Genomic DNA, 55423 nt, shown 5'->3' on the forward strand with positions numbered 1-55423 from the left:
ACTAGCGCATACCGTCGACGTTCTCCTTTCGGAGTAACCGCTGCAGTCACGAGTAGCCATCGTGCCAGTCAAAGTGGTACTGCATTGCCATTTCCGCTAAACGGCCCGCCAGACCGGCATGGCATGATGGCCCGCATGCCCGACTTGAGCCGTCGCGCGGTGCTCAGTCTTGGTGCCAGCGCGGCTATAGGAGCAGCGGGCGCGTTTGCGCTCGACAACCTATTACACACCAGGACAACTCGCAGCATCCCGGTTTCGAGCGCCAGCACGCAGGTTCCGTTGGCGCCGTCGACCGCGCCGCTGGAACCGGCCCCTGCCGGGGACCCGGCGCCGACGATGACAACGGGTGCTTTCACCTCCGCGGCGCGGGGCGGGATATCGACGAACTGGGCGATCGCCCGGCCACCGGGACAGACCAAGGCACTGCGTCCGGTTATCGCCCTGCACGGCAAGGGCAGTGATGCGGCCACGGTCATGGCCGGCGGTGTCGAGCAGGGTCTGGCGCAGGCCGTCAACGCGGGGCTGCCGCCGTTCGCGGTCGTCGCCGTCGACGGCGGGGGCGGCTACTGGCACAAGCGGTCGTCGGGCGAAGACTCCGGTGCGATGGTGCTGGACGAGCTGATTCCGATGCTGGACAGCCAGCGGCTGGACACCTCGCGGGTGGCATTCCTGGGCTGGTCGATGGGCGGCTACGGCGCGCTGCTGCTCGGCGGCCGGCTCGGACCGGCGCGCACCGCGGCGATCTGCGCGGTGAGCCCGGCGTTGTGGATGTCATCCGGCGCGGCCGCACCCGGCGCTTTCGACGGACCCGACGACTTCGCGGCGAATTCGGTGTTCGGAATGCCGGCGCTGGCCTCCATTCCGATCCGGATCGACTGCGGCGACAGTGATCCCTTCTACGACGCGACCAAGCAGTTCATCGCTCAGTTGCCCCACCCGCCCGCAGGTGGTTTCTCGCCCGGCGGGCACAATCCCACGTTCTGGAGTTCGCAGCTACCGGCCGAACTGACCTGGATGGCACCGCTGCTGACGGCGTAGGCGCGCTACCCTCGCGGACGTGAGCACGCCGTTCGACTGGAACTTCCCCTACTCCTGGCCGCGCAAGCCCGTTCTGGGGTCGAACGTCGTGTGCACGTCGCAACCGCTCGCCGCCCAAGCCGGTCTTCGGATGCTCGCCGAGGGCGGCAGTGCCGCCGACGCGGCGATTGCCACCGCGATCACGCTGACCGTGGTGGAGCCGGTCTCCAACGGCATCGGCTCAGACGCCTTCGCCATCGTCTGGGACGGCAAGCAGTTACACGGACTGAACGCATCCGGTCGCTCGCCGGCCGCATGGACCCCGGAGTACTTCGGCGGCAAAGGTGTTCCCGTGCTGGGCTGGAATTCGGTGACCGTGCCGGGAGCGGTGTCGGCCTGGGTCGAGTTGCACGCCAAGTTCGGCAAACTCCCGTTCGAGCGCCTCTTCGAGCCGGCGATCTCCTACGGCCGCAACGGGTTCGCAGTGTCACCTACGATCGCGCAGCAATGGGCCGCACAGGTCCCGACGTTCGAATCGCAGCCGGGCTTCGCCGAGACGTTCCTGCCCGATGGGCGGGCGCCGAAACCCGGTGAGCGCGTGCGTCTTCCCGAGCACTCGGCAACACTGGAAAAGATCGCCGCGACCAGCGGTGAGGCGTTCTACCGCGGCGACCTGGCGGCCCAACTCGAAGCGCACGCGACGGCGCACGGCGGGGTATTGCGGGCCGGCGACCTCGCCGCCCACCGCGCCGACTGGGTCGGCACGATTTCCGGAACCTATCGCGGCTACACCGTCCACGAGATACCGCCCAACTGCCAGGGCATCGTGGCGTTGATCGCGCTCGGAATCCTTGCGCACTTCGAGATGTCCTCGCTGCCAGTCGATTCCGCCGACAGCCTGCATCTGCAGATCGAAGCGCTCAAGCTGGCCTTCGCGGACGCGCAGGCCTACGTCTCCGACATCGACCACATGGCGATGCCCCCCGAGGACCTGCTGGACGCCGAGTACCTCAAGCAGCGGGCCGCGCTGATCGACCGCGATCAGGCCCAGCCCGCATCGGCGGGCACCCCGGCGGGAGGCACCGTCTATCTCACCGCGGCCGACGCATCGGGGGTGATGGTGTCGATGATCCAGTCGAACTACATGGGGTTCGGCTCCGGCGTGGTGGTGAGGGGCACCGGCATCTCACTGCAGAACCGCGGAGCGGGTTTCGTTGCAAATCAGGGACATCCGAACCAAGTCGGGCCGAACAAGCGGCCGTACCAGACGATCATTCCGGGCTTCGTCACCAAGGACGGCGCGCCGGTCATGAGCTTCGGGGTCATGGGGGGTCCGATGCAGCCCCAGGGCCACGTGCAGGTGTTGGTCCGCATCGCCGATTACGGCCAGAATCCGCAGGCGGCCTGCGACGGCCCGCGGTTCCGCTGGTTGCAGGGCATGCAGGTGGCCTGCGAGCCGGCCTTCCCACCGGCGGCACTCGACGAGTTGCGCCGGCGCGGACACGACCTGCTCACCGTCGACGACTACAACGCCTTCGGCAGCTGCCAGGCGATCTGGCGCCTCGACGACGGGTATCTCGCGGCCAGTGACCCACGCCGGGACGGGCAAGCCACCGCGTTCTAGACGTGGATTTTGCCCTCTTGGGCCAACAACCCGATATCGGTCCGGAAATGGCTGCCCGGCAACCGAATTGAGTCCAGGATCCGGTATGCCGCCGCGCGTGCGCCGGTCAGGTCGGCGCCGGTGCCGACCACCGACAGCACCCGTCCGCCCGACGAGACGATCGCGCCGTCATCGCGCCGCGCTGTGCCGGCATGGAGCACGCCGTCGGCTTCGGATCCGGTGATGACGTCGCCGACTCGCGGGCGCCCGGGATAGTTCTCGGCAGCCAGCACCACGGTCACGGCCGCACCGTCTTTCCAGCGCAACTCACCGAAGCCGGCCAGCGCACCGGTACTGGCGGCGTGCAGCAGCTGCCCGAGTGGTGACTCCAGCAGGGCCAACACCGCCTGGGTCTCCGGATCGCCGAAGCGGCAGTTGAATTCGACCACCGCTGGCCCCTTGGCAGTGATCGCGAGGCCGACATACAGCAGTCCGGAGAACGGGCAACCGCGCCGAACCATCTCGGCCGCAACGGGTTCGACGATCCCGCTGACGATGTCGCGGCACACATCGGCGGACAGCCACGGCAACGGCGCATAGGCACCCATGCCACCGGTGTTCGGGCCGGCGTCGCCGTCGCCCACCCGCTTGAAATCCTGCGCCGGCAGCAACGGCACCACCGTCTCGCCGTCGACCACACAGAACAGCGAAACCTCGGGCCCGTCGAGGAAGGACTCCAGCAACACGGGATGACCGGACTCGAGCAAGCTCGCGCCATGGGCGCGGGCGACGTCGCGATCGGGCGTGACTACCACGCCCTTACCGGCTGCCAGGGCATCGTCCTTGACCACCCAGGCCCGGTCACCCGCGGGCGGCCCGAAGCGACCGAGGGCCGCGTCCAAATGCGCCGGATTGTCCACGATTTCGCTCGAAGCGGTCCGCACCCCGGCGGCCGCCATGACCTCCTTGGCGAACGCCTTCGATCCCTCGATGCGAGCCGCGTCCTTGCTGGGGCCGAAGCAGGCGATGCCGGCGGCGCGCACGGCGTCGGCGACCCCGAGCACCAGCGGCACCTCAGGTCCGATGACGACAAGGTCGGCACCGACCTCGCGGGCCAGCGCGACGACGTCCGCACCGGAGGTGATGTCGACATCGTGCTGCTCGGCCAACCTGCCGGTGCCGGCATTGCCGGGAGCGATGGCCAGCCCCGTGACCTGCGGATCTCTACTGAGAGCCAGCAGCAGGGCATGTTCACGGGCACCGGAGCCGATCACCAGAACGCGCACGACAGGTCAGACTAGCGGCACGGCGTTACAGGATCCTCTCGAGCAGGTTTTTGAGGTCCTTTTGCTGCGTTGCCGTCAGGCGCCCAAGGCGCTTGTTGAACTCGGCGGACAGCAACGCCAACCCTTTCGCGGCAGCTTGGCGCCCGGCCGGGGTGAGCAGCAGCCGATGGCGGCGCAAATCCGCCGGGTCGATCTCCCGGCGCACGAACCCGGCGGCCTCGAGTCGCTTCAGGTACAACGTCACCGTCGCCTTGGGCATGCTCAGCGCGGCTGCCAACTCGGCCGGGTAGGGATGTTCGTCGATCTCGGCGAGCAGGAACAGCTCTTTGGACTCCAGCCCCAGCGCACAGATGTCGGCCTCGGCGCACGATATGACCGAGAGCAGTACCCGATAGTTCAGTGACCAGATCTTGGCCGCATCAACCGCAGACATCGACTTGCCAGATCGTTCAGCTGTGAACTAGTTTGGTAATGAACAATCTCATAAGCGAACAATCTACCAGGAGTGGCCATCATGCCTCTGGATCAATACGTGACACTCGGACGGTCCGGCTTGCGCGTCAGCCCCCTGTGCCTGGGCGCGATGACGTTCGGTGAAGACCTCGGCTGGGGTACCAGCGTGGAAGAGTCGCAGCAGATCATCGATCGCTACACCGAACTCGGCGGCAACTTCATCGACACCGCCAACTTCTACACCCGCAGCCACTCCGAAAAAATCATCGGCGACCACGTCGGACGCCACGCGGCGCGGCGCGATCGCCTGGTGATCGCGACGAAGTTCAGCGGCAATCTGTACCCCGGTGACCCCAATGGTGGTGGCGCGGGCCGCAAATCGCTGATCAATGCCTGCGAAAACTCGTTGCGGCGCTTGCAGACCGACTACATCGACCTGTACTGGCTGCACATGTGGGACGTCAACACCCCCATCGAGGAGACGATGGGAGCGCTGGACGATCTCGTCGCGGCCGGCAAGGTCCGCTACATCGGGGTGTCGGACACCCCGGCGTGGAAGATCGTCGAAGCCAACCTGATCGCCAAGTTCCGCGGCTGGTCGTCATTCATCGGCCTGCAGGTCGAGTACTCGCTGCTGGAACGCACGATCGAACAGGAACTGGTGCCGATGGCCGGCGAATTCGGCCTGGGCATCACGCCGTGGTCACCGCTGAAGGGCGGCGTGCTCAGCGGCAAGTACACCCGGCAAAACGCGGGACAGCACAACGCCGATCGCGGTGCGATGGTTGGTGCATTCCTCAACGACAAGACCTACGCGCTGATCGACGAACTCGAGGCCATCGCCCAGGCGCACGAGACCAACGTTGCCAGTGTCGCGCTGGCGTGGGTGGGCGCACAGCCCGCCGTCTCGTCGATCATCATTGGGGCACGCAGACTCTCGCAGCTCGACGACAATGTCCGCGCGGTCGACGTGGACCTCACCGATGACGAACTGACTCGGTTGACCAAACTGACCAAGCCGAGACTCGGTTTCCCGCAAGGCATGATGGACATGGCGCCAGGGATCATCCAAGGCGGAACCACGGTCAACGGTGTCTACGGAGCGCCCTCCGAATACGTGATGCCCGAAGGTGGCCAGCCGTACTGAGTAAGCGGGTCAGTCGCCCGAGTGCATCTTCAGCGCGGCGTCCACGTTGGCCTTCTTGTCCTCGCCGGCACCCTTGGCCGCGGCCTTCTTGCGCTTTGCGACGACGGCCGATACCGCGCCGTTGAGCGCGGAGCCCAGCGGAAAGCCGAGGTAGTGGGTGAGGAAAACGGCCATCTCCTTGAGCTCGTCCTCGCTGAGTTCGCCGTTGAGCAGTGCCGCGTTGATCTGGATCTCGGCCAGGTCGCGGCTGCCAACCGCGGTCACCGCCGTCAACGTCATGATGCGCTTGTCTCGCATCGACAGGCCGGGCCGGTTCCAGATGTCGCCGAACAGATGATCAACTGTCAGGTCGAAGTAAGCGTCGCCCTCGATGTTGGGCATCTCCCACCCGTAGACCTCGTTCATTTTTTCGAGGCCCTTGCGGCGCAGTTCGTCCATTTACGTCTCTTTCTCTGTGTGCGGCACCCCGAGGCCGGCGGCCAACCCCTCATACGCCAACTGGGCCAGCGGCAGGTCGACGGACACGGATTCTCCGAGGGCCAACGCCAGGCTCAAGTCCTTCTCGCCGAGCCCGCGAGTGTGCAGGAAGGGCTCGTACAGGAAGTTGCCCGGCTCAAGGTCTTTCATGTCTTCGCGCACCATGATCGCGCCGGGGCCACTGGTGAGCGCGTCGGTGTGGCGGACCACCCGGCCCAGCGTCTGCAGATCCAGCCCCGCCGCCTCGGCGAGTTTCATCGCCTCGCAGGCCGCGACGTACGAGGTGAACGTCAACATGTTGCGCGCCAGCTTCATTCGGGTGCCCGCACCCGGCTCGCCGGCATGGACGACCATCGCCGCCCAGTGCTTGAACGCCGGTTTGATCCGCTCGTATACCTCGCGATCGGCGCCCACCATCGTGGCGAGCTTGCCTTCCGCCGCGGCGGCCGCCCCGCCGCTGACGGGCGCGTCGACGATATGAATGCCCTGCGGTTTGAGTTCGGCCGCCAGCTCTACAGCGGTGGTGTCGCTGATCGTCGAATGGATTGCAATGACGGTACCCGGCTTGGCATGTGCGGCCAACTCCGCGACGACCTCACGCACCTGGGCGTCGTTGAGCACGGTGATGTGGATGATGTCGGCGGCCGCGATGTCGGCGACGCTGTCGGCGATGCCGGCACCCTTCTCGACCAGTGGCGTCATCGCCTCGGTGCGGATGTCGTAAACCGTCACCCCGCCAGGCCATTCGGTCATCTTCGTGGCCATCGGCGCGCCCATGTTCCCCAGCCCGATGTACCCCAGCCTGAGATCGGTCATGACCGGAAGATCTGTCCGCCGTCGACGTTGAAGATCTGCCCGGTGATCCAGGACGCCTCGTCCGATAGCAGGAACAGGCACATGCCGACGAGATCCTCCGGCTGTCCCATGCGCGACAAGGGAATTCCCTTGATGATGTCGGCAACCATCTCCTGCGGCGTGGTGGACCGGTTGGCCTCGGTGTCGATCGGACCCGGCGCGATGGCGTTGATCCGAATATTCTGGCCCCCGAGTTCGGTGGCCAGCTGCTGGGTGAGTCCGTTGATTCCGACCTTGGCCAACCCGTAGAAGTTCGAGTACAGCCAGGCTGCGGTGGACGACTGGTTGACGATTGCTCCGCCGCCACGTTTGGCCATCTTCTTGTAGACCGCGCGGGTGCACCACAGCGCACCGTCGAGGTTCACGCTCATGAACTTCTTGTAGTACTCAGGGTCGACGGTGATCAGGAAGTCGAGCTTCATGCCGCCGAAGATCGCCGCGTTGTTCACCAGGTAGTCGATGCCGCCGAACTCGGCCAGGGTGCGGTCGGCCATCTCCTTGGCAGACGCCGGATCCGACACGTCGACGGGCAGGGCCAGCGCGGTGCCGCCCTCACCCTTAATCCCGTCGGCCACCTTCTCGGCACCCGCCACGTTGATGTCCGCAACAACCACGGCCGCTCCCTCACGGGCCAGCGCCTCGACGTAGGCCTGACCAATGCCACCGCCCGATCCGGTGACGATGGCGACCTTGTTCTCAAATCTCATGTTCTTCAAGCTCCTCTGGTTAAACCGCTGTCGCAATCGTCTTGGTTTCCAAGTACTCCTCGAACCCGGCCAGACCCATTTCGCGGCCGTTCCCGGATTGCTTGTACCCGCCGAACGGCGCATCGGCCGAATACCACACGCCGCCATTGACATTGATGGTTCCGGCGCGCACCCGCGCGGCAGCCCGGGCGGCCCGCTCCGGATCGGCGCCGAACACGGTGCCCGACAACCCGTAGGGCGAGTCGTTGGCTATACGCACGGCGTCGTCGTCACCATCGTGCGCGATCACCGTCAGGACCGGTCCAAAGATCTCCTCGCGTGCGACGCGGGCGTCGTTGCCCAGACCGGCGATCAGGGTGGGCTCGATGAAGAAGCCAACCTCGCGGTCGGCCGGGCGGCCGCCTCCGCAGGCGAACGTCCCGCCCTCGGCGATCGCCGAGTCGAGGTAACCCTGGATCCGATCCCGCTGACGCGCGGAAATCACCGGCCCGCAGATGGTTCCGGGGTCGGTGGGATCGCCGGCTTTGATACCGCCCATCGTCGCAGCCGCGATGGAGACGGCTTCGTCGTACTTGGCCCGCGGTACCACCAGACGAGTGGTGATCGCGCAGCCTTGGCCGGCGTGCATGCACACCGAGAAGCCCGCCACCCCCACCGCTCCGGCCAGGTCGGCGTCGTCAAGGACGATGAACGCCGACTTGCCGCCCAGTTCGAGGAAAACCCTCTTGATGGTCGCGGCGCCGTCGGCCATCACGGCGCGGCCGGTGGCCGTCGATCCGGTGAACGAAACCATGTCCACCCGAGGGTCTTTGGACAACATCGCACCCACACTGTGGTCGCTGGAGGTGACGACGTTGATCACACCCGCGGGGAAGTCGGTGTGCTCGGCGATCAGCTCGCCCAATACGGCGGCACACCAAGGAGTGTCAGGAGCCGGCTTCAGGACGACGGTATTGCCGGCCGCCAGGGCTGGCCCGATCTTGGCGAGGTTGATCTGGTGCGGAAAGTTCCACGGCGTGATGGCACCGACGACCCCGACTGCCTCGCGCGCGATGGTGCGCCGGGTGGGGATACCCATCGGCTTGGCCTCGCCGAGATCCTGGTTGTACTCATAGGATTCGGCAGTATCGGCCGCGAACGCCAGGTCGTTGACCGGGACTTCGAGCTGCGCGATCGCGGTAAGCATACGCGGCGCGCCGACCTCGGCGATGGTCATGTCGCGCAGCTCTTCAAGATGCTGCTGCATCGCCTCGCGCAGCTGGCGCACACACCGCACGCGCAGCTCGGTGTCGCGCGACCAGTCCGTCTCGTCGAAGGCGCGGCGCGCGGCATCGATCGCGCGGCTCATGTCGTCGGTGTCGGCGTCCGCCGCGACGCCCAGCACTTCCTCCGTCGCCGGATTGATCGTCGGGAAGGTACCGGCTCCGCCAGGCGACATCTTGCCGTCGATGAAGAGTTCACTCACGCCGTCGGCCAACAAGGCCATCTCTCGCTCCCGTCTATGGGTGGCAAATCCAAGGGGTGATTCGACACGCCCATTCGAATGGACAGTTGTCCGATAATGCCCCCAGGCACCATAGCTGTCGGTCCATCAGCGGTGCAAGAGCCGATCTCCAAACCGACGGCATACCGCAGCATAAATGCTCATTAACCAGCCGATTTGATCGGCGGGCTTGCTTCGCGTCCCTGCTGTCCGATAGCTTGGACATGTGTCCAGCGATGCCCTGGTTACAGTCACAGCCCAGAACGGGCAATCAAGCGGTCAGGCGCCGCGCAATCGCCGCCAAGAGGAGACTTTCCGCAAGGTGCTTGCCGCCGGCATCGAAACCCTGCGCGAGAAGTCGTACGCCGACCTGACGGTGCGAGCGGTCGCGGCCCGGGCCAGAGTGGCCCCCGCCACCGCCTACACCTACTTCTCGTCGAAAAACCACTTGATCGCCGAGGTGTATCTGGACCTGGTGCAACAGGTCCCGTTCTTCACCGATGTCAACGACCCCATGCCCGTTCGGGTGGACAAGGTGTTGCGCCACCTGGCGTTGGTGGTCGCCGACGAACCCGAGGTCGGCGCCGCGTGCACGATCGCGCTACTCGGCGGAAGCGCCGATCCCGCGGTGGGCGCCGCGCGGGACCGCATCGGTGCGGAGATCCACCGTCGCATCGCGACGGCCATCGGGCCAGGCGCCGACGCCAGCACGGTGTCCGCGCTCGAAATGACATTCTTCGGCGCACTGGTACAAGCCGCCAGTGGCCAGTTCACCTATCACCAGATCGCCGACCGGTTGGCCTATGTCGTCAGTCTGATCCTGCCCGGCACCGGGGAGACGAGCCAGGAGACAAGAACCAAATGACCCTCCACGTTGGAGATCACGAATTGGTCCTCGATCCTTACGACTACGACTTCCACGAAGATCCGTATCCGTACTACAAACGGCTGCGCGACGAAGCGCCGTTGTATCGCAATGACGAACTGAAGTTCTGGGCGCTGTCGCGGCATCAGGATGTGTTGCAGGGATTCCGCAACAGCACAACGCTTTCCAACAAATACGGCGTCTCATTGGACCCGGCGTCGCGCGGCCCGCATGCCAGCAAGACGATGAGCTTCCTCGCGATGGACGATCCGGCCCACCTGCGGCTGCGCACATTGGTGTCGAAGGGGTTCACCCCGCGCCGCATTCGCGAGCTCGAACCGCGGGTCACCGAAATCGCGGTCAAGCACCTCGACACGATGCTGGACGCGGCCGCATCCGGCGGCGCCACTGTCGATTTCGTCGACGAGTTCGCGGGCAAGCTACCGATGGATGTGATCTCCGAGCTGATGGGGGTACCCGAGGCCGACCGCGTGCAGGTGCGGGCCTGGGCCGACGGGGTGATGCACCGCGACGAGGGCGTCACCGACGTGCCGCCGGAGGCGGTCGAGGCGTCGATCAACCTGATCGTGTATTACCAGCAGATGGTCGCCGAGCGGCGCACCAAGCCGACCGACGATCTGACCACCGCGCTGCTGGAAGCAGAGATCGACGGCGACCGCCTGACCGACGACGAAGTACTCGGCTTCATGTTCCTGATGGTGATCGCCGGAAACGAGACCACCACCAAATTGCTTGCCAACGCTGCGTTTTGGGGACACAAGAACCCCGACCAGTTGGCAGGAGTCTACGACGATCCCGAACTGGTGACGCCGTGGGTCGAGGAGACCCTGCGCTACGACACGTCCAGCCAGATCCTCGCCCGCACCGTGGCCGGCGAGCTCACCCTCTACGGCACCACGATCCCCGACGGGGATGTGGTTCTGCTGCTGCCCGGCTCCGCCCATCGCGACGAGCGGGTGTTCGATAACCCGGACGACTATGTGATCGGACGTGAAATCGGTTCCAAGTTAATGAGTTTCGGTAGCGGGGCGCATTTCTGCCTGGGAGCCCACCTGGCCCGGATGGAGGCACGCGTAGCGCTCACCGAGTTGTTCAAGCGAATCCGCGGATATCAAGTCGACGAGGCCAACGCCGTCCGCGTCCACTCCAGCAATGTCCGCGGATTCGCTCACCTACCCATCACCGTGGAGACCCGCTGATGCCTCGCTTCGCCCCCCTGCCCGAACGTCGGCCGGTGATCGTCGCCGGCGCCTCCTCCGGTATCGGAGAGGCCACCGCTATCGAACTCGCCGCCCACGGCTTCCCGGTCGCCCTGGGCGCCCGCCGGGTCGAAAAGCTCGACGATATCGTCGGCAAGATCAACGCCGACGGTGGCGAGGCGGTCGGATTCCACCTCGACGTCACCGACCCGAACTCGGTGAAAACCTTTGTTGCACAGTCGGTCGACGCCCTCGGTGACATCGAGGTACTGGTCGCCGGCGCGGGTGACACCTACTTCGGAAAGCTCGCCGAGATCGCAGGCGACGAGTTCGAATCGCAGCTGCAGATCCACCTTGTCGGCGCCTTCCGGTTGGCCTCGGCCGTGCTGCCGGGCATGCTCGAACGCCAGCGCGGCGATCTGATCTTCGTGGGTTCCGATGTCGCGCTGCGCCAGCGCCCGCACATGGGCGCCTACGGCGCGGCCAAGGCCGCACTGGTCGCCATGGTCACCAATTTCCAGATGGAACTGGAGGGCACTGGTGTGCGGGCCTCGATCGTGCACCCGGGCCCGACCAAGACGTCGATGGGCTGGAGTCTCCCGGCCGACAAGATCGGTCCCGCGCTGGAGGACTGGGCCAAGTGGGGCCAGGCGCGCCACGACTACTTCCTGCGCGCGGCAGACCTCGGACGAGCCATCACGTTCGTCGCCGAGACACCGCGTGGTGGATTCATCGCAAGCATGGAGCTTCAGCCCGAAGCCCCGCTGGCCGACAACAAAGACCGACAGAAGCTCGCCCTGGGCGAAGAGGGGATGCCGTCATGACTTCGCGAATCGACGATGCGGCGCGCGGCGCGCGGCGAGAAGGAGTGAGCAAATGACAGCCGCCATCGTGCCACGGGTTTCCGGCGGCGAAGAAGAGCACGGCCATCTTGAGGAATTCCGTACCGACCCAATCGGTTTGATGAAGCGCGTCCGCGAGGAGTGTGGCGACGTCGGTTGGTTCCAGCTGGTCGACAAGCACGTGATCCTGCTGTCCGGCGCGAACGCCAACGAGTTCTTCTTCCGCTCCGCCGACGAGGATCTCGACCAGGCCGAGGCCTACCCGTTCATGACGCCGATCTTCGGCAAGGGCGTGGTGTTCGACGCCAGCCCGGAGCGGCGCAAGGAGATGCTGCACAACTCCGCACTGCGCGGCGAGCAGATGAAGGGGCACGCCGCCACGATCGAGGGCGAAGTCAAGAAGATGATCGCCAATTGGGGCGACGAGGGCGAAATCGAGCTGCTCGACTTCTTCGCCGAGCTGACCATCTACACCTCGACCGCCTGCCTGATCGGGCTGAAGTTCCGCGAGCAGCTCGACCACCGCTTCGCCGAGTACTACCACCAATTGGAGCGCGGCACCGACCCGCTGTGCTACGTCGACCCGTACCTGCCGATCGAGAGTTTCAAGCTGCGCGACGAGGCGCGGGTGAAACTCGTTGCACTGGTTCAGGAAATCATGGATCAGCGGATCGCGAACCCGCCCAAGGACAAGAGCGACCGCGACATGCTCGACGTGCTGGTGTCCATCAAGGACGAAGAGGGCAACTTGCGCTTCTCGGCCGACGAGGTCACCGGCATGTTCATCTCGCTGATGTTCGCCGGGCACCACACCAGCTCGGGGACCTCGGCGTGGACCCTGATCGAGTTGATCCGCCATCCCGACGTGTACGCCGAGGTGCTGACCGAGCTCGACGAGCTGTACGCCGACGGCCAGGAAGTGAGTTTCCATGCGCTGCGGTCGATTCCGAAGCTGGACAACGTGGTCAAGGAGACACTGCGGCTGCACCCTCCGCTGATCATCCTGATGCGGGTGGCTCAAGGCGAGTTCGAGGTCGAAGGTTTCCCGATCCACAAGGGAGACTTCGTCGCGGCGTCCCCCGCGATCAGCAACCGCATTCCCGAGGACTTCCCCGATCCGGACGCGTTCAAGCCGGACCGCTACAACAAGCCCGAGCAGGCCGACATCGTCAACCGGTGGACGTGGATTCCGTTCGGCGCCGGGCGGCACCGCTGCGTGGGCGCGGCGTTCGCCCAGATGCAGATCAAGGCGATCTTCTCGGTCCTGTTGCGCGAGTACGAGTTTGAGATGGCGCAGCCGGCCGACACCTACCACAACGACCACTCCAAGATGGTCGTCCAGCTGGCTCGGCCCGCCAAGGCCCGCTACCGCAAGCGCACCGCCTAGGAGCCGGCGATGGCATTTCGTATCGGAGTCGACCTGGACTTGTGTCAGGGCCACGCCATGTGCGAGCTGGAGGCACCCGATTACTTCAAGGTGCCCAGGCGGGGCAAGGTCGAGATCCTCGACTCAGAACCGCCCGAAGACGCCCGCGATGAAGTCCAGCGCGCGGTCGATATGTGCCCAACCCAAGCCCTATTCATCGAGGAAAAGGAAGACTGATCCATGACATCACAGGCGTCACACTCGCGCGCAGATCTCGAGGCATGGGTCGAGCGCTGGCTACAGACCAACAAGGACTGCGAAAAGGCCGGCGACTGGAAGCCGTTGGCCGACTTCTACGCCAAGGACGCGACCTACGGCTGGAACATCGGCCCGAAGGAAGACGTGATGTGCGTGGGTGTCGACGAGATCCGCGATGTCGCACTCGGCCTCGAGATGGAGGGCCTGGAGAACTGGGTCTACGAGTACCAGAAGGTGCTCATCGACGAGAAGCAGGGTGAGATCGTCGGCTTCTGGAAGCAGATCGTGAACAAGGCCGACGGCACCCGCGACGAGATCTACGGCATCGGCGGCAGCTGGTTCCGCCTGAACGCCGAAGGACTAATCGAGTGGCAACGTGATTTCTTCGATTTCGGTCACGTCGCGTACATGTTCGGCAAGCTGATCGAGTCCGGCGACCTGAGCGACGGGATGCAGAAGCGCATCGAGCGCAGCATCGCCGGCGAGAAGCTGCCCGGTTACTATCCGCTCGGCCAGGCTCCCGTTCCCATCTGGTGACCTCCCGACCGGTTGGTTGGACCCCCACTTGTTTACAGCCCGGTGATGCACGTCATAATGGTCAGCGAATGAGAACACGTTCTAAATTGCCATCCGGCCCCGGCCGGCCCCTTTCACCGGCATTCGGGTCAGGGCACGTTAGTGGAGGTCCTTCATGAAGACAAAAGGCGCACTGATCTGGGAATTCAACCAGCCGTGGTCCATCGAGGAAATTGAGATCGGCGACCCCAAAGCGCACGAGGTCAAGATCCAGATGGAAGCGGCCGGGATGTGCCATTCGGATCATCATCTAGTTACCGGTGGCATCCCGATGGCGGGCTTCCCCGTTCTCGGCGGCCACGAGGGTGCGGGCATCGTCACCGAGGTCGGCCCCGGCGTGGAGGACATCGCGCCGGGCGACCACGTGGTGCTGTCGTTCATCCCGTCCTGCGGGCAGTGTCCGACCTGCCAGTCCGGCATGCGCAACCTGTGCGACTTGGGCGCCGGCCTGCTCGGCGGTGAGGCGGTCAGCGACGGCACCTTCCGCATCCAGGCCCGCGGCCAGAACGTCTTCCCGATGACGCTGCTGGGCACCTTCTCGCCGTACATGGTTGTGCACCGCGCCTCGGTGGTGAAGATCGACCCGTCGGTGCCGTTCGAGGTGGCCGCCCTGGTCGGTTGCGGCGTCACCACCGGCTACGGCTCGGCGGTCCGCACCGCCGACATCCGGCCGGGCCAGGACGTCGCGATCGTCGGCGTCGGCGGTGTCGGCATGGCCGCGCTACAGGGTGCGGTCAACGCCGGTGCCCGCTACATCTTCGCGATCGACCCGGTGGAGTGGAAGCGCGACCAGGCACTGAAGTTCGGAGCCACCCACGTCTACCCGGACATCAACGCCGCGCTGATGGGCATTGCCGAGGTCACTTACGGCCTGATGGCCCACAAGGTGGTCGTCACCGTCGGCGAGCTGCACGGGGCCGACATCGACAACTACCTGAACATCACCCAAAAGGGCGGGACCTGCGTGCTGACCGCGATCGGCAGCCTGTTGGACACCAACGTCAACATCAATCTGGCGATGCTGACCCTGATGCAGAAGAACCTGCAGGGCACCATCTTCGGCGGTGGTAACCCGCAGTACGACATCCCGCAGCTGCTGTCGATGTACAAGGCCGGCAAGCTCAACCTGGACGACATGGTCACCACCCAGTACCGCCTCGAGCAGATCAACGAGGGTTACCAGGACATGCTGGACGGCAAGAACATTCGCGGCGTCATTCGGTACACCGACGCCGACCGGTAACCCGACCGGTCCTGGGTGACCAGCTTTCCGCACCTCTTGGCGCCGGGGCGAATCGGCGCCATGACGGTGCGCAACCGGGTCGTCATGTCTCCGATGGAGACGATGTACGGCACCGGCGACGGGCTACCGTCGGCGCGCACCCGCGACTATTTCGCCGCTCGTGCCCGCGGTGGGGTCGGGTTGATCACGTTGGGCGCCACCGGGGTCGACCATCACCACCCCGAGACTCCCGGTGGCCTTCATCTGGCCACCGACGAGGCGATCGGCGCCCATCGGGCGCTGGTGGAGGTCGTGCACGAACACGGCGCCAAGATCCAGCCGCAGATCGTGCACGCCGGCCCCGACGGGCTGGGCCCGGAGCTTTTCGGGGTCGAGTCGTTGGGGCCATCGGTGATCCCGTCGTATCTCACCGGCCGCCCGTCCAGCGAAATCAGCAAGCGACAACTCCGCGAAGTCTTCGACTTGTTCAAGGGAGCGGTGCGCCGCGCCGCCGAAGCGGGCTACGACGGTATCGAACTGCACGCCGCACACGGCTACATGCTGCTGGGCTCTTTCCTTGCACCACAACGTAATCGACGCACCGACGACTATCGGGGTGACTCCACCCGGGGCCGGCTGCGGGTGGTGCTGGAGGCGCTGGCCGCCATTCGGTCCGAGGTGGGCGACGCGCTGCCCATCACGCTGCGCATCTCCGGCTACGAACGGGTCGCCGGAGGGCGGGCGATCTACGAAACCGCCCGCATGGCAACCGAACTCGTCGCAGCGGGGGTCGACGCCTTCCACGTCAGCGGCGGGGTGATAGACCGGCTCGTCACGGGCATGGTCAACGCCGCCGACGACGGCGACGCGCTCAATGTCGGCGCGGCCGCGGCCGTCAAGCAGACGGTCGATGTGCCGGTGATCGCCGTCGGCCGGATCCATGACCCCGTCCGGGCCGAGCAGATCCTCGCCGATGGACGCGCGGACTTCATCGCGATGGGGCGCCCGCTGCTGGCCGACCCCGATCTGCCCCGCAAACTGCAGACCGGTCAATCGCACCGCATCCGCAAGTGCATTTCTTGCGAAAACTGTATCGACGCAATGGAACAGCGCTTCTCTGTCGACTGCGCCGTCAATCCCCGCACCGGCAAGGAACGCGAACTGTCTGCGCCACGCGCCGGTCGCGCCAAGCGCGTCGTGGTGATCGGCGGCGGGCCGGCCGGCCTGGAGGCCGCCCGCGTGGCCGCTCAGCGCGGCCACCGCGTCACGCTCTTCGAGCGCGCCGGCCAACTCGGCGGCGCGCTGCGCTGGGCCTGCGTGCTGCATCCCGAGAACCAACCGTTCCTACGGTATCTACGCGACGAGATCAGGCTCAGCACCGCCAAAGTGCATCTGGGCCATGCAGTTTCGGTCGACGACGTTCTCGCGCATGCGCCCGACGCCGTGGTGGTCGCCACCGGCGGTCACGTCGCGGTACCGGCGATTCCAGGAGCCGAGCTGCCGCACGTGCACACCGGGCCGGGTTTGCGTCAGTTGCTCGGCGGCCACGCCGAAGGCACCGATCCGGCCTGGCAACGGCTGGGCGCCGCGCTACTGGCGGGCCGGCGGCAGCGGCTGGTGCACCCGGCCGCCGTTCGGCTTGCCACCCGCGCCTGGATGCCGGTGGGCCGCCGCGTCGTCATCATCGGCGGAGACCTGGTCGCCCTGGAACTCGCCGAGTTCCTGGCCGGCCGGGGCCGGCTGGTGTCGATCCTCGAGTCCGGCAAGGACATCGCCCCGGAAGTGGGTAACAAGCGCAAGACTGAACACATGGACCGACTCGACCGGCTCGGCGTCACCGTGCACATCCGCGCGGCCGTCGACCGCATCACGACCCGGGGCGTGATATTCACCCCGGTCGGTGGGACCACTCGCGAACTGCCCGCCGACAGCGTCGTGATCGCCGGGTCCGTCGAACCCGACACCGCACTGTTCGACAGCGTGACGGCCGCCCTGCCCGGGGCCGACGTGCATGCCGCCGGCGATTGCAGCGGTCTGGGGCTTATTCGTAAGGCAACCGAAGAGGGCGCGCGCGCCGCGTGCGCGATCTAACGACAGGAGAGAGATAGCGATGACCCAAACCACCCAATCCCCGGCACTGACCGCCTCGCAGTCGTCGTGGCGGTGCGCGCAGGGCAAAGACCGGGACGGCTGGCTGGCGCTGATGACCGACGACGTGGTCATCGAGGACCCGATCGGCAAGTCGGTCACCAACCCCGACGGCACCGGTGTGCGTGGCAAAGCCGCCGTCGGCGAGTTCTTCGACAACAACATTGCGCAAAACCAGCTGACCATCACCTGCGAAGAGACGTTCGGATCGAGTGATCCCAACGAGATCGCTCATATTCTGGTGCTGCAGAGCAAGTTTGAGGGCGGCATGACCAGCAAGGTGCGCGGCGTGTTCACCTACAAGGTCAACGAGGCGGGGCTGATCACCAACATGCGCGGCTACTGGAACCTCGACGTGATGGAGTTCGGCCAGGAGGACTGACGCAACGGCGCCGGATGGTCCTACCTATGCTGGGGCCATGTCGTCGATCTTCACCAAGATCATCAACCGTGAACTGCCGGGCCGATTTGTGTACGAGGATGACGACGTCGTCGCATTCCTGACGATCGAGCCGATGACCCAGGGGCACACGCTGGTGGTGCCGCGCGCCGAGATCGATCAGTGGCAGAGCGTCGAACAAGGCGCGTTCGCGCGCGTGATGTCGGTCAGCCAGCTGATCGGCAAGGCGGTGTGCAAGGCGTTTCGGGCCGAGCGGGCCGGGCTGATCATCGCGGGTCTGGAGGTGCCGCATCTGCACGTTCACGTCTTCCCCACCCGCAGCCTCAGCGACTTCGGCTTCGCCAACGTCGACCGCAATCCGTCGCCGGAGTCGCTCGATCAGGCGCAGGCCAGGATCAAAGCGGCGCTCGAGCAGCTAGGCCAGGCCTAGCCGACCTGGGCCGGTACGTCGCTCACGCGCGGCAGGGTGACGCGGAAACAACAGCCCTCACCGGGCGCCGTTTGGACGGTGACCTTGCCGCCGTGCGCGTGAACCAGCGAGTCGACGATGGACAGCCCCAGGCCGGTACCACCGCTGGCCCGCGCGCGCGACGAGTCGGTGCGATAGAACCGCTCGAACACCCGCGACGCGTCCTGCTCGCTCATGCCGGGCCCCCGGTCGGCCACCTCGATCACCGCGTCGTCGCCGTCGGTACCGACCCGAACGATGAGGTCGGCACTGGTCGGGGTGTGCTGCAGGGCGTTGGCGACGAGATTGCTCAGCACCTGGCGGATCCGCGCCTCGTCACCGAGCACCTCGGGAGTGCCGGGGCCGTCGAGGATTTCCATCGTGACGGTGCGCTTCGGGTCGATGGCCTGCGCATCGTGCACGGCGTCACTGGCCAGCGCCAGCAGGTCGACGCGATGGTGTTCCAGCGGCCGCTGCACGTCCAGCCGGGCCAGCAGCAACAGGTCGTCGACCAGTAGGCCCATCCGGCTGGCTTCGCTTTCGATGCGCGACAGCAACATCGCCACGTCGCGCGCCGCGCCCTGCCGATACAGTTCGGCGAAGCCGCGAATGGTGGTGAGCGGGGTCCGCAGTTCGTGGCTGGCGTCGGTGATGAACCGTCGCATCCGATCCTCCGAGCCGCGTGCTGTTTCGGCCGAGGACACCGAGGATGCCACCGCTTGCTGAATCTGGGTGAGCATTCCGTTGAGCGCCAACGAAAGCCGGCCCACTTCGGTGCGGGGATCACGTTCGGGAACGCGACGGTCCAGCTGGCCCGCGGCGATCGCGGCGGCGGTTTGTTCGACCTCGACCAGCGGGCGCAGGCTGCGGTGCACCACCGCGAAGCCGGCGATGCCGACCACCACCAGCACGGCCACCCCGATGCCGAACTGCAACCAGACCAGCGACCGGACGGTTTGCTGGACGTCGGACAGGTCGATCGCGACGGTCGTCAGGCCGTGCGGCCCGTGTACCGACACCGCTCGCCACTGAATGTCGGAGCCGTTGACCGAGGGCAGCGTAGTCGGATTGGGGCCCACGTCGTTGTTGGGCGGCAGGGCCGGTTCGGCGTTGCGGTCGTTGATGGCGGTAAACGGTTGGCCGTCGGTGCCGACACCGCGCACGTAGTACTTCGACGGGGGCCGGCCCGGGTCCGGGCCTTCGTAGGAAGACGCCGTCAGTTGCCGCCGCGGGGCCAGCGCCCAGCCGCGCGAGGCCTCGAGCAGCGTCGTGTCGATGCGGCTGACCAGACTGTGCCGCAGGATCGACGTGACCATGACCCCCGAGGCCGCCAGCCCGCACGCAACCAACACCAGGGTTGCCGCGACCAGACCCACTCGCAGGGGCAGTCCCCGGCGAACCTGGGCGGTCGTTTCCGTCTTCTTCGCCACCGATTGCTACTTTCCGCGAATGGCCGGGTGCGTACTCAGCGCGGCTCCCGAAGAACGTAGCCCACCCCGCGCAGGGTATGCAGCAGCCGCTTCTCCCCAGTATCGATCTTCCGGCGCAGATACGACACGTAGGACTCGACGACATTGACGTCGCCGCCGAAGTCGTAACGCCAAACGTGGTCAAGGATTTTCGGCTTGCTCAGCACCGTCCCCGCATTGATTACGAAGTAACGGAGCAGCGTGAATTCGGTGGGCGACAACGACACCGGTTCGCCGGCCTTCCACACTTCGTGGGTCTCTTCGTCGAGCTCGATGTCGGCGAAAGTCAGTCGGGCATTGTGGGTTTCGGCGCCACCCTTGCCGGCCCGCCGCAAGATGACCCGCAGCCGGGCAACGACCTCCTCCAAACTGAACGGCTTGGTCACGTAGTCGTCACCGCCCAGCGTCAGACCCGCGATCTTGTCCTGCAGGGAGTCGCGTGCCGTCAGGAACAATGCCGGGGCATCGATGCCGTCGGCCCGCAACCGCCGCAACACACCAAAGCCGTCCATGCCGGGCATCATCACGTCGAGGATCACCGCGTCAGGGCGCGCTTCACGCGCGCGGTCCAGGGCCTGGGCTCCGTTGGTCGCGGTGGAGACTTCGAACCCCTGGAACTTGAGACTCACGGAGAGCAGCTCGACGATATTGACCTCGTCGTCAACGACGAGGATGCGGGCTTCCGGTTTGGTGTCGCTTTGGGGTGCCGCTGTCATCTGGGTTGTCCCGTCCTAAGCTGAACATTGCCTATGTAATAATTGTGTAATTCCTGGGAGCTCGGTGACAAGCTTCTGCTAGTAGTCTGCCAGGAATCATCGCATCAGCTTGGACCGGTACCCGGTTTTTGAGGGCGCGTCGTGCATAGACTCGAACCATGGATCTCGCCAAGAGCATGGTGTCCGCCGCGACCGCGCCCGCCCGGGTCGGCCTTGCGGCTGCCGAAGCGAGCCTGAATCTTGCCACCGCGGCCGTCGGGGTGGCGAAGCGATCACTCGGCGAGAGCGGACAAACCCGCACCAACGCGGTGACCTCGATGCTGGGGCTCGACGACGCGATCAACCGTGCCAATCGGCTGGCCAGAATGATGGACGACGACGCACCGCTGGGACGAGCGATGGCGGTCGACGGGCCGCTCGACCGGTTGCTGCGCCCGGGCGGCGTGGTCGACCTGCTGATGTCGGACGGCGGCCTGGTCGATCGGCTGACCGCGGAGGGCGGCGGCCTGCATCGGACGCTGCAACCGGGCGGGCTGGCCGATCAGCTGCTATCCGAGGACGGGCTGATCGAGCGCGTGTTGTCCGAGGATGGGCTGGCGGACCGCCTGTTGTCCGAGGGCGGCCTGATCGACAAGCTGACCGCCAAAAACGGTCCGCTGGACCAGCTTGCCGACGTCGCCGACACTTTGGCGCGATTGACGCCCGGGATGGAAGCGCTCGAGCCGGCCATCGCCACGCTGCAGGACGCCGTCAACGCGCTCACTATGGTCGTTAACCCGCTGAGCAACATCGCCGAGCGGATCCCGCTGCCGGGCCGGCGACCCGGGCGACGCACCGTGTCACGTCCGGTGCCGTCGCAGCGGATCATCGAGGGCGACGCCTGAACGGCTAAGCTGGCACCCGATTTACCCCGGCCTCCTTAGCTCAGTGGTAGAGCACTCGCCTTGTAAGCGAAAGGTCGTCAGTTCAATCCTGACAGGGGGCTCTGGATTTCAGTGTCCGTCGGTGCTGGTAGAGGCGTTCTCGCCGTCGAACAATCGGGCGGTTGAGACTTTCTTGCCCACATTTTCCGGTGAGGTAGCCAGAGGTGAGCGTTAGCCAAACGGCGAACTGACTGGCGTGTCCCCCGCGGCGCTTTAAAGTCTGCGATGTGGCCGACGTTTTTCGGGTCAGCAATGAGGGGTTGCAGGTGCTGGCGGCACACTGCGCGACGGTCTCGGCGGAGTTGGTGGCGGCGACACCGCTGCCCAGGGTGGGGCTAGCCATCCAGGCGACGTCCGGCGCTGTCGGTGCTACCCATGCGGCCCTGGACGAAGCCATCGCCACCCTGGCCCAACGAGCGCAAACGAGTGCGCTCAAATCAGCCATGGCGGGCACCGAGTTTGCTGCGACGGACATCGATGGCGCGCAGCAAGCCGCCGCTCTCGGCGCCTCGATACCTCAGGTGTAACCGGTGGCGGGGGTCGGTGGCGTGGGAGTGCCCTCCCTCTCGGAGATCAACCCGTGAACAATGTTCTGGACGCCATCCCGGCGGAGCATCGCGCGGTGATTATTGACGAACTGGCACGCCTGGAACCGGCCATGCCCACTGAACTTCGCGCCACAAAAGAGCCGAGCAGCGAACAGACTCGCGCCGTGGTGGACGTCCTCATCACCGAAATGATGAACAATCTCGGGCCCGATTGGCGGCCGAACGAGCGCGGTCAAGCAATCGAAAAAGCAATCGGAGCCTACTATTCGGCGTGGCCCACAAATGAGTGACTGACAAATTGCCCAATCAGTTCTGAACTGCAATGTGAGCGAGCCGGAAGTGGTGTCCGGTCCGCAGGCAGGAATGGTCGCGCACTTTCACCGGGCCCGCCCGGACAGACCGAGGCACCTCGCTGCCATCGCGAGGTACGCCTACGACCAAATCGACCAGGCCCGAACAGAATTGAATGCTATCTCGGAACGGATGAGATGCGAGGCAGGCCGACGGGCCCTCCGCCAGACTTCTGCCCACAAAATGCCCACAATTCCGCTGCAGTTACAGATATCTCCCTTGATCTCTGGTAACGAACTTTCGCTGCTAAGAGGGGCTTTCACCCTCCCCCGCCGCACCGTCAGGCGAGTTCAATCCTGACAGGAGGCTCCGCGCTGGGTGACCCGGTTTACGGGTGACCCGGGAGGTTGTCCAGCCCACCCTGAATGCCGTGCAGATCGTCTTGGATGCCCTGCAGTTTTCCTTCGATGGCCTGCAGATCCGAGAGAGTGTTCTGGTAAGCCGGCTGCATCTCGTCCGCCATCGAGGGCCGGGACTGCGGACAGTACGAGACGATGGCGCCCGCGGTGACCTCGGTGCTCTGGTTGGCGTCCCATATCGAAGATCGCTGCACGAATCCGACCGCATCCGAGAAATTGCGTTGGCGCGCCAGGAAATCACAAACCGCGTGCCCTTGGGCCACGACGTACTCCTGGCTGGGAACCGGTACGCCTTCGTGCTTCAACGCCTCGATGAACGCCGTGTCGACGACGTCCCCCCGCGACGCTGGCGCTTTGGGTGCGACCGGCTGGGGCGGCGCGACCGACGGCGGGCCTTCCGTCGGTTGCGGTTGCGCCGACGGCGCCGATGAATCGTGATGGCGCAACGCGAGCATCACCACCACCGCGGCGACAAGTGCTACCAGAGACAGCGGCAGCGCCGCGACAAGGCCGAAGCGGCGCAGCGCGCCCTTGCGTCGGCGCGTCATGGTCTTTTCGGTCTTCGTCTCGCGAGGAGGCTCGCGTAACCAGGCGTCCGGGACGTAGTCGAACTCCGCCGCCGCAACGGGTGCGGAGTACGGAATCCCGGCGCTATGAGCCAGTAGTTCGTCGAGCAGCTCGTCGGCCTCTCGGGATGAGGGCTGAGCGCCCTGCGCAGCGATCCGCCGTAATTCTGACTCGATGGTCTCGCGGTCGCGCATATCAACCAGTTTGCGAGTGTCACGACGTTGTGACAAGTCCAGGCCGATACCGTGCGCAACGCGGTACGGCGCCGGCGCCCGCGATGTCCGTCGGCCCGGACGGCTCGAACGTCAGCGGCCGTTGACCAGCTGACCGATGAATCGTCACGGGTCCACGTATCGGATCACATACGGACATCTGCCGACGGACGGCTCGACCACCGACACCGGCGGGCGCCCGCTCACTGCCACCAGCAACCAAGGAGCTTGCGATCATGGTCACCATCTCGGACAAAGCGGTGCTGATTACCGGGGGCAACCGCGGTATCGGACGCGCCCTCGTCGACGAAGCCCTGAACAGGGGCGCCAGTCGGGTATATGTCGGCTCACGAAAGCCGTTGGCCAACTTCGACTCTCGTGTAACACCGTTAGCGCTGGACATCACCGAACCGGCGCAGATTCAACAGTCGGCCACACAGGTGGACGCCGTCGACATCCTGATCAATAACGCGGGTGTGGCGCAATACGACGACCTGAGCGATCGATCCGCACTCGAACAACACTTGGCCGTCAACCTTTTCGGCACCTACGCGGTAATCAGCGCGTACCTGCCTATTCTCGCGCGCCAAGGCGGCTCGATCGTCAACAACCTTTCGCTCAACGCCCTGGCGCCATTGCCGATCATCCCGGCGTACTCCGTGTCCAAGGCCGCGGCGTTCTCGCTGACGCAATCGCTGCGCTTCACCTTGGCGCCGCAAGGCATCCGCGTGCATGCCGTACTCACTGGCCCGGTGGATACCGATATGACTCGAGGTCTCGAAATACCAAAAGCATCAACGCAATCGGTGGCGCAGGGGATCTTCGACGGGCTGGAAAACGACGAGGACGAGATCTTTCCCGACGCCCTCTCGCAATCCTTGGCGGAAATGTGGCGCATGGGCCCAGCCAAGGTACTCGAGAATCAATACGCAGCCCTGCTCGCCGGAGCCTAGCCATTCAAAGGCCCAGTGCGGCAATCGATCAACGTGAATGGCGGCAAATAGTGATCCGCTCGGTGACGGAACTGAGTTCAGCTGCCCAGCAAAATGAAAGTCCACACAGTGACAACACAGTAAACTCTCGGTTAACGAGCGTACGGTCGGCGGCCATGAAGAAATTGCTCTACGGAGTGTCGCTGACGATTCCACTCCTTGGAATGGGCGCGCTGCCTGGCATGATCGCCACGGCAAGCGCCGATCAGGTGACCTTCTTGCCCGACTGGCCGAACCATAGAAACCAGACCGAAAAGACGATATGCGCAGCCTTGGCGCAGGGGTGGTCGCGGCGCCAGATCGTCAGCACCGCGGAAAAGGCGAACAACTACGACCTGACCGGGGTGGATAGCGACGAGGCGGCCGAACGCGCCGACGCCTACATCGACGCGGCTCGCTACGAGGATTGCCCGACGCTCAACGCGAGCTGAACAATCCCGGCGACCGGACGACGAGCCGCCGCGGCAGCGCCGGGTTTACCCGCAGGGCGCGTCGGGTAATTCCCCCTGCAACGAATCTGACTGGGTCGGAGCCGATGACCATTGGCGCCGCACCGCGGAAAGAAGGATTGATCGTGGGCGCCAAGCACCGACTGACAGGACCGGGCAGACGGCGACGCCGATTGCTTATGTGTGGGGCTGCTCCCGTCTCCCTGCTGTGCGCGGTGAGTTTCGCCGCCCTTACCGTCGACACCGAAAAGCCAGTGGCACCTGCCCATGTGACCGCGGCGACACCTCCTGCGTCGGTCCCGGTGAGTCAGGAGGGAGTCCTGATCGCGGTATCGGCGGATTCGATAACCGCGCGTAGCGCCAGCGGGTACACCCAGACCTATTTGCTCACCCCGGACACCACCGTGATCACCGGCAATGGCAGCAAACCGCTCACTGTCGCTTCACATTTCACGGTCAACGATGCTGTGGACATTGTCGGGACCGTCCAAGGCGGTAGGGCACTGGCGACGAGCCTGGCCCATCGCGGTGTCGGGCACGGTGATGGCCCGCCAATGGATGCCATTGCCGGCCAATAGATTAGCGACTGGTGAGCAAAGCGTCACAGTCGGATTAGTGCCTATTACCAAGGGGTAAACCACTTTTCAAGAAGCGCTTTGTGCGCGTCGCCCGCCCGAAAGGTGGATTCCCCCGATGACGTCGCCTTATCCGATAGACGTACTACTCGTCGAAGACGACCCCGGTGATGAACTGATCACGCGAGAAGCGTTCGAACACCACAAGATCGCCAACAACCTGCATGTCGCACGTGATGGCGCAGAAGGACTGGACTTCCTCTACCGCCGCGGCGAATTTCGCGACGCGCCACGGCCAGATCTCATCCTGCTGGATCTCAATCTGCCCAAATTCGACGGCCGCCATATCTTGCAGACCGTCAAGTCAGACCCCGACCTGCAGGACATCCCGGTCGTCGTGCTCACCACGTCGTCTCTCCAAGAGGACATCTTGCGTAGTTACAACCTCCATGCCAATGCCTACGTCACAAAGCCTGTCGACCTCGATCGCTACATGGCGGCCATCAGAACGATCGACAACTTCTTCGTCCAGATCGTGCGACTGCCCCCACGCCGCTGAGCTCAAGTCTCGGTGCGTCTATTGATCTGTGGCAGAAGCGATACGGGTCCCTTGTTTTTTCCAGAGTCGACGGGGTATGCGATGGCCTATGAACGCTGAGGTCCCCGCAGTTTCCGCCGTCCCGGCGCAGTTGAGTTGCACGGGTGCGGCCGACGCCGCGACCGCGTGCAAGTTGCGCCATACCTTGCGACGCTGGCTGCGGGAGCTGCCGCAGGCCTCGCCAGAGGTCAGCGGGGATGTCATCCTCGGCGCCAACGAAGCACTGGCCAACTGCGTCGAACACGCCTACCACGCTCAGGACGTCGTCGGCCCCATGCGGCTACAGGCCGGCTATGACCCCGCGGCGCAGACGATCAGCGTGTGCGTCAGCGATCGTGGCAGCTGGCACCGGCGCTCGCCGCGCCAACCCCACGACCCTCGAGCTTCTCGCGGCATCATGTTGATGCATGCGCTGGCAGACCACTGCACCATCAACACTCGCCCCGGCGGCACCACGGTGTGCCTGGATTATTCCGCGGCCCAGAAGCCCTGAGGTAGCTCCGCTCAAAGCCGTTGGATTCCAACGACTTTAGTCGTTGCACCTGACGGTGGCCGCCTCAATGACAGAGGCGGCCACCAGGTACGTGTAGCCGAATCAGAAGCCCGGCGGGTGCGGCGCTCCGGGCGGCGGCGGCCCAAGCGGGCCACCGGGAGGCGGGCCCCCCATCGGCCCACCAGGCCCCGGCGGGCCGAACGGTCCACCCGGGCCGGGCGGCGGCGGTCCCGGCTGACCAGGGCCCGGTGGTGGCGGGAAGGGATCCGCTCCGGCCACCGCGCCACCGATGCCCATCGCGGCGGTCCCGAGAGCACCTGCCAACAGCGACCCAGCGATTAACGTCTTTATCTTCATCACTCGACCCATTTCTCATTTCTGTTCGTCGGTTCATTCCCGCAGTTCGCGCCCTGCGGTGGCGGTCGTGCCGGCGGCGCAGGCGGCCACAGGCGGCCACCAGGTGCGCATGCCGTCAACGACCCGGGCCGGATGCCGGGGGCGGCGGTACGCCGGGAGCTGGTTGGTGCGCACCCGGCGATGGGTCGGGGGCCCAGGCTCCGGGCGGCGGGGGCGGCAGCTGACCCGGCGGCGGCGCGAAGGCCGGTCTGGGCATCGGGGGCGGCGCTGCCCAGCCGCCGGCCGGGCCGGCCCATCCCGGGGGCGGGGGCATGGGCGCACCGCACCCGCCCGGCGCGAAGCCGCACGGTGGCGGCGCCGGCATGGGGAACGGCCCCGGCGACAACGGCCCCGCCAAGAAGATCGTTAGGAACAGCGCTGTCAGTAGCGCGCCGAAAATGAACCCGGTCGCGCCGGCGCCGACCGCGACGCCCACGGGGTGGCGCCGCACGAAGGCCGGTCCGGCCGGTGGGCTCAGCTGCTCGGCAGGAACCGCGATCGGCGGGCGCTGGTATTCCCCGGTCGCCTCATCAGGCCTGGTCCGTAACGGTTGCTCATCGGCCATGCGTCCTCCAAATGTGTGAACTGCTGCAATGCCGGCGACGCTAGGAAGCGAATCTGGTCCCAACCTGAAGACATCGACCCGGGGTGTGATTTCTTCACGTTGGTTTCAGAAACCTGTTGAGAATGAAGAGATGAGCCATCGCTTCGACTCCGATCGAGCGCCGCAGCCGGCCGGCCGGCCCCGCTCCGGCACCGCAGCCCGAGTACTGGTCGTCGAAGACTCGGAGGCGATCCGCGAAATGGTGGGCGAGGCGTTGACCGATGCCGGGTATTTCACCGCGATGCGGCCCGATGGCGCAGGGCTGGAAGACGTGCTCGACGGCTTTCGGCCCGACCTGGTGGTGCTGGACGTGATGATGCCGGGGCGGGACGGCTTCGAGTTGATCGACGTCATTCGCGATTGGGGCCAGACCGGGATCGTGTTGCTCACCGCACGCGACGGATTGCCCGACCGGTTGCGCGGTCTCGACGGCGGCGCCGACGATTACGTCGTCAAACCCTTCGAACTGGCCGAGTTGATCTCCCGGGTGGGCGCGGTACTACGCCGGCGGGGCCGGCTTCCGGCGGTCGTCCAGTGTGGCGACCTGACGTTGGACCTCGACGCGGCGGTGGCCACGCGCGCGGAAACCGCGCTGGACCTCACGGGGACCGAACTGCGGCTGCTCGGCTTCCTGGTGGAGCAACGCGGGCGCATCGTCAGCACCGGGCAGATCCTGACCGCGCTGTGGGGCTATGACGCTTACGACGCCAATCTGGTGCATGTTCACGTCAGCGGGCTGCGCCGGAAATTGGAAGCCCATGGACCGCGCATCCTGCATACCGTGCGGGGCATCGGTTATCGCCTGCAACCAGCACGGCCATGAACGACGACTCCGCCCCGGCGGTGCCGCGGACCCCAACCCCGTCGTTGCGCCGACGGGTTGCCGTGCTCGTCCTCGGCTTGCTCACGGTGCTCCTGGTGGTGCTGGGCGTGACGATCGATGCGCTGGTGGGCATCCAGGCCCACCGTGATCTGCACGACCGGCTGATGGCCACAGCTGCGCGCGCCGACGCGCTGGCCGCTGGGAGCACCCCGCCCGAGCAGCTGGTGGCGCAACTCAGCGGCGGCGGGATCCGCGTGTTGCTGGTGGCAGCCGACGGAAGCAGCTACGGCGACCCCACCATCGCCCCCGACACGGTCGACGGCCCCACGGTCCCCCCTCCGCTGCCACCGCCACCACCGGGCTGGCAACTCCCGCCACCGCCGCCCGGATGGGGTCCTCCACCGCCGCCACCCGCGGTCTTCCCGTTCCCGCCGCCCGCCGCACCACCGCCGGACGCCACAGCGACGGTCGTCGTGCACCCGTTGGCATCGGGCGGGCGGGTGATCCTGGTAGCAGACACCACCCAAACCACCGCGCTGATTCGGCGGTTGCGTGAAGTGATGATCGCCGGTGGCGTGATCACCCTTGTAGTGGCCGGTCTCTTGCTGATCGTTGTCACCCGCACCGCCCTGCGGCCGTTGGACCGACTCACCACGCTCGCCCGATCCATCACCACCGGTGATCGGGGACAACGACTGCGGCCGGATCGCGCCAACACCGAATTAGGCCGGGCAGCAGCCGCATTCGACAGCATGTTGGACGCGTTGGAAGCTTCCGAACAGCGCACTCGTCGGTTCTTGGCCGACGCGGCCCATGAACTGCGCACTCCGATCACCGGTATCCGGACCACCGCCGAGCAGATCTTGGGCGCCACTGTGCAGGCGGAGGACGACGCGTCAGCCAACCGCCAATACCGCCGCGCGACACTGTTACTCAACGAATCCCGGCGGGCCGGTCGGCTGGTCGCCGACATGCTCGACCTGAGCCGCATCGACGCGGGCCTGACCCTGGAGCTCGCCGACACCGACCTCGTCGCCATCGCCGAAGCCGAACGCGAACGCGCGGCGGTGCTTTCCCCCGATCTGACCGTGAGCCGTACCGGTGACCCCACCGCACCCATTCACGCCGACCGCACCCGGGTCACCCAGATCGTGTCGAATCTCGCCGACAACGCCCGCCGGCACACTCCGGCCGGTGGCCACATCGTGCTCGACGTGCGCGCGGCCGATCATTCGGGATTGCGCTGTGCCGAGTTGACGGTCACCGACTCGGGACCGGGAATCCCGGACGCCGACCGCGAAAGAATCTTCGATCGCCTTGTCCGACTTGACTCTTCGCGCCATCGTGACCACGGCGGCGCCGGGCTCGGCCTGCCCATCGCCCGCGCACTGGCGCGCGCCCACCAGGGGGAGCTGACCTGCCTGCCGACCGACAGCGGGGCACGCTTTCGGCTCCTCCTGCCGCTACGCCCGGTCGCGCCGCGGCAAGCTGGTGGCCACCTTTAACCTTCCTCGAAGGCCATCGACACGCGCAGGGGACCGCGAATCGCGGGAGTGGTCCGCCATATCGGGTCATCACGAAGCGCCGGGCGGCGGGCCAGGATGTGTTGCAGGGCCACAGCAATTTCGAGGCGGGCGAGCGCTGCGCCCAGACAGTAGTGCGATCCGTAGCCGAACGTCAGCGGCGCTGGTCCGCAGCGGTCCGCCTGGAGCCTGGTAGGCCAGTTGAAAACCTCCGGATCGCGATTGGCGGCGCCGATCACGGCGATGACCGGCTCCCCGGCGTGGATGGCAACACCGCCCACGATCTGGTCGAGCGTGGCCGTGCGCGCCACGGCCTGGACGGGTCCGTCCAGGCGCAGTAGCTCGCTGACAATTCGATCGTCGACCACGTCGATGGCGTCTATGAGGCGAATACGGTTGGGCCTGGGCTTTAGCAGCCGAATCATGGCTGCGCCCAACAGATTTGCCGTCGTTTCAATCCCGGCGGCCGCGATGATCGCCGCCGTGGTGACCACGTCGTCGAGTTCGAGGTTTGGGTCCGCAGCAATATAGCCGAGCAGGTCGTCGCGGCGGTGGGTGCGGCGGTCCGCCGCCAGCGGAAGCAACTCGGCGACCAGTGCCGCGAATGCGGCTGTTCCGGCTTCGACGGCCTCGGTGTCCGCGACGTCGTTGATCATGCGGCTGATGGCTGGACATTCGTCGCCGAACAACCGTGCCGTGTCGACGTCGAGGCCCATCCAGGCTGCGACGACCGCGATCGGTAGCGGCGCTGCGATTTCGGTCATGAAGTCGAAGTCGACTCCGGCCGGGATGCGGTCGATCGTTTCCGTGGCAATCGCTTCGATGCCTTCGTTCAGACCGGAGACAAAGGACGGGGTAAAAAAGTCTCGAACCGAATCACGCAGCCGTTGATGGTCGACGCCGTCGCTGAACAAGATGTTGCGGCGCAACATGTCTCGATCGACAGCCCGAAGGGCCTCCCGGGCGCGGGCGTTCGCGAGCGGGCTACTCGTCCACCCGGCACCCCCGAGAATCTGTTGCACGGGCTGATAGCCGAGGACCAGCCACGCCCCCATCCCCTGTTCCCAGACCACGTCGCCCTCCGAGCGTCGTCGGTACTCGTAGTAGGCGAAGGGGTCCGCGGCGTCCCAGGGCAACCGCGTGATCGCCGGGTTCTCAGGTATGTCAGGGATTTCAGGGATTTCAGGGATTTCAGGGACGGTCATGGTGGTCCAATGCCGACGGGAGACGGCGCTTGCGGACCCAGGCATGATGCAGCTTGCCCAGCTCGGTGGTCGGCTTGGCCACACCGTCCATGTCGTCGATGATGGCCCGGGCCGGTGTGGTCGCGCGGAGGCCATCAAACAGGCTGCCGACGGCGAGCTGGACGCGTCCCGCGAACACAAAGTCTTCGGGCGCGTTCATGCGGGCCATCGGATGGTCGGGAACACGAAGGTCGAACAACCCCTGGATGGTGCGTGCGGTCGTTTCGGGCGTGTAGGTGACCGGCTGCGGTGCACCGATGAACTCGTAGAGCATCTCCGATTGCCACCGGTACAGCTCGTCGGCGGTCAGGTCGGAATCGGCAGTGAGGAACCCCGCCTGCACCATCAGGTCGCGGTAGTCGTGTTTGCGTCCGTCGATCACGGCCCAGTGCATCGCGACCAATCGCCACCGTTGCGGTTCGGGCAGGATCTTCACGCAACCGAAGTCCACGAATCCCACGGTGCCGTCGTCGTTGAATAGGTAATTGCCGGGATGAGGGTCGGCGTGCAGCAGGTTCGCGTGCCGGAAATTGCTTTGACTGAAACGCAGGATCGCCTCGCTCCACACATTTTTCAGATCCTGATCGGCCTCTTTTGCCCGCGCAAAGTTCATCCCGTCGAGGTAACTCATCGTCAACACCCGATCGCCGGACGCCTCCGGGATGACCTCGGGCACCCGAATGAACGGGTGGCCCCGGTAGAGGTCGCTGAACGCGGTGATCATCGCCGCCTCATGCCGGTAATCGACCTCTTCGGAGATCCGAGCCGCGGCCTCGCGGGCCACCGACTGAAAGTCCGGCTTCATTCCCGATGCCGAGGTCATGAAACGCAGAAACGTGGTCAACAACTCCGTATTGGCCAGATCATCTCGGATTGCCTTGCCCACACCGGGGTACTGGATCTTGACGGCAACCGCGCGACCGTCGCGCAGGGTGGCGCGGTGCACCTGACCGATCGACGCGGCGGCCAACGGCTCGTCGGTGAACTCGGCGAATTGCGCTACGGCCGAACCGAGTTCGGCATCGAGGACTTCTCTAACCAGCTCCGGATGCATTGGCGGAGCGTCGGCCTGCAGGCGGCTCATGGCTTTCTGATAAGGCCAGAACCCGCCGGTGCCCACCGCACGACTGTCGATCATCGACATGATCTGGCCGAGCTTCATCAGCACACCCTTGGAGTGCCCGAGCAGTTCGGTATAGCGGTCGGCTGTGCGTTCGTGAAAGCGCTCGACGGCGTCCTCTTCGCCCGCTCGTTGGCGCAGTCCCGCGACGAGTCGGCCCCCCGCCGCCCTCGCGGTGAAGCCCACCAACGGCATGGTGCGGCGGATCCGGCCCTGCGGCAGCGGACTATCCTGATCCGGCATCTGGCCTCTCACCAACCGCGCCCATTAAGTGCTACCTTGTAAAAGAGTAAGTGATCACTTTGGAGGGGTCAATGACGACACCCGCGTCAACACGCGACCGGCTGGTCGACGAGGCGATGCGGCTTTTCAGCGCCAAGGGATTCGACGCGACCAGCGTCTCCCAGATCGAGGCCGCCGCCGGATTGGCAGCCGGCTCGGGAGCCTTGTATCACCACTTCAAATCCAAAGAAGAGCTGCTGAACGCCGGTATCGACCGCCAGCTGGACCGCCGCCGTGCCATGCGTGACATTCGCAATCTCTTCGCCGGCCTCGGCGACATGCACGCCGAGTTGACCGTCCTGGGCAGGTACCTACTGTCGGTTGTCGACGACGAAATCGAGCTGATACAGATCGCCGCTCGCACCTCGGCGGGTCGCTCCGCCCGCCTCGATACCGCATACGCCGCGCTGGTCGACACGCTCAATACGGAACTGGGAGAGTGGATTAGGGTCTGGGCACCCGCAATGACACAACAACAGGCCACGGTTTTGGCTGCGCTCGGTGTCAACGGCATCCTCGGCGCTCGCTTTGCTACCACCCTGTTTCATCAACCGGAGTCGCGAGTTGCCGACGATCACTACCTCGCCGAGTGGACCGAGCTCCTGGGCGCCCGGATACGGCAGGTCAACGGCAGCTAGTCAGTAGACATCGCGCAGGTAGCGGTGGCTCTTTATGAGGTCGTTGACGTACGCGTGCGCGGCGCCGTCGCTCATCCCGCCGCAGCTGCCCACTATTGCCCGTAATGCCTCGTCGACATCCTTGGCCATTCGGTCGGCGTCGCCGCACACGTAGACATACGCGCCGTCCTGCAACCACCCGAAGATGTCCGCGGCATTCTCCGACATACGTTGCTGCACATACTGTTTCGATTCGCCGGAAGCTCCGTCACGGGAGAACGCCAAGTCGAGCCGGGTCAGCGTACCCGACCGGAGGAAGGCACCGAGCTCGTCGCCGTAGAGGAAATCGCAGTGCCGCCGCCGGTCTCCGAAGAACAACCATGCTCGCCCGGACGCGCCGAGGGCCTGGCGCTCTTGCAGGAAGCCACGGAACGGCGCGATGCCGGTGCCCGGGCCGATCATGATGATGGGCACGTCGGCCGCGGGCAAGCGGAACGAGTGGTTGGGCCGCAGGTGTACGCGTACGGTGTCGGCGCGCTCCGCCAGGAACGTCGACGCGACGCCGCCGTGCCGGCGATCGCCGAGCGTATAGCGGACGGTCGCCACCGTCAGGTGTACGCGGTCGGGATGTACCAGTGGACTCGACGCGATCGAATAATCACGCGACTGCAGTGGACGCAGGGTGTCGACGACTTCGTCGACAGTCAGTTCGCCCAGCCGGATCAGGTCGAGAACATCCTTGCCGTACCACCAAGAACCTTGCCCCGCAACGGCTTCGGCACTCAGCGCGTTCGCGGCGGCGTCGTGAAGGCGGGCGGCGACCAACGTCTGCAGCGCTCGCGACGGTGTCCGTATCTCGAGGTGCTCGGTGAGCAGCTCGCCGAGCACCTCGTCATAGCCGACGACGGCGTCCTCGGGGCCGACGCCCAGCTCGCTCAGGATCGCTTCGACGAGGATCGGATCGTTGCTGGCATGGACCGCGATGGAATCGCCCGCGTGGTAATCGATTCCCGAACCGAGGAGGTCCACCTCATAGTGGCGGACCTCTTTGTCGGATCGGGCGGTGGTCAGCCGTCGGTTGACCACAACGCGCGCATCGAGGAGGGGATGGCTGCGATCGCGCCGTGCTTGTTCGGCATGGTCGGACGGGCGAGGGTCCGGCACACCGACGGCAATCGCGGCCACAGGATCGGTGCGATCGGCCAGTAGCAGCTTGACGAGATCATCCGTCCACGCCCGGGCCGCCTGCACATAGACGCCGTCGACGTCGACGCGGTCCATCAAACGGATTGCGCCCAGGGTTTCCAGTCGCTCATCGAGTAGCCGCCCGGCGTTGCAGAACTGCTCATATCCGGTGTCGCCCAGGGCAAGCACCGCGAACCGCAAATGCTCCAGCCGCTGCGCGCCCTCGGCACTGATCGCCTCCCAGAACAAAGAGGCATTGTCCGGGAACTCGCCCTCCCCCCACGTCGAGCACACGACGACGAAGTGGGTCGCCGATTGCAGGTCGGTCGGCTCGATCTGGTTCAGCTCGATGGCGGCGGTGCTGACGGCGAGAGATTCTTCGACCGCTTCGGCGAACGTCAGGGCGGCATCCTCGGCATTGCCCATGTCGCTGCCGTAGCCGACAATCAGCGAGAATTCTGGTCGAGAAGTCATGATCGCTCCCATTGTCGTCGCACGACACTCAACGTTTCATAAGCTTAGGCTTACCTTAGTTTTGGATCGCGAGAGTCGCAACAACCCGACCCACTCGCGGCCGGTGACCGGCAGGGCTAGCTGTTGTCGCGCTTGCGGGAGAGGAATGCCCGCATGTGCTGCTGGGGCTCACCTGTCAGAAAGGCCAGACCGAACTGCTCGACGCTGTCTTCGATCGCCCCGTGCAGGGTCATATCGAACCACTTGTTGAGCAGGCGCTTTTGCTGGCGGACCGCGGACGTGCCGAACTTGCTGAGTTTGGTGGTGAGTTCGGCGATGCGGTGGTCGAGCTCGTCGGCGGCGACCACCTCGTGGACGAGTCCCCACCCGAGCGCCGTCGCGGCGTCGATCGTCTCGCCGGTCAGCAACAGCCAGCCCGCATGAGATGCTCCGATCAGCGCGGGCAGCATCGCCGAATGGATGACCGACGGGATGCCGACAGCCACTTCGGGCATGCCGAATTTGGCCCCCGACTCCGCGATCCGCAGATCGCATGAGATCGCGACCTCCAGCCCACCGCCCAGGCACCAGCCCGCGAGCCTGGCGATGACGGGTACCGGGCATTGCCGAATCGCTTCGCACAAGCCCGCGAGCCGGCGGATGAAAACCTCGCCGGTGGCGCGGTCCAACTCGACCATCTCGTTGATGTCGGCGCCCCCGATGAATGCCTGCTCACCCGCGCCGCGCAGCACCACGACGCGGACGCCGGTGTCACCGCCGATCTCGCGGAACGCCTGGGACAGTTCCTCGATGGCCCCGCTACCCAAGATATTGAGCGTCTTGGAGTTGATCAGTTCGACGGTGACCAGGCCGCGATCGCGGCCCAGCCTGACGAATCGTCGCTCCAACTAAGGATTTTCGGTGCTCAGTAAAGCGGGACCCAGACACCGAAGAACCAGTAACCCCAACCGCCGAACTGCCAGTTGAAGACCGGTACGACGGTAAAGGTGTTGTAGGCGAACGGCGAGAAGTTGCTGCGCGCATACACCACGTCACGCGGGGGGCCGACCCACGGACGGTTCCAGCCACCCGGGGGCGGCGGGCCGTTCCAGCCACCCGGAGGCGGCGGGCCGTACCAGTGTGGCGGCGGGTGACCCGGCGGCGGGCCGTCGTTCCAGCCCCAGCCGCGCGGCGGCGGTGGAGGCGGTGCCCCGTGGCCGACAATGCTGAAGCCAACCGATGAGTCCATCGGTCCGCCGACCTCGGCGCTGGCCGTCAGGTAGGTGCCACGAGGCTGATACGGCTCGTGCGGCGGCTGGGTGCTCGGCGCAACTACGGTCCGAGTGGGCCGCTGCCCGGATGGCGAGGTGGTTTGGCTGCCCGCCGGCGTCGTGGTTTGTGCGCTCGGCGCTGTGGTGGTTTGCTCGGCCGGCGTCGTGGTTTGGCTGGCCGGCGGAGTCGTGGTCTGTTGGGCCGGCGTGGTCGTTTGGCTGGCCGGCGGAGTCGTGGTCTGCGTGGCCGGTGCGGTCGTGCTTGGCGCGCTCGCACTGGTTTGCGGCGCGGTGGTTTGCGGACTCGGCTGCTCAGTGGTCTGCGGCGCGGCCGTGGTCTGCGGCGCTGCGGTCGTCTGGGGAGCGGCCGTAGTCGCGGGCGCGGCAGTGGTCGCGGGTGCGGCTGTGGTGGCCGGCGGGGCGGTGGTTTCCGGCGCCTGCGGGCGCGGTCCGCCGGGCCCGCCGTGGCAACTGCCATTCGGGCACGCCGGTGGGTCGAGCGGGAAGGCACTCGCGAATCCCGGGTTCAACGCCGAGATGCTGAGTCCCGCCGCGAGCGCCACCGCGCTGACACGCTTCTTCGACATAGCTGCGTCCCCTCTGGGCCGTCGGCCCCGATGATGTCTCGTTGGCCCGCGCTACGGGCAGGTCACGTCCATCTCAAAAGGCTTGGTCAACGTCTGCGGCTGGTCCGGATTGGTCATATCGGTACCGGTCGCAGTGCCCTTGATCGCGTAGTACTTGCCGTCCACGGCGGCCCCGGCATTGCTGGCCTGGTTCGGGGCGGCATCGGAATAGCCGAACGCGATGCCGTTGACGTTGCCCAACCCGACCGCATGGACGAGGGGCGGGTTGGCGTTGCTGATGACCGCACCCACGCCGGCGGAGGCATCACCGATACCGATGTTGATGTTGTCGCCGGCCGGCGTGCAGGTGACCTGCCCGGTGACGTTCTGCTTCTGGCCGTCCACGATGACCTGGGGGCCGGCCGGTGCCGCCGCCGAACTCGATGCGCCGGTGTTGGACTTGTTGCTTGAACAGCCGACACAGCCTGCGACCACCATGGCCACGCCGGCCGCGCCGATCACGATCTCACGTTTCACCGACCACTCCCTTGTGTTACTGGTGCCGCTAACCACGTTCGCCTCTGTCAGCACCTAGGGACCCTACCGGGCGGCGCGGGTCCGTACGCAAGCTGCCGGACCGGCTAGTACCCAATACCGAACACGTCGAAACCCGGTCCTCGTCAGGGCAGAATGCGAATTCCCCACTTGCCCAAAAGCGGCTGCACCAAGGTGAAGTATGTGGTGTTGTCGTCACCATCCGGTGAGGACATCAAGATACCCACCGCACTTACGGTCCCGTCGTCGTTCTTGACGTAGCCTGGACTACCGCTGTCGCCACCCAGGCTGTACACGCTGGCTTCGACCACATCGCCGTCGACCTGGGTGATGGTCCCACAGGTCTCTCCGGTGACGGCACCCAACTTGCAGAACGGCGTACCCAGCTTAAGTTGGTTGCTGCTCAACACATCTCGGATAGTCAGTCCGCCGACACCACCGGTCGGCACACCCACAGCCGGGTTGAGGCGGATGATGGCGGCGTCGCGCTTGTCGCCTTCCTTCTCGCTGACGGTGATCGCCCCGAGCGGGATACTCGGGCCGTAGGTCCATACCGAGCCGTCGTGTGCGTCGCAGTGACCGCTGGTCAGCAAGTAGTAGCTGCCGTCATTGCCTTGCGCAGCGAAACCTGCTGTGCACCTGCTGCTTTCATCCTCGAGCTGCACACCCGGCGTCGGCGGCTCCTCGGCCGCGGCCGGATTCGCGAACACCGTCGCCGCCATAACCATGGCAGCGAACAAACCCAACCCCCGCAACCGCGCTGTACCCACGCCGCTCTCCTTTGTCGGGCCAGGATGCTACCAGCCCGATACGGCTTGTTCCTGGTCAGAGAGCGGCGACGCCCCAATCAGGTATTCGCGCTGGCCCATCGACGTGCAGCCGGCAAAAGCCGCGACGTTATCCGGCGTCGACGTGGCGAGACAGGAAATCCAGGACGGCACCGGCGAAAACGTCGTTGCGATCGCCGGCGACCATGTGTCCCGCGCCGTGCACATCGGTGAATTCGACCTCGGGAAAGCGCGCGAGAAATTCGTCGGCCCGCTCCTGGCTGACCAGGTCGCTGACCTGGCCACGAACCAGCAGCATGGGCACGCCGCTGCTCAGGATCGCCTCTACGGCGGTGTGCATGCGATCGGCGTCAGTGACCTCGAAGGGCGGGAAAGCCGCAGTGCCACTGATGAATTGGGGATCCCAATGCCAATACCAACGATCCCCACGACGGCGCAGGTTGGTGGTCAGCCCCTCGAGGTCCGTCGGCCTCGGGCGGTGAGGGTTGTATTCGGCGATCGCGTCGGCGACTTCTTCCAATGAGGCGAACCCGGATTCCACCCGGTCGGACATGAAGTTGTGGATCCGATTCGCCCCGGATTGCTCCATGTTGGGAACGATGTCGACGAGAACGACGGCGCTGGCGATGCCGGGCGAGATCTCCCCGGCCAGCAGCATTGAGGTGAAGCCGCCGAGAGAGGCGCCTACCAATACGGGTTTCGGCGGCAGCCCCCGCAGCACCTCTTGGACGTCGGCGGCAAAGCTGACGACGCGGTAGTCACCTTCGCTGGACCAGTCGGACTCGCCGTGGCCCCGCAGATCGATCGTGACCGCCTGCCAGCCACGCTTGGCGACCGCGGCAGCCGCACGGCCCCAGGAGCGCCGGGTCTGGCCTCCGCCGTGCAAGAAAACTACGGCCCGCGAAAGGGGGTTGCCCTGGCGATCGGCGACGATGCGAACGCCACCTATCCCTGAGGTGGAGAACTGTTCAGGAGCCGTCGTCATCAAGAGATCGTAAGACGACCCCAATCAGTCGTTGCCGGCCGGGGAATCGTGTTCGCCGCGAAAGAACTTGGCGACCCGCTGTGCGATCCGTCCCAACGGGCTTCCCGCTCGCTGCGCATCCTTGATCCGGTCGTGCGTCTGCTTGCCTTCCCGGGCATAGTCGTCGACTGATTCGTCGCCTTCTTCAGCGCGCATGGGTGTCCTCCATTTCTCGATGAGCCGAGTTTCTGCCGGCGGATCCGACATGTTCACCCCGAGCCGGTTCAACGTTGCCTACCCGCCGGGCGGGTGTATCAAAACGGTGCGCGCTCACGCGCCGTCGGCAGATGCGCAATACGTCGTTCAGCGTGGCATCGCGCGGATGCCGCAGCCGCAGATCGGCATTCAAGACACCTGTTCCTTGTGGGCCTTGACCGGCGCAGCGCTCGGCGGCAGCTTGAACAGGTTGCCGCGCAGGCTGCCCCGGGCGGTGCGGATCGCGACCAACAGCCAGGTGAAGAGCAGGCCGGCGTAGGCGATGGCGGCGGCCACCTTGAAGGCCGGCAGGTGCGTGTGAGCCGCAAGCTGCGACGTCCCGGTCACGAAAGTGCCGACCGGGAAGGTCAGGCTCCACCACGTCAGGGCGAACGGCATTCCGCGTCGCAGGGTACGCACGGTGAGCGAGGTGGCCAGCGCGATCCACAGCACCGCGAAGCCCCACACCGGAACCCCATACAGAATCGCGAACACATTCAGGTCCTCGGCAACGTCATGCTCGACGGCCAACCCCGCGACACCTCCGAGAAGCCCTGCCGCCGTGATGGATTGGCCGAGCGGACCCAACACGATCCACAACGTCGGCACCCGCGCGGTGCCTGAGGTGCCGTACAGGACCAGCCGGCTCCAGATCATCGCGATGATGTTGAACGAGGCCAGCAGCGACAGCCCGAACATCGCATAGCAGAAATAGAGCATGGTTTGACGGCCGGTGCCCGCGGCCATGTGCGGCAGCAACAACGCCCCCATCGCCGCGGTCACCATCGGCGGAACCACCGGCATCAACCAGCCGCCGAACGCCGCGTCGGGCTCGACATCGTGCTGGGTGAACATCAGAAACGGAATGGTGACCGCGGTGAACAGCCCGCCGAGGGTCCCCGCGGTCCACAGCACCCAGTCCAGGTCGACGGCGATGCGCTCCCCGATCAGGTCCCGGCCGACCACCATCGCTCCCCCGCCGACCGTCATCAGCGCCATCGGCGCGGCGCCGTAGAAATGCGCCATCTGCGGATTGCGGGCGTGCCCGCGCGCCACGGTCGGATGCAGCAACCAGTGACCGCCAACCAAGACGATGAGCACCACCAGCAGCAGGGCGGCGATCACCCACACCACTTCCGCGAAGGCCCGCAGACCCACGACGTGAAACGGCAGCGTGGCACCGCCGATAGCGACGATCCCCGTCCCCATTACCGAGGCAAACCAATTGGGACCGATATTGCCGAGTACCTCGACCCGGGCGGGCGACGGCGGTGGGTTGTCAGAGGTTGCACTCGTCATAGCTGACAGACCCTACTTCCCCGGGATCGGGCGATGTTGCGCTTACACTCCATCGGGTGATGTATTCCGTGCAAACGAGGCACACCGTGAACAAGGCTCCAATCTTGATCGGAATCATCGTCATGCTGGTCATCGGTGTACTCGCGTTGCCCACCAAGCAACGGTGCGGGGCGCCGGGCCTGACCTGTGCCACCACGTTGGACAAACGTGGCTACGTTCACCATTACTACGAAGTTGAACCGGTCGGCGTATACCTGGCAGAAATGGTGACCGGGTCCAATATCCGGGTGTTCTACCGTTCCGGCGAGGACCTCGAAAAAGTTCGCCAACCTTGAGCCGCAACAGCTTTCGCTATCCGTGGCAAACCTGCAACGCGTAAGCCATCGGTTCGCCGCCGCGCGCGTCGAGCTGCGACGAAACCGCGAGCGTCGGGCTCACGAAGTCCTTCTGGATACCGAATTTCGGTAGATTCAGTGTCATCTCGACGGTGTCAGGTGCCGTCCTTCTGGCGTGCGTGCCAAGATCCGTTCGGATGTCGGAACCGTCGGATCGGGTGTTGCTGATCGCCAAGTCGTCGCTGCCGGGTCGCTGGGTCAGCACGGCGAACGGGGTGCCGTTGTTGGCGAGGCGGTAGGTCAATTGATAGCTCGGCGCCGCCGGCAGTGGTTGGGCAAAGTGCACCACGAGTCGCAGAACGTCGGCGCGGGGATGGCTCACACCGACCGAGTCCACGACGAGCGCGGGTGGTGGTCTGGTCACCGACTGCATCTGGCAGACAAGCCGGTCCGGCAGATGCGACCAATCGTCCCGCGAAGGCCGCACCCAGTTGTAGAAGCCGACGATCACGACGGACACCAGCAAAGCCAGGGGTAGCACCGTCCGCAGACCCGGTGGGACCTTCTGCCAGAACTGCCGTAAGCCGCGGTCCGGCGCCTCGGCATCGACCTTGCCCGTGTGGTGGTTTCCGTCCGGTGACGAGTCGGCATCGATCTCGTCGGCCATGTTTTCCTCCCGAGACCGGTCCGCGACGGTTACGAACCCTAGGCTCGGGGCATCCTAGCCAAAACATGCTGGTAGCGCGAAGATCGCCATCGGCGAGTTGGGCGTTTCGCGGGCGTGAGAAGGACCACAGTGGGCCGCCGGGCGCGATCAAAATTGGGGGCTTCACAGCAAGCTACCGCATACTTGACCTCATGCTTTTCGCCTCATCACCGCAAACCGCAGATGCGGTATCCGGTGGTGTCCGGGTGAAGGGTCAAGATCTCTGATGGCACGCTCCGGCGGTGCACATCGCCGCCATCGGGCGGTTCGCCAACCGTCGCCTCTGCGCAGAGGGGTGACGCGGGCGTTCATGACGCTGGTGTCCACCGCGGCGGTGCTGATGACCGGCGCCGGCTACTACGTGGCACACGGGGCGTTGGGTGGCATCACCGTTTCCCAGGCGCTGAGTCCCGACGATCCGCGATCCAGCGGCGACAATATGAACATCCTGCTGATCGGACTGGATTCGCGAAAAGACCAGGACGGCAACGACCTTCCCAATTCGATCCTCAAGCAGCTGCACGCGGGCGATTCAGATGACGGCGGCTACAACACCAACACGCTGATCCTCGTGCACGTCAGCTCCGATAACAAGGTGGTCGCCTTCTCGATCCCCCGCGACGACTGGGTGCCGTTCAACGGCGTGCCCGGGTACAACCACATCAAGATCAAGGAGGCGTACGGCCTCACCAAGCAGTACGTCGCTCAAAAGCTGCTCAACCAGGGGCTGAGCAGCCAGAAGGAGCTGGAGACCAAGGGCCGCGAAGCCGCCCGGGCAGCGACATTGCGCGCGGTACGCAACCTGACCGGAGTTCCGATCGACTACTTCGCCGAGGTCAACCTGGCCGGCTTCTACGATCTGGCGCAGAGCTTGGGCGGCGTGAACGTCTGCCTCAACCACGCCGTCTACGACTCCTACTCCGGCGCCGACTTCCCCGCCGGGCCGCAACGGCTGGATGCCTCCGAGGCGCTGGCCTTCGTCCGGCAACGTCATGGGCTGGACAACGGCGACCTGGACCGTACCCACCGCCAGCAAGCCTTCATCTCGTCGGTCATGCGAGAGCTACAGGATTCCGGCACCTTCACCAACCTGGACAAGATGAAGAGTTTGATGGCCGTGGCCCGCAAAGACGTCGTGCTGTCGGCCGGCTGGGACGAGGACATGTTCCGCCGCATCGGCGAAATCGCCGGCAGCGCAGCGGCGAACCAGGTGGTATTCCGGACGCTGCCGGTGGTCCGGTACGACAACATCGGCGGGCAGGACGTGAACATCGTCGACCCAGTGGCGATCAAAGCCGAGGTCGCCTCGGCGATCGGCGGCGACAGCCCGACGAGCTCGTCCCCGACGACCGCCGCCAAGCCCAATCCGTCGACCATCGTCGACGTGGTCAACGCAAGCAGCACAAGCGGTCTCGCCAGCCAGGTGTCGCGCACACTGAAGAAGTACGGCTACACCGCGGGCACAATCCGCGACCGCAACTGGTTCGATCCGAGCAAGACATCCATCCAGTACGGCGCCGGCGCCGAGGCCGATGCGCAGAACCTGGCGAACCTGCTCAGCCTGGACGCCCCCAAGCAGCCCGACGCCGGCGTCGAACCCGGACACGTCCGGGTGACCGTCGACACCAGCTTCACGATGCCGACGCCGGACGAATCGATGGACGACTCGTACTCGTCGTCGTCCTCGTCGTCGTCCACCACGACGTCGAGCAAGAGCAGCTGGAATTACGGCTATGGCACCAGTACCTATCCGACACCCGATCAGGGCAAGCCGATCGACGGTGGCGGCGTTCCGTGCGTCAACTAGCGGCGATCGCAGGCACCTTCAGGCGTGCGTGCCGCCGTCCATCCGGATCTCGGTGCCCGTGATCCAGGCTCCGTCGTCGGAGACCAGCATCGCGATCACGCCGGCCACCGCCTCGGGTCCGGCCATCCCCGCGCCGCTGGATTCCGTCGTGGTCGGCAGGATCGGCATCAGTCGGGGAAACAGCGTCCAATCAGCGTCCTTCGGAATGTATCCGCCGGTGGCATCGGTGATTCCGGACTTGATGCTGCCCGGCGCGACACACGTGGCACGCAGACCGTCTTTCGCATACTCCAGCGCCAACGCATGGGTGAAGGCCTGGATACCCCCCTTGCTCGCGGCGTAGGCCGCCATGTAGGGGTGGGCGAACGACGCCGATGTCGAGCTGAAGTTCACGATCGCGCTGCGCGAATTCGCCAGTAGTGCCGGCAGTGCTTCGCGGACCACGAGGAAGGTGCCGGTCAGGTTGACGGCGATGATCTGGTTCCACTGGTCCAGGGTGGTCTGGTGGGTATGCCAGGCCCGCAGCATGCCCGCCGCGTTGACCAGCGAATCCAGGCCGCCGAGCTGCTCGACCGCCCAGCAGACGCCGTCGATGACCGAGTCCTCGTTGCCGACGTCGATCGGCACGGTGGTGAGCCGCTGCGCCGTCCCTGCCTCCTCGGCGCCGGCCTGGGTGTTGCTGAGACCAGCGGCCGAAATGTCAGCAGCTACCACGCCGGCGCCCTCGCTGAGCAACCGCAGCGCGGTGGCCTGGCCGATCCCCGATGCGGCGCCTGTCACCAGGATCCGCTTGCCCTCGAGTCTGTTCATCTGCTTCTCCAAGACCACTCCGCTAGACCACTCCGCGCAACGCGTCCTCGCCGAACATCTGCACCATCATCGAGGAGTAGTCCGGGCCGCGGCGCAGGATGTGGCCGCCGTCGACGTTGATGCACTGTCCGGTGATCCAGTTCGCCGCGTCGCTGAGCAGGAACAGCGCCAGGTTGGCGACGTCGGAGACCTCGCCCACCCGGGGCAGCGGCGTGCACAACGCGTAGTCGCCGCTGATCTCCGGGGACTGAATGACGCTGGCATCAACGAGATCCGTGCGGATCAAGCCCGGGCGAATGCTGTTGACACGCACCCAGGACGGCCCGAGTTCGTCGGCGGCCAACATCATCATGTGGTCGATCGCCGACTTGGTGACGCCGTAGGGTCCGAACCATCGGTGGGTGTTGCTGGCCGCGATCGAGGAGATTCCGACGAACGAGCCGCCGCCGCCACGCACCAATTCACGACACACGTGTTTGAGCACATACATGGTCCCATTGACGTTGAGGTCGACGGTGTTTCGCCAAGCCTCCGAGTCGGTGTGGGTGATCGGCCCGATGGTCAGCGAGCCGCCCGCGCAGTGCACCGCGCCGTTGAGCCGGCCGTGCCAGGCCGTCGCCGCGTCGACCGCACGGGTCACCTCCTCCTCGCTGGTGACGTCGGCGGGCTCGTAACGGATCGCCCCGCCTTTGCCCGCGCTGTCGGCCAGCGCCTGGACCTCCTCGACGGCGCCCGCCAACCGGTCGGCATTGCGGCCGACGATCATGACGGAAGCCCCGGCCGCGGCCAGCCCGGCGGCCACACCTTTACCGATTCCACTGCCGCCGCCGGTGATCACATACGTCCGGTCTTCGAAAGATAGCTGCACGAGGGCCCTCTCAAACTGGAACAGGTTCTAGCTATAGAAGCATGCAGCACCAGCGGCGAATATCGCTACCCCGGGTCTCGTTAGGCGGCCGCCCCGGCTGGGGCGGCGGCTACTACGGCTGATCGCGGCGAGCGATCTTCGTCGGCTTCGCGTTACGCCAGTCCTCGACGTGCGGCGGCTGGCCGACCGGCCACCTGTTCTCGTTGAACGCGGCCCAGTGCGCGTGGCCCAGCAGGTGGACGTGGAACGCGTGCCGCAGCGCCTCGGTATAGCCCATCGCGTCGGAGGCGGCGTTTACCGAATCCTTGATCAGCAGCGACGCCATCGTGGGCCGCTCGGCGATACGCCGCGCGAATTCCAGTGTCTTTTCCGCCAATTCGTCGACCGGGAACACCTTGGAAACCATACCCAGTCGGTGTGCTTCATCGGCGTCGATCGAATCACCGGTCAGCAGAAGCTCTTTAGCCTTACGCGGTCCGAATTCCCAAGGATGGGCATAGTATTCGACACCCGGCATGCCGAGCCGCACGGCAACCACATCGCTGAACTTCGCATTGTCGGCCGCGACGATCAGATCGCACGCCCAGATCAGCATCAGGCCCGCCGAGATCGCGTTGCCCTGAACCTGGGCAATAGTGATCTTGCGCAAATCGCGCCAGCGGCAAGTGTTTTCGAAGAAATAGTGCCATTCCTGGTGGTACAGCTTCTCCATGATCGGCTCGAGGGTGGCCCCGCGTGACCGGAAGCTCGGGTGCTGCCCGGGCCCGGGTGCACGCTCGGCCAGCGCCTGCTCGGAGCCCAGGTCGTGGCCGGCGGAGAAGTTCCTGCCGCGTGCCGCCAAGATCACCACGCGCACGGTGTCATCGGCCTCCGCGCGGCCGAACGCCTCGTCGAGCTGGACCAGCAGGCCGCGGCTCTGCGCGTTGTGGGCCTCGGGCCGGTTAAGCCAAATCCGCGCGATGCGGCCCTCGTCGAGGGTCTCGTAGGCCACCAGCTCGTCGGCGCCGGAGTTGGCCGCAGCGGCGTCGGCTTGCTCGGAGACTGTCATTGCGCCACCTCGTTCGTCGTTGAATGCGCTTGTTTACACATTACGGCGAGTGTGTAAGCAACTCCGCGTCGGGTTGGTCGCCACCGGTCGAGCTGCGGCCAGCCGAGCTACGGCCGGTCGAGAGCGGCGGCCAGGAGGGCGGCGGCGGATTTGAGCAAGCCCAGCGAGCGGGCCAGTTCGGCGTTCTCTTCCTTCAGCTGATCAAGTTCGGTGACCTCGTCGGTGGCGACGGTGCCCTCGCTGCGGCGGGTCCGCTCGTGCACCGTCTCGGTCAGCGTGTTGCCGAGCGTGTCGGTGACCGCCCGGATCGCCATCCGCTCCATGTCATGGCGCCCGTGCACCGCCGCGACCGCACGCGTCTCCTCGAGGTGCCCGGCCCCGTTGACCGCGACCGGCGGCACCGCTCGCAATTGCTGCCGCGCCATCTGGGCGGCCCCCGGCTCTGCGCCGGATGCCACCGCATGGGGCTGCTCCAACAGATGGTGCAGCTCGGCTTCGTGCTGTTCAATCTCCGATTCCCGCTCGGCGAGCCGCGCTTCGTGCTGCTCGAACTCGGCCTCCTGCTGACGAAGCTCAGACTCCCACTGGTTGAGCTCGGCTTCCCGGCGGCGAAGCTCGGACTCCCGCTGGGCGAGCTGCGCCTCATGCTGCGCGACTTCGGCCTCGTGCTGGGCGAATTGCGCCTCGCGCTGCGCGACCTGGGCTTCCCGATAGCGAAGCTGGGCGACCTGCTGAGGAAGCGGCGTTGCCCGGTGGGCGAGCTGGGCCTCCTGGTGGCGAACTTGTTCCCCGTGCTTGCGGATTTCGACTTCTTTCCGGCGGACTTCGGATTCGTGCTCGTGCAGCATCGCTTCCCGCTGGGCCAGCTCGGCTTCCCGCTTCTTGAGCCCCCCGTCGCGGTTGCGCAGCTCGGCGTTGCGGTGACGAAGCTCGGCGTCCTCTTCGATGTGACGGATCAGCTCTTGCTCAACCAGGTCGATGAACAGGTCGACTTCTTGCTCGCTGTAGCCACGTTTCCCAATACGCGCCCTGGAGAACGCGACATTGTGAACATCGGCCGGCGTGAGAGCCATTGTTCTTCTCCCGAAGTCTTAGATGTCAACGCAACGCCAAAATGCGGCGCACTGCGGCTTAGGATAATGCCTTTGTCGCGATGACATCCTGGTTTGCCTTTGAACAACTGGACATCAGTCAGTAGACAGACAGGTGCGGCCCTGCGCAGGCTATCGCGAAACGAGCCCCCGGCACTACCCTCAAGCCACGTCTTTCCACGTCGCAACCGTGATCGTGCTGGCGTCGGTGCACCTCGCGGCGTCACCCGGCCGGCAATTGGGACCGGGGTGGATCCCGCCGGATGCCCGGTGCCTGAGCCGCCGCGAACGTTCGCCAGGACGCCCCGCGGAATCGTCACCCGGAAGCCGGCGAATGCGAATCTTCGGATTTAACTCCGGCGCTTTGCGTTGCCCTCCGGCGCGGCGCCCGCGACCGCATCTCACCAAGACGAAGATTCGGTACTTGTTAACGATTCCAGTTCTTTGCATGAACAAATGACTGCGCCCGGGTTTCGACCCGGTGCGCGGCACGAGCAAATCCGGTCCCGCGGTCGGCCGGGCTCCCTCGCCGCACCGGACTCCTGCAGGCCGATATCGGCGTCGCATAGAGTTGTCTCATGCCTACGAAATCTGACCCTGGCGAAATCGGCGATGTCGAGCCGCTGGCCGACAGCACCGCTAACCAGGCCAGGCGAGTCGTCGCCGCATACGCGAACGACGCTGACGAGTGCCGCGTTTTCTTGTCCATGCTCGGTATTGGACCGGCGAAACTCGACGCATAAATGGCTCCCCGGGGAAGCCAGCGCTCGACGACCTCAGAGTTCGGGAATTCCGACTTTGTGGTGGTCGCTAATCGGCTGCCGGTCGATTTGGAACGGCTCCCTGACGGCACCACAAGTTGGAAACGCAGCCCCGGCGGCCTGGTGACGGCCTTGGAGCCGCTACTGCGCAAGCGCAGCGGGGCGTGGGTCGGGTGGCCCGGCGTCGTCGACGACGAAGTCGACGTCGACGATGAGCCGGTAGCGCAAGACGAGCTGCAGCTGCACCCGGTACGTCTGTCCTCCGACGACGTCGCCCAGTACTACGAGGGGTTCTCCAACGCGACGCTGTGGCCGCTGTACCACGACGTCATCGTCAAGCCGATCTACCACCGCGAATGGTGGGACCGCTACGTCGAGGTCAACGAGCGCTTCGCCGAAGCCACCTCCCGCGCCGCCGCGAAGGGCGCGACGGTCTGGGTTCAGGACTACCAACTGCAGCTGGTCCCCAAGATGCTGCGCACCCTGCGCCCGGATCTGACCATCGGCTTCTTCCTGCACATCCCGTTCCCACCGGTCGAGCTGTTCATGCAGATGCCGTGGCGCACCGAGATCATCGAGGGCTTGCTGGGGGCCGACCTGGTCGGATTTCATCTGGTCGGTGGCGCCCAGAATTTCCTGTTTTTGTCCCGGCAACTGGTCGGTGCCAACACCTCGCGGGGCGCCGTCGGGGTGCGGTCGCGGTTCGGCGAAGTGCAGCTGGAATCCCGCACCGTCCGGGTGGGCGCCTTCCCCATCTCCATCGACTCCGGCGCTCTTGACCAGGTAGCCCGGCACCGCGACATCCGGCGCCACGCCAAGGAGATTCGCGCGGAGCTGGGAAACCCGCGCAAGATCCTGCTCGGGGTCGACCGGCTCGACTACACCAAGGGCATCGACGTCCGGCTGAAGGCCTTTTCGGAGTTGCTCGCCGAGGGACGCATCAAGCGTGACGACACGGTGCTGGTCCAGCTGGCCACACCAAGCCGCGAACGCGTGGAGAGCTACCAGATTCTGCGCAACGACATCGAACGCCAAGTCGGCCACATCAACGGCGAATACGCCGAAGTCGGGCATCCGGTGGTCCATTACATCCATCGCTCGGTTCCCCGTGACGAGCTCATCGCGTTCTTCGTGGCCAGCGACGTCATGCTGGTCACTCCGCTGCGGGACGGCATGAACCTGGTGGCCAAGGAGTACGTCGCCTGCCGCAGCGATCTCGGCGGTGCGCTGGTTCTGTCCGAATTCACCGGCGCTGCAGCTGAATTGCGACAGGCCTACCTGGTCAACCCGCACGACCTCGAGGGCGTCAAGGACGCGATCGAGGCGGCGCTGAACCAGCCGGCCGACGAGGGCCGCCGGCGGATGCGATCGTTGCGGCGCCAGGTGCTTGCTCATGACGTGGACCGTTGGGCACGATCATTTCTCGATGCGCTCGCCGAGGCGCGTCCCCCGATTACGAAATAGCGCCGGACCCATGGTGCTGGTGCCGAAACGCTGTTTTACTCGATGCAGCGTATTGGGAAAGCCGGAAGGGAGGGCACTGTGAAGATGCGTCGCGCGCTGGCCGCAGGAGCCGGCGTCTTCTCAGCAGTGGCAATCGGAATCGCGCTGGAATCCGGTAACCCGGCACACGCTCTCGGCCCACCGGCGGACGGCAAGTACAGCTACAATGAGGCCGGCGTATCGGGCGTTACCTGGACCATCACCGCGATCTGCGATCAGCCCTCCGGAACCCGGAATATGAACGACTATTCCGACCCGATCATTTTCGCGATGCAATGCGCGCTGAACGTCGTGAGCGCCACCGACGAGAAGATCAGCGCTGCCGACAAACTGCAGAACTTCAGCGGCCGGGCCCGGATGTCCAGCATGCTGTGGACTTTCGGCGTCGACAAGGCAGACGGAGTGTCCTGTCCGGGCGGCGGCACCGCACCGTCCACCGAAACCTGGGCCTTCAGCGACGAATCTATGAGCGGCACCCATACCACGATGCACGGTGCCGTCTGTGGCATGGAACCGGCGATGAAGAAGACGCCGTTCTCGCTGCAGATGACCGGGCCACCGCCCAGCCCGATCCAGCGTTACCCCATGCACTGCAACGAATTTGCGATGTGCTTCTGAGCGGATCGGCTTAGATCGGCGTGATGTAGTTGATCAGCCATTTGTTGCCGATCCTCTTGAAGTCCACCCGCAGTCGGCTGCCGTCGTAAAGCGGCTGCCGCGTCTTGTCGGTCACGGTGCGGTTCATGTACACCATCACTGAAGCCGAATCCCGCTTCGCCGACATGACCCCAACGCCAACAACATTGGCCTGTACGACCACCTCGCGCTTCTTGGCCTCGGGGATGATCTGCGCGTTGGCACTCTTCTGGAATTCCTGGCGATAGTCGGGCGTCAGCATCGGATACGCCTCGGCGAGACTGCGTTCGACGGTCTGGTAGTCATAAGCGAACACGGCGGGCACCTCTTTGGCGGCCAGCTGCGGTAACACCGCTCGCGCCGCCTGCTCGCCACGGATCTCCACCCGTTCCCAGTAGAACCAGCCGGCCGCAGCGGACAACCCGACCACGCCCACGACCGCGAGGTATCCCGCGGTGGCGATCAGCCAACGCCGCCAACGCATCAGTTGCCCCCGTCGGGGTACTTCAGGTCGTAACCCGTCATGTGCCCCTGCTCGTCCTCGTGCACGACGACTCGCAGTCGGTAGGGCATGGATGGCTTGTGCACGCCGTCGATGTCGGCCACCGTTACCCGGACCGACACCAGCACCGAGGCGTTATCCGTAACCGTGTCAATGCCTTCCAGAGCCGCGCCGTTGATCACTGCCTCCGACGTCGCGTTGGTGGAACGGAAAAGCGCCTTGAGGTTTTCGATGTTGTTATTGGCGCCCAGCATGCCGCGCAGCGGTCCGCTGGTGCCGTTGTAGAAACGGTTCACGCTCTCGTCGATGTTGTCCTGCTTGTAACTGAACATGTTTTGCACCGTCTGCGTGGCGGTGTCGACGAAACGCTGATCACGGGCCTGCGCGGCTTCGGCGTGACGCTGCGAAATAACCAGGGCGGTCAGGCCCGCCGCCAGCCCGCCAAGCGCCAACAATGCGGCCGCGAACGAAATCCAGCCAACCATGCGACCATTCGGCCGCCGCCGCGGTGGCGGCTTGAGCGCCTTGAGGGTCTTGGCGCGTTTGACCGGTTGCTTCTTCGGTGCGGCGGGAGCCTCGAGCGCAATCTCGGTCGCGATGCTCGACTCGCTCTTCGCCGGACCGGCCGCGCGCGATGCCCGGCGACGAGTACGCGGTGGCGTCGTGGATTGTTCGCCCCCTGTTGCAGAGGCCACTTACATCGGCCTTGGATCAAGCATGAGGTCCACCCAATTCTCGGCGCTCGACGTGTTCGCGCCGGCCGCGAAGATACCAGTGCCTCCTGCCGGGTCCCTGAACGCGCCGGTGGACTCGTCATAGGTGGTGTACGCGGGGCCGCCGGCCTGTGACGGCAGACTCGGCGCAACCGGCGGACCCATGGCCTGCGGGGGTGATGGAGGCGGCAGCCACTTCGGATACGGGAGCAGCGGCGGCACCGGGGGGACGCCGGGCGGCATCCACGACGGGTTGCCCGGCGGCGGCGGCCTGTCGTTGGGCGGCGGGGGATCGAAGGCGGGCTGGTGGTTGGGCAGCGGCCCCGGCCCCGGCACCACACCCGGCGGGGGTGGACCGACGATGGGCGTACCCGGGTCCGGCTCCGCTTCCGGCGGAATGTAGGGGAACTTGTTGGGCGGCAACGTGTTCAGCCCATTTGTCTGCGGCGTGTTGTACGGCACCGGCGGACCGCGCCACGGGTTACGCCCAATCGGGACGTAGCCCTTCGGGTCACGACACAGCTGAATCGTCGGGGCACGCTTGCCGGGGAACTCCTGGCATGGATAGTTGCGCGCGCCACGCACGGTGCTGGGGTCGTTCTGCGCGACCTTGCAGTACATATCCCTTGGGAGTTCGCGCACCGTCTCGTCGGCAGGGGTGCGCATCAACGGCGGCGGCAAGAACCCGACAGCGCACGGCGGCGGGTCGTTGAGGTCGAGCTTGAAGTCCAACTTGCCGCCCTCGTCGAGGGGCGGGCCGCCCGCCATCGTGATGATCGCGGCGAACAGCGCCGGCAATACCACCAACAGCTGCTCGATCGACTTGTGGTAGATCACGCCGACCCGGCCCAGGTTCGCAAGGTTGGCGGCCAGCGCCGGGAAACTGGGGCGGATGCCGGAGAACGCGGTGCTTGCCTCGTCGGCGGCGCCCGGCGCGGTGGCCAACGTCGAACGGAGCTGAGGGTCGGCCCGTCGCACCTCGGAAGTGAACCGCGCCAACCCATCTGCCAGCGACTTGATGTCAGCGCCGGCACGGATCTGGGATTGCAGGAACGGACCCGCCTGATCGATCAGCTGTGAGACTTGCGGATAGTCGGCGTTGGCCTCGTCCACCAGCAACCGGGCCGATTCCAGCAACCGGGCCAGCTCTGGACCCGAACCGTTGGCCGCCTGGAACGTCTCGTGCAGCAGCTCTTTTAGCCGGGTGTCACTCAGGCTGTTGACCAGCGTCTCGGCTCGCTTCAACAGATCGGCGACGTCCTGACCGATCCGGGTGTTCGCCCGGTCGATGCGAGAACCGTTGTGCAACTTGCTCGATGCCGGATCCTTGGGTGGCACCAGGTCGATGTACTGCTCACCGACGGCCGACACGCTCTTCACGGTGGCGATGACGTTCGACGGAATGGGAGTGCCGCTGTTCAGCCGCATCTCGGCGGTGACGCCACTTGGGTTCAGTGCCACCGACTCCACCCTGCCGACGGCGACGCCGCGATAGGTGACGTTGGCATTCTTGTACAGACCGCCGCCGGCGACGAAGTCGGCATTGGCAACATAGGTCCCGATGCCGAACGTCGCGGGCAAGCGCAGGTAGAAGATCGCCATGATGGTCAGCGTGACCGCGGTGATCACCGCGAATACCCAGAGCTGAATCCTGGTGAGTTTGTCAATCATCGTGCCGCCCTTACTGTCCCGAAGCCGTGCCGGGCGGAATCTTGAACGGGTCGGCCGCCTGTCCGGACAGGTTTGCCAGTTCGCCGGTCAAGAAGTCGGGCGGGTTGAGGATCTCGCTCATGTGCATCATGTTCGGGTCGAGCGCATACGACGTGGTGAAGAACGTCTCACCGAGTCGGCGCAAAGTCAGGTCGAACGTGGTGAACACGTTGAGGTAGTCGCCACGGACGGCTTGCTTGATGCCGTAGTTGGGGAAGGGGAACGTCAGCAATATCTGCAGCGACGTGACGAGGTTCTTCCGGTTGTCGTTGAGCGCCTTGACGACCGAATACAGGTCTTTGAGATCTTCGGCGAAGTCGGTCTTCGTCTTCGACAATACGTGTGAGGTGACCGTCGCCAACTTCTTCAGCGAAGCGAACGCGTCGACAATGTGTTCGCGATTCTTGTTGAGCACCTTCAGCGCCTCGGGCAGGGTGTCCAGCGCCCGGGCCAGATTGTCCTTGTCGCGCGCGAGCGTCGCGGAAAACCGGTTCAAACCGTCGACCGCATCGATGATGTCACCCACCTGCCGGTTGAGTCCCGACGTCAATTCAGCCAGCCTGGGTACCAGGTCGACGAACTGGTTCTGCCGTCCCGCCACCGCCTGGTACGTCTCATCGGTGATCTCTTCCAGCGCACCGAGATTGCCCTTGTTGACCACGACGCCAAGGGCCGAGAAGACCTCCTCGGTGGTCGGGAATCGGCCGGTGTTGGACTCCGAGATCTTGGACCCGTCGACGAGGCGGCCGGTCGCCGGCTTGCCCTTGGGCGCCGCCAGATCGATGTGCAGCGAACCCAGCAACGAGGTCTGCGCGACGGTGGCGGTGGAGTTCGCCGGCAACACGACATTCTTGTCCAGCGCCAATTTTACTGCGGCATAAAAGGATCCGTCGGAGCGCTGCTCGGCAGCGATACCGGCCACACTGCCGACCGTGACGTCGTCGACCATCACCGGTGAGTTCTGCGGCAACGTCGCGACGTCGGGCATTTCGACTGTGATCGAGAATGCGCCGCTGCCGTGACCGGCGGTGCCCGGCATCGACAGCGAGTTCAGCCCGCCGAACTGGCAGCCGGCGAGCAATACGCTGCCCGCCGCTAATGCGCTGCCGCGCAACATGATTCGTCTCATCCGCCGCCGCCCGGAGCATTTTGCAGTCCTGCGGCGGGGCCCGGCGCAGGACCCGGCAGGGGGCCGAACGCGGATCCCGGGCCGGGACCGGGAGCAGGAGCGGGCGAGGGCGCGCCGGCCGGACCCGGCGCCGGTCCAGCCTGCGGGGCGGTCGGCACCAGCAGGGCCTGCAAGTCGGCCGGATTCTGGACGGCCGGCGGCGGAACACCTTGAGCCGGTATCCAGGTCAGCTGCGGAATCGGGGTCTGCGCCTTGGCTTCCGTGGCCGGGGTGTCGTAGATGATCTGACCCTTGTACGCGGTGATCGTGTTGAGCGGGTGGAACATGACCGGCGGGTAATTGACCGCCAGCCGGCGCAGCACCGGTCCCAGCCGTTCGCGGCACAGCTCGGCACGCCGGTAATAGTCGGGTGCGCGCGGGCCGGCGGCCGTCTCGAAGGAGCCACCGCAGATGAACTGCACCGGGTTGGCGAACTCGGGAATCGACAACAGGCCGTTCAGCGTGCCCTGGGCCGGGTCATAGATGTTGTAGAAGTTGGCGATACCGGGGCCGGCGACGTGCAGCACCTGTTCGATGTTGTCGCTCTGATCGCTCAATGTCTTGCTGAAGTCGTTGAGCTGGTTGACCGTATCGATCAGCGTCGAGTTGTTCTGGTGCAGGAACCCGCGGATGTCCGTGAGTGCCTGGTTGAGGTTGCCCAGCGTGTTGTCCAGATGGCGTGAGCTGTCGGCGAGCACCTGCGATACCGACGCGACGTTTCCGGCGAACTGCACGATCTGGTCGTTACTCGCCGACAGCGCGTTGACCAGCACCTGCAGGTTCTTGATCGTGCCGAAGATGTCACTGCGCGAATCCCCCAGTCGCCCAGCCACTTGCGAAAGCTCCTGCAGCGCACTGTGGAACGATTGGCCCTTGCCGTCGAACGTGTCCGCGGCCTGGTTGATCGCCGCGCCCAACGGCCCCTGCATCGAGCCGGCGGTCGGTCCCAACGAGACTGCCAATTGGGTCAGGGCTTCTTTGACCTCGTCCCATTCCACCGGAACCGCGGTGCGGGACAGATCGATGCTGGCGCCGTCGGGTAGCACCGCCCCACCGGTGTAGGCCGGCGCGAGCTGAATGAACCTGGCCGCCACCAGATTCGGCGACATGATGACGGCCTTGGCGTCCTTGGGGATCTTCACGTCCTTGGGCACCGACATCGTGATTTTGACGTCCGACGGCCGCGGCTCGATGG

General features: G+C 65.5%; 59 protein-coding genes and 1 tRNA gene (1 of these 60 cut by a window edge). 30 read left to right on the forward strand and 30 right to left on the reverse strand.

Annotated features, from left to right (window positions below; all coding sequences use genetic code 11):
* Nucleotides 1-123: 123 nt before the first annotated feature.
* Together AC5Y5O_RS17590 and AC5Y5O_RS17595 are read left to right on the forward strand one after the other, a co-directional pair.
* The gene (locus AC5Y5O_RS17590; RefSeq protein ID WP_096290203.1) at nucleotides 124-1038 is read left to right on the forward strand and encodes an alpha/beta hydrolase-fold protein; all 915 of its coding nucleotides are present in this window, start codon (nucleotides 124-126) and stop codon (nucleotides 1036-1038) included.
* Nucleotides 1039-1057: 19 nt separating this feature from the next.
* Nucleotides 1058-2641, forward strand: coding sequence for a gamma-glutamyltransferase family protein (locus tag AC5Y5O_RS17595; protein WP_096290204.1), 1584 nt, complete (start codon nucleotides 1058-1060; stop codon nucleotides 2639-2641).
* On the opposite strand, the gene purD is transcribed toward AC5Y5O_RS17595, so the two are convergent.
* Complete coding sequence (gene purD, locus AC5Y5O_RS17600) at nucleotides 2638-3906, reverse strand: phosphoribosylamine--glycine ligase (RefSeq protein ID WP_096290205.1); 1269 nt, start codon at nucleotides 3904-3906, stop codon at nucleotides 2638-2640. The two genes, AC5Y5O_RS17595 and purD, sit on opposite strands and share 4 nt — an antisense overlap.
* A 25-nt stretch (nucleotides 3907-3931) precedes the next feature.
* Entirely contained in the window at nucleotides 3932-4339 is a 408-nt protein-coding gene (locus AC5Y5O_RS17605; RefSeq protein ID WP_096290206.1) for a MarR family winged helix-turn-helix transcriptional regulator, read from the reverse strand.
* 72 nt (nucleotides 4340-4411) lie between these two features.
* Between AC5Y5O_RS17605 and AC5Y5O_RS17610 the strand changes: the two genes are divergently transcribed.
* The gene (locus tag AC5Y5O_RS17610) at nucleotides 4412-5506 is read left to right on the forward strand and encodes an aldo/keto reductase (RefSeq protein ID WP_096290207.1); all 1095 of its coding nucleotides are present in this window, start codon (nucleotides 4412-4414) and stop codon (nucleotides 5504-5506) included.
* 9 nt (nucleotides 5507-5515) lie between these two features.
* Here the strand turns inward: AC5Y5O_RS17610 and AC5Y5O_RS17615 are convergent, their stop codons facing one another.
* From AC5Y5O_RS17615 to AC5Y5O_RS17630, 4 genes are read right to left on the reverse strand one after another with little or no spacing between them, the layout of a single operon-like run.
* Complete coding sequence (locus tag AC5Y5O_RS17615) at nucleotides 5516-5944, reverse strand: carboxymuconolactone decarboxylase family protein (RefSeq protein WP_096290208.1); 429 nt, start codon at nucleotides 5942-5944, stop codon at nucleotides 5516-5518.
* Nucleotides 5945-6799 (reverse strand): NAD(P)-dependent oxidoreductase, encoded by an 855-nt coding sequence (locus AC5Y5O_RS17620; protein ID WP_096290209.1) that lies wholly within the window; start codon nucleotides 6797-6799, stop codon nucleotides 5945-5947.
* Nucleotides 6796-7545: an SDR family oxidoreductase gene (locus AC5Y5O_RS17625; protein ID WP_500026186.1), complete on the reverse strand. Its 750-nt coding sequence runs from the start codon at nucleotides 7543-7545 to the stop codon at nucleotides 6796-6798. The genes AC5Y5O_RS17620 and AC5Y5O_RS17625 overlap by 4 nt, the downstream gene beginning before the upstream one ends.
* Nucleotides 7546-7564: 19 nt before the next feature.
* Nucleotides 7565-9031, reverse strand: a complete 1467-nt coding sequence (locus AC5Y5O_RS17630; RefSeq protein WP_096290211.1) for an aldehyde dehydrogenase — start codon at nucleotides 9029-9031, stop codon at nucleotides 7565-7567.
* A 223-nt stretch (nucleotides 9032-9254) separates the two neighbouring features.
* Between AC5Y5O_RS17630 and AC5Y5O_RS17635 the strand changes: the two genes are divergently transcribed.
* The 10 genes from AC5Y5O_RS17635 to AC5Y5O_RS17680 all read left to right on the forward strand — a co-directional run bounded on the left by AC5Y5O_RS17635 (nucleotide 9255) and on the right by AC5Y5O_RS17680 (nucleotide 18355).
* Entirely contained in the window at nucleotides 9255-9893 is a 639-nt protein-coding gene (locus tag AC5Y5O_RS17635; RefSeq protein ID WP_500026195.1) for a TetR family transcriptional regulator, read from the forward strand.
* The gene (locus AC5Y5O_RS17640; protein WP_096290213.1) at nucleotides 9890-11113 is read left to right on the forward strand and encodes a cytochrome P450; all 1224 of its coding nucleotides are present in this window, start codon (nucleotides 9890-9892) and stop codon (nucleotides 11111-11113) included. Before AC5Y5O_RS17635 ends, AC5Y5O_RS17640 begins: the two co-directional genes overlap by 4 nt.
* Nucleotides 11113-11937 carry an SDR family oxidoreductase gene (locus tag AC5Y5O_RS17645; RefSeq protein WP_096290214.1) on the forward strand — a complete coding sequence of 275 codons (825 nt, stop codon included), beginning with the start codon at nucleotides 11113-11115 and terminating at the stop codon, nucleotides 11935-11937. The genes AC5Y5O_RS17640 and AC5Y5O_RS17645 overlap by 1 nt, the downstream gene beginning before the upstream one ends.
* Before the next feature lie 52 nt (nucleotides 11938-11989).
* Nucleotides 11990-13342 carry a lanosterol 14-alpha demethylase gene (gene cyp51 / locus AC5Y5O_RS17650; RefSeq protein WP_096290215.1) on the forward strand — a complete coding sequence of 451 codons (1353 nt, stop codon included), beginning with the start codon at nucleotides 11990-11992 and terminating at the stop codon, nucleotides 13340-13342.
* A gap of 9 nt (nucleotides 13343-13351) precedes the next feature.
* Nucleotides 13352-13558 (forward strand): ferredoxin, encoded by a 207-nt coding sequence (locus AC5Y5O_RS17655; protein ID WP_096290216.1) that lies wholly within the window; start codon nucleotides 13352-13354, stop codon nucleotides 13556-13558.
* A 3-nt stretch (nucleotides 13559-13561) separates the two neighbouring features.
* On the forward strand, nucleotides 13562-14116 hold the full coding sequence (locus AC5Y5O_RS17660) for a nuclear transport factor 2-like protein (RefSeq protein ID WP_096290217.1): 555 nt from the start codon (nucleotides 13562-13564) through the stop codon (nucleotides 14114-14116).
* Between the two features lie 154 nt (nucleotides 14117-14270).
* Nucleotides 14271-15398 carry an NDMA-dependent alcohol dehydrogenase gene (locus AC5Y5O_RS17665; protein WP_096290218.1) on the forward strand — a complete coding sequence of 376 codons (1128 nt, stop codon included), beginning with the start codon at nucleotides 14271-14273 and terminating at the stop codon, nucleotides 15396-15398.
* 15 nt (nucleotides 15399-15413) lie between these two features.
* On the forward strand, nucleotides 15414-17468 hold the full coding sequence (locus AC5Y5O_RS17670; RefSeq protein WP_500026205.1) for an oxidoreductase: 2055 nt from the start codon (nucleotides 15414-15416) through the stop codon (nucleotides 17466-17468).
* 19 nt (nucleotides 17469-17487) lie between these two features.
* Nucleotides 17488-17907, forward strand: a complete 420-nt coding sequence (locus tag AC5Y5O_RS17675; RefSeq protein ID WP_096290220.1) for a ketosteroid isomerase family protein — start codon at nucleotides 17488-17490, stop codon at nucleotides 17905-17907.
* Nucleotides 17908-17944: 37 nt separating this feature from the next.
* Nucleotides 17945-18355 carry an HIT family protein gene (locus tag AC5Y5O_RS17680; RefSeq protein ID WP_500026208.1) on the forward strand — a complete coding sequence of 137 codons (411 nt, stop codon included), beginning with the start codon at nucleotides 17945-17947 and terminating at the stop codon, nucleotides 18353-18355.
* Here the strand turns inward: AC5Y5O_RS17680 and AC5Y5O_RS17685 are convergent.
* Nucleotides 18352-19803: a sensor histidine kinase gene (locus AC5Y5O_RS17685; protein ID WP_165796485.1), complete on the reverse strand. Its 1452-nt coding sequence runs from the start codon at nucleotides 19801-19803 to the stop codon at nucleotides 18352-18354. The genes AC5Y5O_RS17680 and AC5Y5O_RS17685 overlap by 4 nt on opposite strands.
* 35 nt (nucleotides 19804-19838) lie before the next feature.
* Nucleotides 19839-20558, reverse strand: a complete 720-nt coding sequence (gene phoP / locus AC5Y5O_RS17690; RefSeq protein ID WP_096290222.1) for a two-component system response regulator PhoP — start codon at nucleotides 20556-20558, stop codon at nucleotides 19839-19841.
* A 158-nt stretch (nucleotides 20559-20716) separates the two neighbouring features.
* Between phoP and AC5Y5O_RS17695 the strand changes: the two genes are divergently transcribed.
* From AC5Y5O_RS17695 to AC5Y5O_RS17710, 4 genes are all read left to right on the forward strand, one after another.
* Nucleotides 20717-21442 carry a hypothetical protein gene (locus AC5Y5O_RS17695; protein ID WP_096290223.1) on the forward strand — a complete coding sequence of 242 codons (726 nt, stop codon included), beginning with the start codon at nucleotides 20717-20719 and terminating at the stop codon, nucleotides 21440-21442.
* Between the two features lie 29 nt (nucleotides 21443-21471).
* Nucleotides 21472-21543: transfer RNA gene (locus AC5Y5O_RS17700), tRNA-Thr, on the forward strand.
* A 165-nt stretch (nucleotides 21544-21708) separates the two neighbouring features.
* On the forward strand, nucleotides 21709-22008 hold the full coding sequence (locus tag AC5Y5O_RS17705) for a hypothetical protein (RefSeq protein WP_096290224.1): 300 nt from the start codon (nucleotides 21709-21711) through the stop codon (nucleotides 22006-22008).
* A gap of 53 nt (nucleotides 22009-22061) precedes the next feature.
* Nucleotides 22062-22319 carry a hypothetical protein gene (locus tag AC5Y5O_RS17710; protein ID WP_096290225.1) on the forward strand — a complete coding sequence of 86 codons (258 nt, stop codon included), beginning with the start codon at nucleotides 22062-22064 and terminating at the stop codon, nucleotides 22317-22319.
* 389 nt (nucleotides 22320-22708) lie between these two features.
* On the opposite strand, the gene AC5Y5O_RS17715 is transcribed toward AC5Y5O_RS17710, so the two are convergent.
* Complete coding sequence (locus AC5Y5O_RS17715) at nucleotides 22709-23500, reverse strand: DUF732 domain-containing protein (RefSeq protein ID WP_096290226.1); 792 nt, start codon at nucleotides 23498-23500, stop codon at nucleotides 22709-22711.
* 254 nt (nucleotides 23501-23754) lie between these two features.
* On the opposite strand from AC5Y5O_RS17715, the gene AC5Y5O_RS17720 reads away from it, so the two are divergent.
* The 5 genes from AC5Y5O_RS17720 (at nucleotide 23755) to AC5Y5O_RS17740 (ending at nucleotide 26625) form a co-directional block, all read left to right on the forward strand.
* A complete protein-coding gene (locus AC5Y5O_RS17720) occupies nucleotides 23755-24471 on the forward strand; it encodes an SDR family NAD(P)-dependent oxidoreductase (RefSeq protein WP_096290227.1) in 717 nt (238 codons plus the stop codon).
* 155 nt (nucleotides 24472-24626) lie between these two features.
* The gene (locus AC5Y5O_RS17725) at nucleotides 24627-24941 is read left to right on the forward strand and encodes a class I SAM-dependent methyltransferase (protein ID WP_096290228.1); all 315 of its coding nucleotides are present in this window, start codon (nucleotides 24627-24629) and stop codon (nucleotides 24939-24941) included.
* A 233-nt stretch (nucleotides 24942-25174) separates the two neighbouring features.
* A complete protein-coding gene (locus tag AC5Y5O_RS17730) occupies nucleotides 25175-25537 on the forward strand; it encodes a hypothetical protein (RefSeq protein ID WP_500026219.1) in 363 nt (120 codons plus the stop codon).
* Nucleotides 25538-25652: 115 nt separating this feature from the next.
* A complete protein-coding gene (locus AC5Y5O_RS17735) occupies nucleotides 25653-26093 on the forward strand; it encodes a response regulator (RefSeq protein WP_096290230.1) in 441 nt (146 codons plus the stop codon).
* An 88-nt stretch (nucleotides 26094-26181) separates the two neighbouring features.
* On the forward strand, nucleotides 26182-26625 hold the full coding sequence (locus tag AC5Y5O_RS17740; protein WP_096290231.1) for an ATP-binding protein: 444 nt from the start codon (nucleotides 26182-26184) through the stop codon (nucleotides 26623-26625).
* 472 nt (nucleotides 26626-27097) lie between these two features.
* On the opposite strand, the gene AC5Y5O_RS17745 is transcribed toward AC5Y5O_RS17740, so the two are convergent.
* On the reverse strand, nucleotides 27098-27586 hold the full coding sequence (locus AC5Y5O_RS17745; RefSeq protein ID WP_500026222.1) for a hypothetical protein: 489 nt from the start codon (nucleotides 27584-27586) through the stop codon (nucleotides 27098-27100).
* A 130-nt stretch (nucleotides 27587-27716) separates the two neighbouring features.
* On the opposite strand from AC5Y5O_RS17745, the gene AC5Y5O_RS17750 reads away from it, so the two are divergent.
* Together AC5Y5O_RS17750 and AC5Y5O_RS17755 are read left to right on the forward strand one after the other, a co-directional pair.
* Nucleotides 27717-28448 (forward strand): response regulator transcription factor, encoded by a 732-nt coding sequence (locus AC5Y5O_RS17750; protein WP_096291469.1) that lies wholly within the window; start codon nucleotides 27717-27719, stop codon nucleotides 28446-28448.
* The gene (locus tag AC5Y5O_RS17755) at nucleotides 28445-29953 is read left to right on the forward strand and encodes a sensor histidine kinase (protein ID WP_500026229.1); all 1509 of its coding nucleotides are present in this window, start codon (nucleotides 28445-28447) and stop codon (nucleotides 29951-29953) included. The genes AC5Y5O_RS17750 and AC5Y5O_RS17755 overlap by 4 nt, the downstream gene beginning before the upstream one ends.
* On the opposite strand, the gene AC5Y5O_RS17760 is transcribed toward AC5Y5O_RS17755, so the two are convergent.
* Nucleotides 29950-31176, reverse strand: a complete 1227-nt coding sequence (locus AC5Y5O_RS17760; RefSeq protein ID WP_500026232.1) for a cytochrome P450 — start codon at nucleotides 31174-31176, stop codon at nucleotides 29950-29952. The two genes, AC5Y5O_RS17755 and AC5Y5O_RS17760, sit on opposite strands and share 4 nt — an antisense overlap.
* Nucleotides 31163-32578, reverse strand: coding sequence for an ABC1 kinase family protein (locus AC5Y5O_RS17765; protein WP_500026236.1), 1416 nt, complete (start codon nucleotides 32576-32578; stop codon nucleotides 31163-31165). Before AC5Y5O_RS17765 ends, AC5Y5O_RS17760 begins: the two co-directional genes overlap by 14 nt.
* 71 nt (nucleotides 32579-32649) lie before the next feature.
* Between AC5Y5O_RS17765 and AC5Y5O_RS17770 the strand changes: the two genes are divergently transcribed.
* A complete protein-coding gene (locus AC5Y5O_RS17770; RefSeq protein WP_096290233.1) occupies nucleotides 32650-33255 on the forward strand; it encodes a TetR/AcrR family transcriptional regulator in 606 nt (201 codons plus the stop codon).
* On the opposite strand, the gene AC5Y5O_RS17775 is transcribed toward AC5Y5O_RS17770, so the two are convergent.
* The 8 genes from AC5Y5O_RS17775 to AC5Y5O_RS17810 all read right to left on the reverse strand — a co-directional run bounded on the left by AC5Y5O_RS17775 (nucleotide 33256) and on the right by AC5Y5O_RS17810 (nucleotide 40570).
* Nucleotides 33256-34893, reverse strand: a complete 1638-nt coding sequence (locus AC5Y5O_RS17775; RefSeq protein ID WP_500026242.1) for a diflavin oxidoreductase — start codon at nucleotides 34891-34893, stop codon at nucleotides 33256-33258. It abuts the gene before it with no gap.
* A gap of 116 nt (nucleotides 34894-35009) precedes the next feature.
* Entirely contained in the window at nucleotides 35010-35780 is a 771-nt protein-coding gene (locus tag AC5Y5O_RS17780; RefSeq protein WP_096290234.1) for an enoyl-CoA hydratase, read from the reverse strand.
* A gap of 17 nt (nucleotides 35781-35797) precedes the next feature.
* Nucleotides 35798-36730 (reverse strand): MAP_0585 family protein, encoded by a 933-nt coding sequence (locus tag AC5Y5O_RS17785; RefSeq protein WP_500026245.1) that lies wholly within the window; start codon nucleotides 36728-36730, stop codon nucleotides 35798-35800.
* A 51-nt stretch (nucleotides 36731-36781) separates the two neighbouring features.
* Nucleotides 36782-37246: a lipoprotein LpqH gene (locus AC5Y5O_RS17790; protein ID WP_096290237.1), complete on the reverse strand. Its 465-nt coding sequence runs from the start codon at nucleotides 37244-37246 to the stop codon at nucleotides 36782-36784.
* Between the two features lie 143 nt (nucleotides 37247-37389).
* Nucleotides 37390-38034, reverse strand: a complete 645-nt coding sequence (locus AC5Y5O_RS17795; RefSeq protein WP_165796486.1) for a S1 family peptidase — start codon at nucleotides 38032-38034, stop codon at nucleotides 37390-37392.
* Nucleotides 38035-38161: 127 nt separating this feature from the next.
* The gene (locus AC5Y5O_RS17800; RefSeq protein WP_096290239.1) at nucleotides 38162-39037 is read right to left on the reverse strand and encodes an alpha/beta fold hydrolase; all 876 of its coding nucleotides are present in this window, start codon (nucleotides 39035-39037) and stop codon (nucleotides 38162-38164) included.
* A gap of 24 nt (nucleotides 39038-39061) precedes the next feature.
* Nucleotides 39062-39232, reverse strand: coding sequence for a hypothetical protein (locus tag AC5Y5O_RS17805; RefSeq protein ID WP_165796487.1), 171 nt, complete (start codon nucleotides 39230-39232; stop codon nucleotides 39062-39064).
* A 189-nt stretch (nucleotides 39233-39421) separates the two neighbouring features.
* Nucleotides 39422-40570 (reverse strand): TDT family transporter, encoded by a 1149-nt coding sequence (locus tag AC5Y5O_RS17810; protein ID WP_500026252.1) that lies wholly within the window; start codon nucleotides 40568-40570, stop codon nucleotides 39422-39424.
* A gap of 59 nt (nucleotides 40571-40629) precedes the next feature.
* On the opposite strand from AC5Y5O_RS17810, the gene AC5Y5O_RS17815 reads away from it, so the two are divergent.
* Nucleotides 40630-40905: a hypothetical protein gene (locus AC5Y5O_RS17815; RefSeq protein ID WP_207768628.1), complete on the forward strand. Its 276-nt coding sequence runs from the start codon at nucleotides 40630-40632 to the stop codon at nucleotides 40903-40905.
* Nucleotides 40906-40921: 16 nt separating this feature from the next.
* Here AC5Y5O_RS17815 and AC5Y5O_RS17820 read toward each other — a convergent pair whose 3' ends face one another.
* Nucleotides 40922-41572, reverse strand: a complete 651-nt coding sequence (locus AC5Y5O_RS17820) for a hypothetical protein (protein ID WP_096290241.1) — start codon at nucleotides 41570-41572, stop codon at nucleotides 40922-40924.
* 265 nt (nucleotides 41573-41837) lie between these two features.
* Between AC5Y5O_RS17820 and AC5Y5O_RS17825 the strand changes: the two genes are divergently transcribed.
* Nucleotides 41838-43418, forward strand: coding sequence for an LCP family protein (locus tag AC5Y5O_RS17825; RefSeq protein WP_096290242.1), 1581 nt, complete (start codon nucleotides 41838-41840; stop codon nucleotides 43416-43418).
* A gap of 18 nt (nucleotides 43419-43436) precedes the next feature.
* On the opposite strand, the gene AC5Y5O_RS17830 is transcribed toward AC5Y5O_RS17825, so the two are convergent.
* The 4 genes from AC5Y5O_RS17830 to AC5Y5O_RS17845 all read right to left on the reverse strand — a co-directional run bounded on the left by AC5Y5O_RS17830 (nucleotide 43437) and on the right by AC5Y5O_RS17845 (nucleotide 47217).
* A complete protein-coding gene (locus AC5Y5O_RS17830) occupies nucleotides 43437-44228 on the reverse strand; it encodes an SDR family NAD(P)-dependent oxidoreductase (protein ID WP_096291387.1) in 792 nt (263 codons plus the stop codon).
* Between the two features lie 22 nt (nucleotides 44229-44250).
* Complete coding sequence (locus AC5Y5O_RS17835; RefSeq protein WP_096290243.1) at nucleotides 44251-45096, reverse strand: SDR family oxidoreductase; 846 nt, start codon at nucleotides 45094-45096, stop codon at nucleotides 44251-44253.
* Between the two features lie 112 nt (nucleotides 45097-45208).
* The gene (locus AC5Y5O_RS17840; RefSeq protein WP_096290244.1) at nucleotides 45209-46144 is read right to left on the reverse strand and encodes an enoyl-CoA hydratase; all 936 of its coding nucleotides are present in this window, start codon (nucleotides 46142-46144) and stop codon (nucleotides 45209-45211) included.
* Nucleotides 46145-46251: 107 nt separating this feature from the next.
* Nucleotides 46252-47217, reverse strand: a complete 966-nt coding sequence (locus AC5Y5O_RS17845) for a DivIVA domain-containing protein (RefSeq protein ID WP_096290245.1) — start codon at nucleotides 47215-47217, stop codon at nucleotides 46252-46254.
* 596 nt (nucleotides 47218-47813) lie between these two features.
* On the opposite strand from AC5Y5O_RS17845, the gene AC5Y5O_RS17850 reads away from it, so the two are divergent.
* From AC5Y5O_RS17850 to AC5Y5O_RS17860, 3 genes are all read left to right on the forward strand, one after another.
* The gene (locus tag AC5Y5O_RS17850; RefSeq protein ID WP_090607062.1) at nucleotides 47814-47978 is read left to right on the forward strand and encodes a hypothetical protein; all 165 of its coding nucleotides are present in this window, start codon (nucleotides 47814-47816) and stop codon (nucleotides 47976-47978) included.
* Nucleotides 47979-49460: an alpha,alpha-trehalose-phosphate synthase (UDP-forming) gene (locus tag AC5Y5O_RS17855; protein WP_500026263.1), complete on the forward strand. Its 1482-nt coding sequence runs from the start codon at nucleotides 47979-47981 to the stop codon at nucleotides 49458-49460.
* 78 nt (nucleotides 49461-49538) lie between these two features.
* Nucleotides 49539-50117: a hypothetical protein gene (locus AC5Y5O_RS17860; RefSeq protein ID WP_500026269.1), complete on the forward strand. Its 579-nt coding sequence runs from the start codon at nucleotides 49539-49541 to the stop codon at nucleotides 50115-50117.
* 10 nt (nucleotides 50118-50127) lie between these two features.
* On the opposite strand, the gene AC5Y5O_RS17865 is transcribed toward AC5Y5O_RS17860, so the two are convergent.
* The 5 genes in view from AC5Y5O_RS17865 to AC5Y5O_RS17885 are tightly spaced (at most 10 nt apart) and all read right to left on the reverse strand, a layout consistent with a single transcriptional unit that may run on beyond the window.
* Complete coding sequence (locus AC5Y5O_RS17865; protein ID WP_096290248.1) at nucleotides 50128-50619, reverse strand: Rv1363c family protein; 492 nt, start codon at nucleotides 50617-50619, stop codon at nucleotides 50128-50130.
* Nucleotides 50619-51332 carry an Rv1363c family protein gene (locus AC5Y5O_RS17870; protein ID WP_096290249.1) on the reverse strand — a complete coding sequence of 238 codons (714 nt, stop codon included), beginning with the start codon at nucleotides 51330-51332 and terminating at the stop codon, nucleotides 50619-50621. The genes AC5Y5O_RS17865 and AC5Y5O_RS17870 overlap by 1 nt, the downstream gene beginning before the upstream one ends.
* Nucleotides 51333-53021 (reverse strand): virulence factor Mce family protein, encoded by a 1689-nt coding sequence (locus AC5Y5O_RS17875; RefSeq protein ID WP_096290250.1) that lies wholly within the window; start codon nucleotides 53019-53021, stop codon nucleotides 51333-51335.
* Nucleotides 53022-53031: 10 nt separating this feature from the next.
* On the reverse strand, nucleotides 53032-54189 hold the full coding sequence (locus AC5Y5O_RS17880) for a virulence factor Mce family protein (RefSeq protein WP_500026279.1): 1158 nt from the start codon (nucleotides 54187-54189) through the stop codon (nucleotides 53032-53034).
* Nucleotides 54186-55423 carry the 3' portion of a virulence factor Mce family protein gene (locus tag AC5Y5O_RS17885; RefSeq protein WP_096290252.1) on the reverse strand. The gene runs 196 nt beyond the window's last position, so only the last 1238 of its 1434 coding nucleotides appear in the window; its start codon lies off the right edge, out of view; its stop codon occupies nucleotides 54186-54188. Before AC5Y5O_RS17885 ends, AC5Y5O_RS17880 begins: the two co-directional genes overlap by 4 nt.

This window comes from Mycobacterium sp. NGS40 (genome assembly GCF_059812735.1).

Coding starts and splice junctions, on each gene's coding strand:
- AC5Y5O_RS17800 (WP_096290239.1), bottom strand. CDS start 39,037: ATGACGACGGCTCCTGAACAGTTCTCCACCTCAGGGATAGGTGGCGTT.
- AC5Y5O_RS17615 (WP_096290208.1), bottom strand. CDS start 5,944: ATGGACGAACTGCGCCGCAAGGGCCTCGAAAAAATGAACGAGGTCTAC.
- AC5Y5O_RS17720 (WP_096290227.1), top strand. CDS start 23,755: ATGGTCACCATCTCGGACAAAGCGGTGCTGATTACCGGGGGCAACCGC.
- AC5Y5O_RS17590 (WP_096290203.1), top strand. CDS start 124: ATGATGGCCCGCATGCCCGACTTGAGCCGTCGCGCGGTGCTCAGTCTT.
- AC5Y5O_RS17680 (WP_500026208.1), top strand. CDS start 17,945: ATGTCGTCGATCTTCACCAAGATCATCAACCGTGAACTGCCGGGCCGA.
- AC5Y5O_RS17695 (WP_096290223.1), top strand. CDS start 20,717: ATGGATCTCGCCAAGAGCATGGTGTCCGCCGCGACCGCGCCCGCCCGG.
- AC5Y5O_RS17665 (WP_096290218.1), top strand. CDS start 14,271: ATGAAGACAAAAGGCGCACTGATCTGGGAATTCAACCAGCCGTGGTCC.
- cyp51 (WP_096290215.1), top strand. CDS start 11,990: ATGACAGCCGCCATCGTGCCACGGGTTTCCGGCGGCGAAGAAGAGCAC.
- AC5Y5O_RS17760 (WP_500026232.1), bottom strand. CDS start 31,176: ATGACCGTCCCTGAAATCCCTGAAATCCCTGAAATCCCTGACATACCT.
- AC5Y5O_RS17825 (WP_096290242.1), top strand. CDS start 41,838: ATGGCACGCTCCGGCGGTGCACATCGCCGCCATCGGGCGGTTCGCCAA.
- AC5Y5O_RS17775 (WP_500026242.1), bottom strand. CDS start 34,893: ATGACTTCTCGACCAGAATTCTCGCTGATTGTCGGCTACGGCAGCGAC.
- AC5Y5O_RS17625 (WP_500026186.1), bottom strand. CDS start 7,545: ATGAGATTTGAGAACAAGGTCGCCATCGTCACCGGATCGGGCGGTGGC.
- AC5Y5O_RS17725 (WP_096290228.1), top strand. CDS start 24,627: ATGAAGAAATTGCTCTACGGAGTGTCGCTGACGATTCCACTCCTTGGA.
- AC5Y5O_RS17830 (WP_096291387.1), bottom strand. CDS start 44,228: ATGAACAGACTCGAGGGCAAGCGGATCCTGGTGACAGGCGCCGCATCG.
- AC5Y5O_RS17875 (WP_096290250.1), bottom strand. CDS start 53,021: ATGATTGACAAACTCACCAGGATTCAGCTCTGGGTATTCGCGGTGATC.
- AC5Y5O_RS17840 (WP_096290244.1), bottom strand. CDS start 46,144: ATGACAGTCTCCGAGCAAGCCGACGCCGCTGCGGCCAACTCCGGCGCC.
- AC5Y5O_RS17630 (WP_096290211.1), bottom strand. CDS start 9,031: ATGGCCTTGTTGGCCGACGGCGTGAGTGAACTCTTCATCGACGGCAAG.
- AC5Y5O_RS17785 (WP_500026245.1), bottom strand. CDS start 36,730: ATGTCGAAGAAGCGTGTCAGCGCGGTGGCGCTCGCGGCGGGACTCAGC.
- AC5Y5O_RS17715 (WP_096290226.1), bottom strand. CDS start 23,500: ATGCGCGACCGCGAGACCATCGAGTCAGAATTACGGCGGATCGCTGCG.
- AC5Y5O_RS17815 (WP_207768628.1), top strand. CDS start 40,630: ATGTATTCCGTGCAAACGAGGCACACCGTGAACAAGGCTCCAATCTTG.
- AC5Y5O_RS17750 (WP_096291469.1), top strand. CDS start 27,717: ATGAGCCATCGCTTCGACTCCGATCGAGCGCCGCAGCCGGCCGGCCGG.
- AC5Y5O_RS17770 (WP_096290233.1), top strand. CDS start 32,650: ATGACGACACCCGCGTCAACACGCGACCGGCTGGTCGACGAGGCGATG.
- AC5Y5O_RS17820 (WP_096290241.1), bottom strand. CDS start 41,572: ATGGCCGACGAGATCGATGCCGACTCGTCACCGGACGGAAACCACCAC.
- AC5Y5O_RS17865 (WP_096290248.1), bottom strand. CDS start 50,619: ATGCGTTGGCGGCGTTGGCTGATCGCCACCGCGGGATACCTCGCGGTC.
- AC5Y5O_RS17645 (WP_096290214.1), top strand. CDS start 11,113: ATGCCTCGCTTCGCCCCCCTGCCCGAACGTCGGCCGGTGATCGTCGCC.
- AC5Y5O_RS17660 (WP_096290217.1), top strand. CDS start 13,562: ATGACATCACAGGCGTCACACTCGCGCGCAGATCTCGAGGCATGGGTC.
- AC5Y5O_RS17765 (WP_500026236.1), bottom strand. CDS start 32,578: ATGCCGGATCAGGATAGTCCGCTGCCGCAGGGCCGGATCCGCCGCACC.
- AC5Y5O_RS17850 (WP_090607062.1), top strand. CDS start 47,814: ATGCCTACGAAATCTGACCCTGGCGAAATCGGCGATGTCGAGCCGCTG.
- AC5Y5O_RS17605 (WP_096290206.1), bottom strand. CDS start 4,339: ATGTCTGCGGTTGATGCGGCCAAGATCTGGTCACTGAACTATCGGGTA.
- AC5Y5O_RS17855 (WP_500026263.1), top strand. CDS start 47,979: ATGGCTCCCCGGGGAAGCCAGCGCTCGACGACCTCAGAGTTCGGGAAT.
- AC5Y5O_RS17805 (WP_165796487.1), bottom strand. CDS start 39,232: ATGCGCGCTGAAGAAGGCGACGAATCAGTCGACGACTATGCCCGGGAA.
- phoP (WP_096290222.1), bottom strand. CDS start 20,558: ATGACAGCGGCACCCCAAAGCGACACCAAACCGGAAGCCCGCATCCTC.
- AC5Y5O_RS17655 (WP_096290216.1), top strand. CDS start 13,352: ATGGCATTTCGTATCGGAGTCGACCTGGACTTGTGTCAGGGCCACGCC.
- AC5Y5O_RS17755 (WP_500026229.1), top strand. CDS start 28,445: ATGAACGACGACTCCGCCCCGGCGGTGCCGCGGACCCCAACCCCGTCG.
- AC5Y5O_RS17845 (WP_096290245.1), bottom strand. CDS start 47,217: ATGGCTCTCACGCCGGCCGATGTTCACAATGTCGCGTTCTCCAGGGCG.
- AC5Y5O_RS17675 (WP_096290220.1), top strand. CDS start 17,488: ATGACCCAAACCACCCAATCCCCGGCACTGACCGCCTCGCAGTCGTCG.
- AC5Y5O_RS17620 (WP_096290209.1), bottom strand. CDS start 6,799: ATGACCGATCTCAGGCTGGGGTACATCGGGCTGGGGAACATGGGCGCG.
- AC5Y5O_RS17810 (WP_500026252.1), bottom strand. CDS start 40,570: ATGACGAGTGCAACCTCTGACAACCCACCGCCGTCGCCCGCCCGGGTC.
- AC5Y5O_RS17880 (WP_500026279.1), bottom strand. CDS start 54,189: ATGAGACGAATCATGTTGCGCGGCAGCGCATTAGCGGCGGGCAGCGTA.
- AC5Y5O_RS17640 (WP_096290213.1), top strand. CDS start 9,890: ATGACCCTCCACGTTGGAGATCACGAATTGGTCCTCGATCCTTACGAC.
- AC5Y5O_RS17740 (WP_096290231.1), top strand. CDS start 26,182: ATGAACGCTGAGGTCCCCGCAGTTTCCGCCGTCCCGGCGCAGTTGAGT.
- AC5Y5O_RS17745 (WP_500026222.1), bottom strand. CDS start 27,586: ATGGCCGATGAGCAACCGTTACGGACCAGGCCTGATGAGGCGACCGGG.
- AC5Y5O_RS17735 (WP_096290230.1), top strand. CDS start 25,653: ATGACGTCGCCTTATCCGATAGACGTACTACTCGTCGAAGACGACCCC.